This is a genomic window from Pseudomonas aestiva, assembly GCF_039908605.1.
Taxonomy (GTDB): domain Bacteria; phylum Pseudomonadota; class Gammaproteobacteria; order Pseudomonadales; family Pseudomonadaceae; genus Chryseomonas; species Chryseomonas aestiva.
This window is the reverse complement of sequence record NZ_CP150916.1, coordinates 1,978,231-2,033,583: the sequence shown is the minus strand read 5'-3', so window position 1 is coordinate 2,033,583 and position 55,353 is coordinate 1,978,231. Positions and strand designations below refer to the sequence as shown.

Below are 55,353 nucleotides of genomic sequence, written 5' to 3'. Positions count from 1 at the left end.
CGTCTTCCAGGCCGTCGAGAAACATGCTGTCGATCAGGGCGCCATGGCCGAGGCGGTAGCCGCTGCGGGCCTTTTCCAGCAGATAGGGCGCGCGACTCATGCTCTCCATGCCGCCCGCCACCACCACCTCGCCACTGCCGGCGCGCAGCAGGTCATGGCCGAGGATGGCCGCCTGCATCCCCGAACCGCACATCTTGTTCAGGGTGGTGCAGCGCGTGCTCTGGGCCAGACCGGCGCCAAGTGCCGCCTGGCGAGCGGGTGCCTGGCCGAGGCCGGCGGGCAGCACGCAGCCCAGCAGCACCTCGTCGACCCGTTCCGGCGCCCAGCCCGCCCGTTCCAGTACGGCGCGGACCACGGCGCTACCAAGCTGCGGCGCCGACAGCGCGGCCAGTTCGCCACCCAGGGCCGCCATGGGCGTACGGGCGGCGGCGACGATGACAATGGGGTCGTTCATGACGATTCTCCTAGCGCGGGGCCATGCGCAGCGCGCCGTCGAGGCGGATCACCTCGCCGTTGAGCATGGGATTCTCGATGATGTGGCGGACCAGGGCGGCGAATTCCTCGCCGCGACCGAGGCGCGGCGGAAAGGGCACATTGGCGGCCAGGGCGTCGCGTACCTCGGGGGTCATGCCGACCATCATGGGCGTCTCGAAGACGCCCGGCGCTATGGTCATGACCCGGATGCCCTGCCCGGCCAGTTCGCGCGCCGCCGGCAGGGTAAGCGCGGCGACGCCGCCCTTGGAAGCGGCATAGGCGGCCTGGCCGATCTGGCCATCGAAGGCGGCGATGGAGGCGGTGTTGACGATCACGCCGCGCTCGCCGTCGGCCTCGGCCGTGCCCTGGGCCATGGCCGCAGCGGCCAGGCGCAGGACATTGAAGCTGCCCACCAGGTTGACGTTGATGATGCGCGCGAAGGCGGCGAGATCGTGGGGACCATTGCGCCCGAGGATGCGCGCGCCGCCGACGATGCCGGCGCAGTTGATCGCCCCCTGCAGACTGCCCCAGCGGGCCAGCACGGCATCCAAGGCGGCGCTCAGGGCCTCGGCATCGGTCACGTCCACGGCCAGCGCCAGGGCCTGGTCGCCGAACCGTTCGGCCTGGGCCTGTACGGCTTCGGCCTGAAGATCCAGCATTGCCACCCGGGCGCCTGCCGCGATCAGTCCCTCAGCGGTGGCGGCGCCAAGGCCCGACCCAGCGCCGGTTACCAGAAAGTTTCGCTCGTCGATGCGCATGGTGGCACTCCCCAGGATGATGGACTCATCTTCGATCCTCGGCCGGGGTCGGACAAGGGCCGGAGCGCTCAGTCGCACCGAGCGATCCGGCCCCTCGTTCACCAGGGCAGGGCTTGCCCCTGGTAGTCGAGAAAGGCGCAGCCAGGCTGGCCGGTCCGCGCCTCGATCGTCGCCACCAGACCGGCGACGCTATCGGCCACCTCGACCGGCGCGCTGGACCCGCCCAGTTCGGTGCGCACCCAGCCCGGGTGCAGTGCCAGCACGGCGAACGCCGGTCGCCGCCCGGCGACCCAGCTCTGCAGCAGGCTGTTGAGCGCTGCCTTGCTGGCGCCATAAAGTGGCATTTCGGCGGCTCGTGCCAGGCTGACGCTGCCCATCTGCGAACTCAGGCAGGCCGCCACCCCGGCAGCGGCCATCCGCGGTGCCAGGGCCTCCAGCAACCGCAGGGGCGCCACGGCATTGGTGAGAAACAACTCGCCCAGCTCCGCGACGCTCGCCCGCTGCCCGTCCTCTTCTACCGGGCCCATGATGCCGGCATTGACGATCAGCCGCTCCAGCGAGCCATCGCCCAGCTCGTCCAGCAGTCGCGTGCCCAAGTCGGGATCGCGCAGATCGCCGGTCACCACCCGCAACCGCCCCTTGGCGGCCACGACCATCGCATCCAACGCCGCATTCGGCATTCGCACCACCGCCAACACCCGAGCCCCTTGCGTCAGATAGCGCTCCACCAGCCCCAACCCTATGCCCCGCGAGGCACCTATCACCCAGACATTCATAGCCTTCTCCTCAGTCCGTCAACGTGATGCGCAGATGCCGTTTCTTGCCCAGACTCACCCGCCGACCCGCGTCGCTCAGCGCCAGCCGGATAGCGGGATCCATCACCGGCTGCTCGTCCAGGCGCAGGCCCCCGCCTTCCGCCAGGCGGCGTACCGCACTGCGCGACGGTTGCACTCCCGCCTCGACCAGCAACTCGACCAGGGTGACGCCCGCGTCCAGTTGCCTGCGGCTTAGGGCGACCTCCGGCAACTGCCCGGCGCCGTCGCGATCAGCGAATACCTCGGCGGCGGCTGCCTCAGCCTCGCGTTGCGCCCGCTCGCCATGGGCCAGCCGGGTCGCCTCATTGGCCAGCACGCTCTTCGCCAGATTGATTTCCGCACCGCCGAGCGCGCCGAGCCGCCGCACCTCGTCCAGCGGCAACTCGGTGAACAGGGCGAGGAAGCGCTCGACGTCGGCATCGTCGCAATTGCGCCAGAATTGCCAGAAGTCGAAGGCCGACAGCCGCTCCTCGTTGAGCCAGACCGCGCCCTGGGCCGACTTGCCCATCTTGCGTCCGTCACGGGTGGCCAGCAGTGGCATGGTCAGGCCATGGAGCTGGGGACCGCCCTGTCGGCGCGACAGCTCCACGCCATTGAGGATGTTGGCCCACTGATCGGCGCCGCCCAGTTGCAGGGTGCAGCCATAGCGCCGCGACAACTCGACGAAGTCGTAGGCCTGCAACAGGGTGTAGCCGAATTCCTCGAAGGACAGCGAGTGCTCGCGGTCGAGGCGATTCCTGATGGCATCGAAGGTCAGCAGCCGGTTGATGGAAAAGTGCCGGCCCACGGCGCCGAGAAAATTCAGGTAGCCGAGGCCGTCGAGCCATTCGGCGTTGTCCACCACCTGGGCGCGGCCATGGCCATCGCCCACTTCCAGGTAGCGGTGAAAAGCCTTGGCGATACCGGCCATGTTCAGGGCGATCTGGCCGTCGGTTAGCACCGGGCGGCTACTGTCACGAAAGCTGGGATCACCGATGCGGGTGGTGGCGCCACCGATCAGCAGGAGGATGGGATGGCCGGCGCGCTGCAGCCAGCGCATCAGCATCAGGCCCTGCAGGTGGCCAACGTGGAGGCTGTCGGCGGTGGCGTCGAAGCCGAGATAGCCGGTCACCGGTCCACTGGCAAAGGCGCGAGCGAGGCCGTCACGATCGGTGGTCTGGTGCACGAAGCCGCGGGCTTCGAGGGCGGCGAGCAGGTCTTGCTGGGTGCTGTCCATGGGGTCTCCTGTGGCTGGACGGTGCCAGGGAGACCGGGAGAAGTTGCCTTGACCGAGCCGCCCTAGGCGGTTCGGTCATGCAGCGCAGTACCTACCACCCGATATTGATCAGGTAGTAGTAATAGGCGCTGATGGGGCAAAGGAAGGTTCGCATGGGGCGTCACGCTACCGGCTTGCCCAGCGGTTGGCAACTGCGAACCGCTCGCACTGCCGCTTCGACCAGATGTCGCACCTCCCCTGGCAGGCGCTGAACGAACGGCGACAGTGGCGTTCCGACACCTGTCCTTTGCCAGCAGTATCGAGACGCAGAGATGAACGTACCCGCTCCACCCCTAGCGATCCCCCGCGCCAACGTGGCGTTTCCAGGTGTACCTGGACAAGGAACATCCCTTGCGTGAGAGGATCCCACCGATGAAAAGCATCACCCCGGCCAATCTGTTGCTGCTACTGCTTTGCCTCACGGTGCTGGCCTACGCGACCGACCTGATCGGCTAGCCTCGGCCTGGAACAACCTCAATGAGGCGTAGCTGATGGTTGCCGTCCGGCGTCTCTTGGCCTAGCGTTCAGGCCGTGTCCGTCAGAGAACTACAGCGTCATGCCCAGCCAACTCTCCAGCACCGTCGAAAGCATCGAGCTGCTGGCGTCCCTGGATTCCGTCGCGGCGCTCCTGCGCGTCGTCTGTGATGTCAGCGGCCTTGGGGTCGCCACCGTCGCCGAGGTCACCGAGCAGCGCTGGATCGCCTGCGCGGTGGAAGATCGCATCGCCTTCGGCCTGCAACCCGGCGCCGAATTGGACCTCGAATCCACCCTCTGCAACCACGTACGCTCCTCCCACGACGCCGTGATCATCAGCGACGTGACCCAGAACCCCACCTACTGTGATCACCCGGCGCCCGGCCTCTATGGCTGGAAGAGCTACCTGTCGGTCCCGGTGTTTCGACCCAACGGCACCTTCTTCGGCACGCTGTGCGCCTTTGATCCCCAACCCGCACCGCTGCTGGAGCAGCGCCCGGTGATCGCTACGCTGGACGGCTTTGCCCGCCTGCTGGGCGAACTCCTCGCCCGCGAAGAACAGCGTCGCGAAGAAAGTCCCGGCCCGCGTGGCGACCTCGATCTCACACCGTTGCGCGAACAGTTGCTGGTGCTGCTGGAGGAGGATCTGCAGCATCCGCTGCAGGCGCTGGCCAAGGACGCGCCCGTGGATGCCTCCCAGGCGCAGCGCTGGCAGACCGAGGCCCGGCGCCTGGCCGAACGCAGCGCTGCGGCCGCCGACTTCGTGCGCGTCCGCCTGGGCCATGGCCTGCCCCTGAAACCGGCCCTGGTGGCAGGCGCCAATGAACGGCTCCTGGACCTGCTCGCCAGGCTGCAGACGCGTTTCCCCGACCAGACCCTGGGCAGCGAGTTGCCGGAGCTACCCGCCGCCCTGCGCCTCGACCTGCCGCGCCTGTTGCAGGCGGTGGAGGCGCTGCTGGAGTGGGTCGCATCCCGCAACCCTGCTGGTGGCACCCTGCTGCTGCGCGGCGTGCTCGACGAACGCTGCTACCGCCTCGCCGTGGAAAGCCGCACCGCCGTGGTGGAGCCTGCCACCCTGAACCAGGTGTTCCAGCCGCTGCTGACCCAGGCCGATTCCGAGCAGCCCGCCCGCCTGGACCTGGGCCTCTATCTCGCCCAGGAAATCGCCCGCGGCCATGGCGGCAGTCTGGTCGCGCGCCTGGAAGCCGGCCACCTGAGATTTCTCCTTACCCTGCCCACTGCTCTGGATTGATACCCTTGCCCTTCCCTTCTCCCCTGCTGGTGATCCGTCACGGCGAAACCGACTGGAACGCCAGTGGTCGCCTCCAGGGTCGCCAGGACATAACCCTCAACGCGCGCGGCCGTGCCCAGGCCGAAGCCGTGGGCCTGGCCCTGCGCGACCGCCTCGACATCTCTCGCTTCGCCTGCCTGAGCAGTCCGCTGCAACGCGCCAGCGCGACGCTCGATCTGATCCTGGCGCAGCTGCCGGGCACGCCAAGAAGCCAGGCCCGCGATGCGCGCCTGGCGGAAAAGGCCTTTGGTGACTGGGAGGGACTGGACATGCCGACCATCGCCCAGCGCTATCCGGAGCAGCACGCCCGACGCGTCGCCGAGCCCTATACCTTCCGGGTACCCGGTGGCGAAAGCTATGCCGATGCCGCCGAGCGGGTGCGCCCGCTGCTAGAAGAACTCCAGGGTCCCACGCTACTGGTGGCCCATGGCGCCCTGATCCGCAGCCTGCTGGTGGCGACCGGTCTGGCCAGCCCGGAGGTGGCGACCCGGATGGTCATCCACCAGGGTCGCTGGCTGGAACTCGATGCGACCTGTTATGCGTGGTACAGCGCTCCTGGCTGGGACGAACAGTCTTAACTCAGCCGCCGGGCAAACTGGCTGACCGCGCCCACCACCTGGCGGGCGCCCTCCTGGATCTCGGTGATGCGTACCCCGGCGTTGCTCGCCAGGTGCAGCCCCTGCTCCGCCTGCTGGCGGCTGGCGGCCATGTTGCTGACCGCAGTCTGAGCCAGTTGCTGATTCTGCTGCACCACCCCGACGATCTCTTCGGTGGCCTTGCTGGTGCGCCCGGCCAGTTGCCGGACCTCGTCCGCCACCACGGCGAAACCCCGGCCCTGCTCGCCCGCCCGGGCGGCTTCGATGGCGGCGTTGAGCGCCAGCAGATTGGTCTGCTCGGCGATACCGCTGATGGTCTTGACGATGGCGCTGATCACCAGCGACTGCTTGCCGAGGTCTTCGATGCCATTGGCGGCGACCTGGATCTCGTCGGCGATGCGGGTCATCACCGCCACCGTGTCCTGCACCACTGCCGCACCCTGACGGGCGCTTTCGTCGGTGGTCTGGGAAATGTCGAAGGCGACCCGCGCGGCTTCGGCCACCGCCAGCTCCTGCTCCACCTGTTCGGTGATGACGGTGGCGAACTTGATGACCTTGTACAGCTCGCCGCGGGTGTTGAGCACTGGGTTGTAGGAGGCTTCCAGCCAGACCGTGCGGCCATGGCTGTCGATGCGCTTGAAGCGACTGGCCACGTAGTCACCCCGGTTGAGCCGCTCCCAGAAGGCGCGATAGTCGGCCGATTCGGCCTCTTCACGGCTGCAGAACATCCGATGGTGCTTGCCGACGATCTGCGCCAGCGAATAGCCCATGCCCTGCAGGAAGCGCTCGTTGGCGGTGAGCACCTCACCGGACAGATCGAATTCGATCACCGCGGTGGAGCGCAGCAGTGCATTGATGATGCCCGAGTGCTCGGTGGAGACTTCCACCTGCTCGGTCCGGTCGTAGGCATAGCAGCGGATCTGCTTGACCTGGCCCTGGCTGTCACGCACCGGCGTCCAGATCGCATAGAGCCAGGCAACGCCGCCCGTGCCGCGCAGCAGCCGATAGATGCCACTGGCCTGGTGACCTTCGCTGAAGCTGCGCTTGAGATCGCCGTAGCAGACCAGCTTCTTCACGTAGTCCGGAATGATCTCGTCCAGATTCCGCCCGGTCAGGCTGCCGGGCGCGTAGCCCAGGCAGAGTGCGAAGTTCTCGTTGAAATCCTCGATCCGGCCCTGGGCGTCCAGCAGCAGATGCAGCGAATCCTGATGGAAGGCCGCGCTGACCTGGCGGTGTTCGGACAGTTCGGCTTCGAGATCGGCGATGCGGCGTTTGAGTGCGGAGTTGAACATGGGATCACCCAGGAAAGTTGTGTCTTCCTCTGGTTCGACGCGCCGCGGGATTTCTTGACAACTCGCTGATGAACGCCTGCACCCGGCTCCGGCAGCGGCGGCGCGGGTGGCGCGCCCCACCTGGCGACTTCCGGCAAACACCACTCGCTCTAGCTTGCCGGTACCGCTTTGATGAGGGACGCCTGCGGTGGCCGACAAAGCCACGGGTAATCCGTTACCCGACCGTTCGACGAAGCGACGAGCGGTATCGTCAAACTGTCGCAGCCACGCGCTCCGGAAGGGTCTGCCGGGCCTGACCTTCCAGACGTTTCACCAGCGCCCCGAGATCGATCAGGGTCGCCTGGCGACTGTTGCCCGCGGATCCTACGCCCACCCAGCTCTGCGCCCGCTGCGCCGGTACTGCCCCGCCCTCCCCTGGCAACTGCCAGCTGCGCGCCAGGGCATCGGCGCGCAACTCGGTAAAGGCCTCGATGGCCTCGACCCGCTGCACCACGAAACCCAGGCGCTGGCGTTGCCCTTCCACCACGATCACCTGATCGCCGGGACCAGACTCCACCGCTGTCGCACCGGCCAGGGTCCGCAGGCAGACCAGGGTGATCTGCTGGCCGCGGACCTCCATCAATCCCAGCAACCGCGGATCCCGCTGGCCGAGGCGTAGGTAGTGCGCCGGCAGCGGCAAGACCTCCGCCACCTGCTCCAGCGGGACGGCGAACAGCAATTCGGCGAGAAAGGTCAGGCACGGCTGGCGGCGGACCTGACGCCGCTCTTCGCGCAGCAGGTCTCGATCGGTGCGATAGATCCGCGCATAGGCCACCGCCGCCTCCTGGCACCCCAGGGCCAGGTGATCGATCACGATGGCCGCCTGGCCCTCCGCGGCGCTGAACACCCCGCGCAACAGCCCGGGCTGCTCCAGCCCGAAGCCAAGCAGCGGCGCGCACTGCGCCGGATCCCGCCGCCACATGCCGAGCAGCCGCTGGAAGCCGAAGGCCACCCGATACTGACCCCGGTCGCCCGCCGCCAGCACCAGCAGCTGCTCATGGTGAGCCTGGGCGGGCGTGGCCAGCCCCAGTAGCTCGGACAGCTCCAGCACCGGCAAGGCCTGGCCTCTCAGCTGCACCTGGTAGCGACAGCTGTCGCTGGCGAATTCGCTGGGCGTCAGCTGCGGTCGATCCACCAGCTCCTGCACCACCGCCGCATCCAGGCACAGGCGCCGCCCATCGCACTCGAACAGCAGATAGAGCCGCTCCGCTTCCGTGCCAATGGCGGCCTGCCGCTGTAGCGCCGGCGGCCTGTCGGCACTGACCTCGAAGCCCGGCAAGGCGGCCAGCGCCGGCATGTCCAGCAGATGCACCAACCGGCCGGTCTCTGGCTGCAAATGCACCTGTCCCAGCAGGCGCCCGGGCGCCCCCTGCAATTGCACGATGGCGTCATCCGCCAGCTTGAGGATGTCCACCACCCCATCGATGGCCAGGCCGAAGCGTCCACCCCCATGACGGATCACGGCGATCCGGCGCTCGTGCTCGACCGCCGGCAGCCCCAGCAGGCAATGGCCGTCCACCAGCGGCAGCGGCTGGCCGCCCAGCTCGAAGAGGCCCAGCAACCAGGGCACCGGACTTGGATGAGGCGCCAGGCGCTCCGGCCAGGGCACCACGCGTTCCAGGGCCTGGGCGGACAGCGCGACTTCCAGTTCGCCGATCCGCACCACACCCTGGGTCACGGCCGTCCTCCCCCAACCACCGGCGAAAGGGTGGTGGCCGCGTCCAGTTCCTGGATCAGCTGATTAACCCGCGCCGCATCGTCGAGCTGGGCCGCGGTGGAGCCGTTGATGGCCTCGATGGACTGCTGGGTCTTGCCCACCCCTTCGGCGATCAGGCCGAAGGCCTCGCCCACGCTGCGCGAGATCTCACTGCCCTGGGCGATGCTCTTGACCGATTCAAGGATCAGCTTGTTGATTTCCTTGGTCGCCTGGGACGACTTCTCGGCCAGCTTGCGGACCTCATCGGCCACGACCGAGAAGCCCAGGCCGTGCTCGCCGGCGCGAGCCGCCTCGATGGCGGCGTTGAAGGCGAGCATGTTGGTCTGATTGGCGATGTCGCTGATCACCTGGACGATGTCCTGGATGCCTCCGGCCGTGGTACCGATGGCCTCCATGGCGTCCAGCGAGCGGGTCAGGGTCAGGGAACCACGCTCGGCTTCTTCCAGGGTGCGTCGGGCCATGCGGTTGGCGTCGTCGGTGGTCTCGGCGATCTGGTTGATGGAGCGGGTCAGGGCGTGCAGCGAAAGATTCATCTGCTCGATCTTCTGCCGCACGTGCTGTTCCATCTCCACCTGGCGCGTGATGTCGGTGGCGAACTTCACCACCTTGTGCACCTGCCCATCGGCGTCGAAGATGGGGTTGTAGGTGGCCTGGATCCAGATCCGCTGGCCGAACTTGCTCAGCCGCATGAAGCGCCCGCCAAACACCTCGCCCTGGGCCAGCCGCGCCCAGAACTCGCGGTACTCGCCGGAGGCGACGTGCTCCGCCTCGCAGAAGATGCGGTGATGCTGGCCGCGGATCTCCTCCAGCCGATAGCCCAGGGTCGCCAGGAAGTTGCGGTTGGCTTCGAGGATCTTGCCGGTCAGATCGAATTCGATCACCGCCTGGCCGCGGTCGACGGCCGCCACCTTGCCCGCATAATCGCTGTTGCGAATCTGGCTTTCGGTGATGTCCACGGCGAACTTCACCACCTTGCACGGCTTGCCGTCGGCGTCGAAGATCGGGTTGTAGGTGGCCTGGATCCAGATCTCCTCGCCCCGGCTGTTGCGTCTCTTGTACACCCCGGCGTCGAATTCGCCCCGCGCCAATTTATCCCAGAACAGCCGGTACTCCGCCGAGCGGGCATAGTCGTCGGGACAGAAGATGCGGTGATGCTTGCCCACCACTTCATCGGTCTGGTAACCCAGGGCCAGCAGGAAGTTGCGGTTGGCGGCGAGCATTGTGCCGTCGAGGGAGAATTCGGCGATGGCCTGGGATCGGTCGATGGCCGCCACCTTGCCTTCGTAGTCGCTGTTGCGCAGCTGAGTCTCGGTGACGTCGCTGGCGAACTTGACCACCTTGTACGGCTTGCCCTCAGCATCGAGGATGGGGTTGTAGGTGGCCTGGATCCACACCTGGCGGCCGTCGCTGGCGCGTCTCTTGTACAGCCCGGCATCGAAGTCGCCGCGGCCGAGCTTTTCCCAGAACAGCCGATAGCCCGGCGAGCGGGCATGCTCGGGTTCGCAGAAGATCCGGTGATGCTTGCCACGCACCTCGTCCAGGCTGTAACCCAGAGCCGACAGGAAGTTCTCGTTGGCCGTCAGGATGTTGCCGTGCAGATCGAATTCGATCACCGCCTGGGCACGGTCGATGGCGGCCATCTTGCCTGCGAATTCGGCGGCCTGCAGTTGCGCATCGGTCACATCGGTGGCGAACTTCACCACCTTGTAGGGTCGACCGTCGCTGTCGAGGATGGGGTTGTAGGTGGCCTGGATCCAGATCGGTCGCCCATCGCGGCGGATGCGCTTGTAGACCCCGGTATCGAAGACACCCTGCCCCAGGCGATTCCACAGCAGGGCGTACTCCGCCGAACGCGCGTATTCGGCCGGGCACATCAGGCTGTGATGACGCCCGCGCAACTCGTCCAGCGCATAGCCGGTCATGCCGAGGAAGTTGTCATTGGCCCAGAGCACGTTGCCCTGCAGATCGAATTCGATCACCGCCTGGGAGCGATGGATGGCTTCGATCTTGCCTTCGTACTCGACCGCCTGCAGCCGCGTCTCGGTGATGTCGGTGGCGAACTTGATGATGCGCTGCGGGCGCCCCTGCGCATCCAGCAACGGATTGTAGGTGGCGCGAATCCACCTCAGAGTGCCGTCCTTGTGCTTGCGGCGATAGACACCGCTGTGGAACTCGCCGCGCGCCAACGCCGCCCAGAAGTCCTGATAGTCCTCGCTCTCCGCCACCCCGGGCGGGCAGAACAGGCGGTGCTGTCGCCCGCTGATCTCGTCGAGGCGATAGCCGAAGGTCTGCAGGAAGTTGTCGTTGGCGTGAAGGATCGTGCCCTGCAGATCGAATTCGATCACCGCCAGGGAGCGGTCCAGCGCCTGGCGCAGGGCGTGATAGGCAGAGGCATCGTCGACAGCAGCGGATTCGGCAGAGGCGGAAAACATGGGCAGCTCCAGGAGAGAACTCGGCGAACAGGTTATCGGCAATCGCGATAACAAATTGAACACCGTCTATCCTAGAGATGTTTTCTCCTGGCGGATTGCCAATAGTCGTCCGATGAACGACCTTAAGTTTCCCCCCGACGTTCAGACCACCAGCTTGGCGCCTATGACCAGCAGCATGACCGCCAGACAGGGTCGCAGCACGCCATCCGGTACGCGTCCGGAGAGATGGCTGCCTAGGAAGATCCCCGGCAAGGACCCCAGCAGCAGAAAGCCCAAAACATGCCAGTCCAGATTGCCCAACCCGGCGTGACCGAGTCCCGCCACCAGCGTCAGGGGTACCGCATGGGCGATCTCGGTACCGACCAGGCGCCGGGTCGCCATCAGCGGATAGAGCAGGAACAGCGCCACCGTGCCCAGAGCCCCAGCGCCGATGGAAGTCAGGGTCACCATGAAGCCCAGCACTGCGCCGGTAAGCACCGTCAGGGCATTGAGCCGCCTGGCACTCAGGTGAAATCTGTCGCTGGCATGGCGGCTGGCAAAGGCGAAGATCTGCTTTTTGAAGAGAATGGCCAGGGCCGTCAAAAGCAGCACGATGCCCAGGGCATGCTTGATGAGGGCATTGGTCGCGTGCTGATCACCGGGCAGCAGCGCCAGGGCGAGTAGCGTCAGGGCGGCGGTGGGTACGCTGCCGGCGGCCAGCCAGCCGGTCACCGTCCAGTCGATGTTGCGGTTGCGCTGGTGGACGAAGACGCCGCCCGCCTTGGTGATGGCGGCATAGAGCAGATCGGTGCCTACCGCTGCCGCGGGGTTGATCCCGAACCAGAGCAGGATGGGGGTCATCAGCGAGCCACCACCCACGCCCGTCATGCCAACGATGAAGCCAACCACCAGCCCCGCGATCACGAAGCCCAACGCCCCTACTTCCATTACAGCCCCAATTGCCGTTGTCGGCTCATTTTGCGGCCGCACAGGATAACTACTCAGGTTAGACCGACCTATATTGAAAGGGTCTTTGCTTATAACCGATAACACTAAATTCCCGGGTCAGCGGCTCTGGTGGGCATTCAGATAGGCCGCGACCTCTTCGTCGCCATAGCCGGCGCGCCGAGCATGCGCCTCGATGGCGGCACGGCAGGCGGGATCGTTAACGGTCGCCGGCATGACGGTGCCGCAGGGCGCCAGGCTCGCCTGCGCCAGGAAGCTCTCGAGATCCTGCTTGTGTTCGTCCGCGACCGAATGGGTACCCGTGGTGGGTGCGTGGGCCGCTACCGGGGGCGTGGTGGTCGCCACCACGGCTGGCTCACTGCTGGTCGAATCGCTACGGTGGGTGGTTGCCACTGCAGCCACTACCAGCAGGCCGAAACCTGCGGTCAACACCAGCAACTTGCGAGTTGAAGTCCCGCTCATGATTTCTTCTTCCCTATGAAAAAGCTGACATCTCGGACCTGAAAACGACATGAGCTGCCGAAAGTCCGACTTTTAACCAATCAAGTCAGACAATATTTTTCCAGTCTGTGTTCAGCCAAAGGCGGCGCATGCCACACTCGGCGGTATCAGGAGACAGGAGCGGCTCATGCAGCACAAGGATTTCATCGGCCCCCGGCTGCGCCAGCTCAGCGCGGACCTTTCGCTCGCCGATCGTCTGGCGGAGAGTGCCCAGGTCGATCTCAATGCCGACCTGAAGCGCCGGGTCCGGGAAGACCTCGAACGGGCGCTGCGCGAGGTCGGTCAGCTCAGCGAAGAGCAGACCCTCTGGCTGAACTGGGCGACTAGCTAACCCGGCACGCCCGCCGTCGTCGCGCTGTAACGCACGGCTGCTATCTGTAGCGGCAGCCATCCTCTGGAGCCGAGCATGAAAGCGGAATACGAAATCAGTGACGACATCGCCCACTTCGTCGGGGGCGCCTTGATCAGCCTGGTGCTGCTCAGTGGCGGAGCCATCGGCGGCGCCCTGTTCCTGCTGGCCGAGACCTTCAACTGACCGTTTGTCGCCAGTCGCGCCGCTCCCGCAGCAGCTGCGAGGCCGTCCTTGACCGGGTCAGTGTTCGACCGCGCAGCCGTCACTCGCCCCGAATCCGCCCGCATCTTGCATTACCCGCCCGCCGCATTAGTCTTGAAAGTGCCAATAACAATTAGTGCAGACGGCAAGAGGTCGGATCATGCGCACCCAACTGACCCGCTCGATCACCCTGTTCGACAGCCCGGATCATCAGCCTGCGACGGCAGAGGTCTCCTCCGCGCCGGGCAATCGCAAGCGCAACCTGCAGAGGTGGACCAAGACCCTGGTGTTCGGCACCTCGTTCGCCGTCGCGCTCTGTGCGCCGCTGCTGCGGCATCTGCACTGAGACCGGGTACCAGCACTGGACACCCGCTGGCCGCCACCTGAATCCCAGGCACAAAAAAACCGGCGCTGGGCCGGTCTTCTGCTGTGCATCTTGATTGGTGCGGACGGAGAGACTCGAACTCTCACACCTTGCGGCGCCAGAACCTAAATCTGGTGTGTCTACCAATTCCACCACGTCCGCGAGACGCTTGAAAGACGAACGCCAGACACGAGGTCTGGCGTTCGCTGAATATGGGGTGGACGATGGGAATCGAACCCACGACACCAGGAGCCACAATCCTGTGCTCTACCAACTGAGCTACGCCCACCATATCTTACGTGCTTGCCGTCGCCGAACCGCCAATGGCGCGCCCGGCAGGACTCGAACCTGCGACCATCCGCTTAGAAGGCGGATGCTCTATCCAGCTGAGCTACGGGCGCCTGTTACGGCAGCTGCCCTAGCAGAGACTTCCTTGGTGAGAAGCCTCTTGCCTGGCCCCTGTCAGTGACTTGGGCTGTGCTCGGCAAGCGGGGCGAATGTTATAAAGCTCCCGCCGACCCGTCAACTAATTTTTAAAAAATTTTTAAGCAGAAGAATGAGTTAGCCGCCGCAGAGGCTTCTCTGTTGCCAGCGGGCCCGTCCATGCGAAAATAGCCGACCTCTTTCCGTCACCACCAGAAATCGCCCATGACCGCCCAACTGATCGACGGCAAGTCCATTGCCGCCCGCCTGCGCCAGGATATTGCCCAGCGAGTCTCTCAACGTCGTAGCGCCGGACTGCGCGCCCCTGGCCTCGCCGTCATCCTGGTCGGCACCGATCCCGCCTCGAGCGTCTATGTGGCGCACAAGCGCAAGGATTGCGAAGAGGTCGGTTTCGACTCCTATGCCCATGACCTGCCGGCCAGCACTACCCAGGCAGAACTGGAAGCCCTGATCGACCGGCTCAACGACGACACCAGCGTCGACGGCATCCTGCTGCAGTTGCCGCTGCCCGCGCACCTGGATGCCACCCAGCTGCTGGAACGCATCCGCACCGACAAGGACGTCGACGGCTTCCATCCCTACAACCTGGGTCGCCTGGCACAGCGCAATCCCCAGCTGCGCCCCTGCACGCCCAAGGGCATCATGACCCTGCTGCACAGCACCGGCGTCGACCTCTATGGGCTGGATGCGGTGGTGGTCGGCGCCTCCAACATCGTCGGTCGGCCCATGGCGCTGGAACTGTTGCTGGCCGGGTGCACCGCCACCGTGACCCACAGATTCACCCGCTCCCTCGAACACCACGTCAGCCAGGCCGATCTGGTGGTCGTCGCCGTGGGCAAGCCGGGACTGGTCAAGGGTGAATGGATCAAGCCCGGCGCCATCGTCATCGACGTGGGCATCAACCGCCAGGCCGATGGCCGTCTGGTGGGCGACGTGGAATTCGACAGTGCCTGCGAGCGCGCCAGCTGGATCACTCCGGTTCCCGGTGGCGTCGGCCCGATGACGCGCGCTTGCCTGCTGGAAAACACGCTGTACGCGGCCGAGCAGCTGCACAGCTAGCAAAACGGGCCCCGCAGGGCCCGTTTTTCATTCAGCCAACCCTCAGGGCAGCCAGGACTTCACGCGATCCGGATGGGCAGCGATCCAGGCCTTGGCGGCCTCTTCCGGCTTCTTGCCCTCTTCCACCGCCAGCATCACCTCGTTCACCTCACCCGGCTGCCAGGCGAACTTCTTCAGGAAATCCCAGACCGGCTTGGCCTTGGCTTCCAGCGCGGGGTTGGCCACGGTGTCCACATGCTCGGAGCCGCCGAACACACCCTTGGGATCTTCGAGGAACTTCAGCTTCCACTTGGCGAACATCCAGTGCGGCACCCAGCCCGTCACCACGACCGGCTTCTGGTCCTTCTCGGCCCGGGTCAGCTCGGCGATCATGCCGCTACCGGAACTGGCCACCAGCTTGTAGTCCAGGCCATAGTCCTTGATCGCCTGGTCGGCCTTGAGCATGACCCCGGCACCGGCGTCGATGCCGACGATCCGGCCACCGAAGTCGGCCTTCTGCGCCTGCAGATCGGCGATGCTGTTGGCCTTGACGTACTCCGGCACGATCAGACCGATCTTGGCGTCGGGGGTGTTGACGTTCAGATCGACCACCTGGTCCTTCATCTTCTCGTAGTAGGCGCCATGGGTGACCGGCAACCAGGCGGACAGCATGGCGTCGAGCTTGCCGCGCGCCACGCCCTGCCACATGATGCCGGCGGCCACCGGCATGAGCTTGACCTCGTAGCCCAGATTCTGGCGGATCACTTCAGCTGCGGTATGGGTGGTGGCCACGCTATCGGCCCAGCCATCGACGTAGCCGATGGTGATTTCGGGCTTGGCCGCCTGGGCCAGGCTCATGGCCGAGGTCAGCGCGACACCGAGTCCTATTCCCAACAGTTTCTTCACCATGCTCATGCAGCAGTCCTCTCGCTATGGAAGTCGGGCGGTTGCCCCACCCCCATCATTCGGGCAATGCAAGATGGCCACTACCGTCTGGGCGACGCATAACGACCGGTTAGCGACAGGAGCTGCACTTTTCACGACATGCGATGTCGCTTGACGCAGCCCGGCGACCGCTCTGTAATCGACGCCGCGCAGAAACCTGCACCTGCCGATGCAACCTATTGGCGGGCCGTTGTCTTACCTACGCTCTCAAGCCCTCTGAAAGGACTCTGTCCATGCGTCTTTCGTTGCGCGTCGCCGCCCTGCTGGGCGCGCTGTTTTCCGGTCTCTGGGCTACCGCGCACGCGGCCGCCGAAGTGGATGCCGCCACCTATGGCTATCCACTGGTCAATCCTTTCGAAGCCACCATCGTTACCACGCCGGAAAAATTCCGTCCCGAGCTGCCGCCTGAAAGCACCATCGACCAGGATGACTACAGCCTCAACCTGCGTCCGGAACGGGAATACCAGCTGCCCGGCAACTTCTGGCCGGTGAAGAAATTCCACTACCGTCTTGCCCGCCAGGACCATCCGGCACCGCTGATCTTCCTGATCGCCGGTACCGGGGCCAACTACTCCTCGAGTACCCAGGAATACCTCAAGCGGCTGTATTACGCGGCCGGTTACCACGTGGTGCAGCTGTCCTCGCCCACCAGCTGGGACTTCATGGTGTCGGTGTCGCGCACCGCTACCCCGGGCTACACCCCGCACGATGCCGAGGATCTCTATCGCGCCATGCAGGCGGTACGCGCCCAGCATCCCAAGCTGCCGGTCACCGACTACTACCTGACCGGCTACAGCCTGGGCGGCCTGGACGCCGCCTTCGTCTCCTACCTGGACGAGAGCCAGCGCAGCTTCAACTTCAAGAAGGTGCTGATGGTCAATCCGCCGGTCAATCTGCTGACCTCGGTACGTAACCTGGATCGCCTGGTGCAGACCGAGGTGAGGGGCGTGACCAACAACCGCACCTTCTACGAGCTGATCCTGTCGAAGCTGACCCGCTACTTCCAGGAGAAGGGCTACGTCGACTTCAACGACGCCGTGGTGCGCGACTTCCAGCGCTCACCGGAGCGATTGAGCAACGAAGAACTGGCCATGCTGATCGGCTCGTCCTTCCGCTTCTCGGCGGCTGACATCGCCTTCACGTCCGACCTGATCAACCGCCGCGGCCTGATCACCCCGCCGACCTACCCCATCAGCGAGGGCACCAGCCTGACGCGCTTCTTCGCCCGTTCGCTGCAGTGCGATTTCGACTGCTACATGACCGAGCAGGTGATGCCGTTCTGGCAGAAGAACTTCAAGGGGCAGAACCTCGACGACCTGGCGCGCAAGTCCAGCCTCGTCGCGCTGGAAGACTATCTGAAGAGCAGCCCGAAGATCGGCGTCATGCACAATGCCGACGACATCATCCTCGGCCCGGGCGACCTCGGTTTCCTGCGCAAGACCTTTGGCGATCGCTTGACCGTCTATCCCCACGGCGGCCATTGCGGCAATCTCAACTACCGCGTCAACGCGAACGCCATGCTGGAGTTCTTCGCCCGTGGTTAAGTCCCTGCTCGCTCTCCTCCTGATGGCCAGTGCCTCGGTCTTCGCCGCCGAATCGAGTCCACCGCCCTCCTCCACCCTGACCATCGGCTCGGACACCATGCCGGCCGCGCCGGTGGGCGCCGATGGCTTCAGCAATCCGCTGTCAACCCTCAAGTACAACCCGGGTCTGGACCAGCGCGAATTCGAACGGGCGTCCCTGGTCGCCCTGGACGTCTACGATCCCTTTGAATCCTGGAATCGCCACGTCTACCACTTCAACTATCGGCTGGACGAGTGGGTCCTGCTGCCGGTGGTCAACGGCTACCGCTGGATCACCCCACGCTTCGTACGTTCGGGCGTGAGCAACTTCTTCAGCAACCTGGGCGACGTCAACAACCTGCTCAACAGCGTGCTGCAGTTCAAGGGCCGCCGCGCCCTGGACACCACCGGCCGCCTGCTGCTCAACACCACCATCGGGGTGTTCGGCCTGTGGGACCCGGCGACTCGCGTCGGGCTGATCAAGCAGCCGGAAGACTTCGGCCAGACGCTGGGCTTCTATGGGGTTGGCAATGGCCCCTACCTGATGCTGCCGGTCCTCGGCCCGTCCAACCTGCGCGATACCGGCGGTCTGGCGGTGGATTTCGCCGCTGAAGCCCAGGTGAACTTCCTCAACGTCAGCGACGAAAGCGGTCGTCATCCGGAAATCATGGTGCTGCGCGGCATCAACCTCAGGTACGTGACCGACATGAGATACGGCCAGCTTAACTCGCCCTTCGAGTACGAGAAGATCCGCTATTTCTACACCAAGGCGCGGGAACTGCAGATCGCCGAATAAGGCCTAGGCGCTGGCGAGAAAGGTCTGGAGCTCGGGCAGGCGGGCCAGGGCATCGGTCCGCCCCAGCGCCATGAGTTCCTGGCAGTAGGCCGCCTCGAACAGCAGATAGCTGAGCAGCGCACTGCCCGAAGGCCGATTCACCCCGACTCCCCGCAGCAACTGCCGCAACGCCGGTGGCAGGCGTTTGCGGTGCCGGGTGGCGATGTCCGCCAGCGGCTGGCTGGGCGAGATCACCAGCATGTCCACGGGACGGCAGAAGCGTCCGCTGACCGGGTCCCCTGCTGGCAGGGCGCGACTCAGCAGATTGAGGCGCCGGAGGGTTTCGGTATCGCTGTCCAGGGCATCGACGAAGGTGCTGTTGAGCAGATGACCGCCGATCTGCGCCACCGTCGGCGGCCGACCCTGCAGTCCGTGCTCGTGACCCCCAGGCGCGCCGAGTCCGATCACCAGGATACGCTCCGCCCCCAGATGCAGCGCCGGACTGATGGGCGCCGTCTGCCGTACCGAACCGTCGCCCAGGAACTCCCGCCCGACCTTCACCGGCGGAAAGAACAGTGGAATGGCCGTGCTGGCCAGCAAATGGTCGACCGCCAGCCGTGCCGGCACCCCGACGCGCCGATGACGAAACCAGGGATCGAGCGCGCCATGACTCTGGTAGAAGGTCATCGCCTGGCCCGAGGCATAACCGAAGGCCGTGACCGCCACGGCTCGCAAAGCGCGCTGGCGCAAGGCCGCGGTGATCCCGGAGAAATCCAGCTCGCGGCTGAGCAGCGCCCGCAGGGGCGCGTTGTCGAGCAGGGCCAGCGGTTCCTGGCGCCAGGCGCCGAACAGCGTCTGCAGGCGAAACGCGCGGCCTGGCGGCTCGCCCCGGCCCAGTCGCTGCGATAGATCATCGCCGTTTCCAGGCTCGACCAGACCGCCGCCAGGCGATCCACCGCACGTCCGAAATCCAGGGCGCCGCAGCCCAGCACGGCGGCGTTGAGCGCGCCCGCCGAGCTACCGACGAGGATCGGGAAGGGATTCTCGGAACGGACCGCCAGGGTATCGGCCACCACCTGCAGCACCCCGACCTGATAGGCGGCCCGCGCGCCACCGCCGGCCAGAATCAGCCCGGTGCGCCGCTCGCCGCCCAGACTCATCTAGCGCTTCTTCTTCGGATAGAGCTTGGGCTCGCCGGGCGGACGGGTCTTGAACCGCCGATGGGCCCAGAGGTACTGCTCGGGCAACTCGCTGACGCAGCGCTCGACCCAGTGATTGATGCGCAGGCAGTCGGCTTCCTCGCTCTCGCCAGGGAAGTCGGCCAGCGGCGGATGAACGACCAGGCGATAGCCCGAACCGTCCGCCAGGCGCTCCTGGGTGAAGGGCAGCACCCGTGCGCGCCCCAGGCGGGCGAACTTGGTGGTGGCCGTTACCGTGGCTGCCTGGATGCCGAACAGCGGCACGAACAGACTCTGCTTGGCGCCGTAGTCCTGGTCGGGCGCATACCAGATGGCCCGTCCGGCGCGCAGTACCTTGAGCATGGCGCGGACGTCCTCGCGCTCGATGGCGGTGGCGTCCTGGTTGTGGCGCTCGCGACCGCGGCGCTGGATGAAGTCGAACACCGGATTCTTGTGCTGGCGGTACATGCCATCGATGGTGTGCCGCTGCCCGAGCAGCGCCGCGCCGATTTCCAGGGTGGTGAAATGCAGCGCCATGAGGATCACCCCCTGACCTTCGCGCTGAGCGGCCTGCAGATGCTCGAGGCCTTCGATATGGGCCAGGCGGGCCAGGCGCTGCCGCGGCCACCACCAGCTCATGGCCATCTCCAGCAGGGCCATGGCGCTGCTGGCGAAGTTGCGCCTCAGCAGGCGATCGCGTGCCCGCTCGTCGAGCCGGGGAAAGCAGAGTTCCAGATTGCGGCGGGCGATGGCGCGGCGCTGACCGGCGACGTGATAGAAGAGCCAGCCGAGTCCCTGGCCGAATCGCAGCAGCACGGCATAGGGCAGTTGCACCAGCAGGCAGAGCAGCCCCAGCCCCAGCCAGAGCGGCCAATAACGTGGATTGAGAAAGGCGAGGCGGAAAGACGGCCGCTCCATCGGAACTCCTGCATGAAAAAGTCGCGCCATTCTACAGGGCTCGCGCAGATTTCCCGTAGCCTTCACAGTCATGGTCCCCCAGACCCGGTGAGGGTTGCGACACGCGGGGCATCCCGCTATAAGTCCCGCCATCCAAGCACAAGTACCCACCATGACCGCAGCCGATCCTTCCGAAAGCGACTCCGTCTTCCAGCTCAAGGGCAACATGCTCGCCGTGACCGTGCTGGAGCTTCTCCGCAACGACCTGGGGCGCCTGGACCGGCAACTGGCCCAGAAGGTCGCCCAGGCCCCCAACTTCTTCCAGGAAACGCCGCTGGTACTGGGCCTCGACAAGCTCGCCGAGGATGCCGGCCCGCTCGACCTGGGCGCCCTCCTCGACCTCTGCCGCCGGCACGGCCTGCGCACCCTGGCCCTACGCGCCAGTCGCAGCGGGGATCTGGCCGCCGCCAACGACTACGACCTGCCGATCCTGCCAGTCAGTTCCGGCGGGCGTGAACGCCAGGTCGAACCGCGCGATCGCGAGCCGGTCAAGCCGGCGGAACCGCCCAAACCGGCCGCACCGACGATCAATCCGACCAAGATCATCACCGCCCCGGTGCGCGGCGGTGTGCAGCTCTATGCCCCGGCCGGTGACCTGGTGGTGCTGGCGCCGGTCAGCCCGGGCGCCGAATTGCTCGCCGACGGCAACATCCATGTCTATGGCCCCATGCGCGGCCGAGCGCTGGCCGGGGTAAAAGGTGATACTAAAGCGCGGATTTTCTGCCAGCAGCTGACCGCGGAACTGCTCTCCATCGCTGGCCAGTACAAGGTCGCCGAGGACCTGCGACGCCATCCACAATGGGGCAATCCGGTACAGGTCAGTCTGGTGGGAGATGTGTTGAACATCACCCGTCTTTGACGGATACTTCCGCGAATTTTTCGCACTTGGCGCCTAAGCCGCCAACGACAACACGAAGCGCGACACTGCCTGCAATCTCGTCACCGAGGGCATCGAGTCGCTTCAGTTATTCCTTTCGATCAAGGTGAATCAGTTTGGCCAAAGTACTCGTAGTCACCTCCGGCAAGGGCGGCGTCGGCAAGACCACCAGCAGCGCCGCCATCGGTACCGGTCTCGCCCTGCGCGGCCACAAGACCGTCATCGTCGACTTCGACGTCGGCCTGCGTAACCTCGACCTGATCATGGGCTGCGAGCGCCGCGTGGTGTACGACTTCGTCAACGTGATCAACAACGAAGCCACCCTAAGTCAGGCCCTGATCAAGGATAAGCGTCTCGAGAACCTGTTCGTGCTGGCCGCCAGCCAGACCCGCGACAAGGACGCCCTGACCCAGGACGGCGTGGAGCGCGTGATCAACGAACTCAAGCAGACCTTCGACTTCATCGTCTGCGACTCCCCGGCCGGCATCGAGAAGGGTGCCCACCTGGCGATGTACTTCGCCGACGAGGCCATCGTGGTGACCAACCCCGAAGTCTCCTCGGTCCGCGACTCCGACCGCATGCTCGGCCTGCTGGCCAGCAAGTCGCGCCGCGCGGAAAAGGGCGAGGAAGCCATCAAGGAACACCTGCTGCTGACCCGTTACAACCCCGAGCGCGTCACCAAGGGCGAAATGCTCGGCGTCGAGGACGTGGAAGAGATCCTGTCCATCCGCCTGCTCGGCGTGATCCCCGAATCCCAGGCGGTGCTCAAGGCGTCGAACCAGGGTATCCCGGTAATTCTCGACGAACAGAGCGACGCCGGTCAGGCCTACAGTGATACCGTGGAACGACTGCTCGGCAAGGAAGTGGCCTATCGCTTCCTCGACGTGAAGAAGAAAGGCTTCCTGCAACGTCTGTTCGGGGGTGGTAGCGAATGAACATCTTCGACTTCTTTCGCGATCGGAAGAAGCAGAACAGCGCTTCGATAGCCAAGGAGCGGCTGCAGATCATCGTGGCCCACGAACGCGGTCGCCACGAGCAGCCGGACTATCTGCCGCAATTGCAGAAAGATCTGCTGGAAGTGATCCGCAAGTACGTGCCCATTGAGCAGGACCAGATCCAGGTCGAACTGGAAAATCAGGGCAGTTGCTCGATCCTCGAACTCAACATCACCCTGCCCGACCGCTAAGGCGAGCGCAGCAGGACAGCGGCGGCCCCAGGGCCGCCGCTGGCGTTTAAGCCATGGCGAATCCTCGGTACCTGCCCAGCGCGGTGCCGCGATTCGCCGCCAGGCCCCAGGAAGCCCATGCCCCTCTCCAACATTCGCATCATCCACGAGGACGCCGCCCTGCTGGTGGTCGACAAGCCTACCCTGCTGCTGTCGGTCCCCGGTCGCGCCGAAGACAACCGCGACTGCCTGGTGACCCGCCTGCAGGAAAACGGCTATCCCGAGGCGCGCATCGTCCATCGCCTGGACTGGGAGACCTCCGGCGTCATCGTGCTGGCGCGGGATGCCGACAGCCATCGCGAGCTGTCCCGGCAATTCCATGATCGCGAAACGGAAAAGGCCTACATCGCCCTCTGCTGGGGCGAACCGGAGGCCAACAGCGGCCGCATCGAATTGCCGCTGCGCTACGACCCGCCGACCAAGCCGCGCCATGTGGTGGACCACGAACTGGGACGCCATGCCCTGACCTTCTGGCAAGTGCTGGAGCGTCACGGCTACTACAGCCGGGTGGAACTCACGCCCATCACCGGCCGCTCCCACCAGCTGCGCGTCCATATGCTGAGCATCGGGCATCCGCTGCTGGGCGATCAGCTCTACGCCGAGGGCGAGGCGCTGGCGGCCCAGCCGCGCCTCTGCCTGCACGCCAGCCTGCTGACGCTGACCCACCCCCTTTCGGGCGAGCGGATGAGCTTTACCAGTCCCGCGCCTTTCTAAGCCTGGGCGCTGGCATACTGAGGCACTCAGCCAGAGGAGTGCCGCTTGTCTCACTGGACGTCCTACTACACCGCCACCGCCGCGGGCGGTCCGCGCGAGACCCTGCTGCAGGCACTCTCATCCCGCTCAGATCCGCCAGGATTGGCGCTGGATCTGGGCTGTGGCACCGGGCGCGACACCCTCGTCCTGCTGGAACGCGGCTGGCAGGTGCTGGCGGTGGATGCCGAGGCCGAGGCGCTGAGCACCCTGCGCGAGCGCACGCCGACCCTGCTGCAGAAACGCCTGGAAACCCGCCAGGCACGCTTTGAAACGCTCGAAATCCCTCCCTGCGACCTCGTCAATTCCAGCTTCGCCCTGCCCTTTTGCGAGCCAGCGCGCTTCCCGCTGCTCTGGACCGGGATCGCCGCGGCGGTGCGCCCGGGTGGGCTGTTCTGCGGCCAGTTGTTCGGCGAGCGGGACAGCTGGGCCAGCAAGGGGGTGACGGTCGTCGACGCCGCGGTCCTGCAACAGCTGCTGCGGGACTGGCAAGTCCTCCTGCAGCGGGAAGAGGAGGAGGACGGCCATACCGCGGTCGGGCGGCCCAAGCACTGGCACATCCATCACCTGGTGCTGCAGCGCCGCTGAGCCCTGAGCTGCCGTCCGCCCTGGGCGCTACGCTCGACTCCCCTGGGTCCAGAACCTAGACTGGACGCCTTGTCGTCCGGAGTCGTCCATGCGTACCGATCAGATCCAAGGCCTCATCGATTTCCTCTCCACCTCGCCCACGCCCTTCCACGCCACCGCAACCCTCGCGCGCCGTCTCGAAGCCGCCGGCTACCAACGCCTGGACGAGCGAGAAAGCTGGTCCGTGCAGCCGGGTGGCCGCTACTACGTCACCCGCAACGATTCGTCGCTGATCGCCGTGCGCCTGGGTGCCCAACCGCTGGAACGCGGCCTGCGCCTGGTCGGCGCCCATACCGACAGTCCCTGCCTCAAGGTCAAGCCGCAGCCGGAGCTGCAGCGGCAGGGCTTCTGGCAACTGGGCGTCGAGGTCTACGGCGGCATGCTGATGGCGCCCTGGTTCGACCGCGACCTGTCCCTGGCGGGCCGGGTGACCTATCGTGCCGAGGGCCGGGTGCAGAGTCGGCTGATCGACTTTCGCAAGCCGCTGGCGATCATTCCCAATTTGGCCATCCACCTCAATCGCGAAGCCAACCAGGGCTGGGCCATCAATGCCCAGAACGAGCTGCCACCGATCCTGGCCCAGGTGCCTGCCAGCGAGCGGCGCGACTTCCGCGCCCTGCTGGCCGCGCGCCTGCAGCAGGAACACGGCATAGACCAAGCCGAGGTGCTGGATTTCGAACTGAGCTTCTATGATGTCCAGCCCGCCGCCCTGATCGGGCTGGATGACGACTTCATCGCCGCCGCCCGCCTGGACAACCTGCTGTCCTGCTATGCCGGTCTGACCGCCCTGCTGGCCGACGAGGGCGACGAGAACGCCGTGCTGGTCTGCACCGATCACGAGGAAGTGGGCTCCACCTCCTGCTGCGGCGCCGACGGTCCCTTCCTCGAACAGGTGCTGCAACGCCTGCTGCCCGCCGGGGATGCCTTTACCCGCACCCTGCAGCGCTCGCTGCTGATCTCGGCCGACAACGCCCATGGCGTGCACCCCAACTATGCCGACAAGCACGATGGCAACCACGGCCCGAAACTGAACGGCGGCCCGGTGATCAAGGTGAACGCCAACCAGCGCTATGCCACCAGCAGCGAAACCGCGGCCTTCTTCCGCGACCTCTGCCAACGCGAAGCGGTGCCGGTACAGAGCTTCGTGGTGCGCAGCGACATGGGGTGCGGTTCCACCATCGGCCCCATCACCGCCGGGCAGCTGGGGGTGCACACCGTAGACATCGGCCTGCCCACCTTCGCCATGCACTCCATCCGCGAACTGGCCGGCAGCCATGACCTGGGCCATCTGATCAAGGTGCTGACGGCCTTCTATGCGAGCAGCGAACTGCCGCTCTGAAGCCAGCCTAGTCCGGTACTTCGACCCTGACCTGGATGGCGTCATGCCGCCAGAATTCCAGGTCGCAATCGATCAGTCGCCCCTGCTGGTCGTGGTTGATGCGGGTGATGTGCAGCGCCGGACTGCCCTGCGCCACCCGCAGCGCCTGGGCCGCCTCCGGCAGCAGCGCCGTCGGCAGGATCTCGAAGCGCACCTCGCCGTAGCGAATGTCGTAGCGGTCGCGATACAACTCGGTGAGGGAGCGCTGCAGATCGTGCTCCAGCAAGCCCGGGAAATAGGCGGCATTGAGGTAGTGCTCGACATAGAGCACCAGCCGGCCGTCCACCCGACGCACCCGGCGGATCTGATAGACGCTGGACAGCGCCGGCAACTCCAGCAGGCGACAGATCTCCGCGGACGCCAGCATCTGCCGGGCCGCCACGACCTCGGTCGCCGGTACCCGCCCCTGGGCTTCCACCATGGCGTGAAAATGGGTCCGTGCCAGGGGGTTGTAGGCCAGCCGCGGCGGGGCGACGAACCAACCCCGACGTTCCTCGCGATAGATCAGCCCTAGGGCTTCCAGCTGCAGCAGGGCTTCACGCAGGGTGATACGGGTGGTGGCGAACAGCTCGCTCAGCTGGCGCTCGGAGGGCAGGCGCTCCATGGCCGGCAGCAGGCCATGGGCGATCTGCTCCTGCAATGCCTGGCGGATGGCACCGGCACCCGGCGCACTTCTTTGGACTAGACCAGTTTCGGATTGGTGCACCCGGAGTGCCTCGACTAGGGTTTGTTGGGAGACTAAGACGGCCAGATGACCGCTTGGTGACGACTGCAGCGCCCGTGCCAGCGGTGAAACAGGGCGCATTGCCATCAAATCGTCATACCCCGGTCCTAGATTGGCCTGTGTCTTGCTGACCTAGACCAAGCCCTAACACCTGGAGCACCCGTATGACCCGTCTGCTTGCTTCCTTGTTGGCCACTGCCGTTGCGCTACAGGCCGGTACCGCCTTCGCCGATACCGTCGACCTCAAATCCCTCGAAGCCGCCGCCCGCAAGGAAGGCGAGGTGAACAGCGTCGGCATGCCCGATACCTGGGCAAACTGGAAAGGTACCTGGCAGGACCTTGAGCAGAAATATGGGCTCAAGCATCAGGATACCGACATGAGCTCCGCCCAGGAGATCGCCAAGTTCGCCGCCGAAGGCGAGAACGCCTCCGCCGACATCGGTGACGTCGGTGCTTCCTTCGGCCCCATCGCCGTGCAGAAGGGCGTTACCCAGCCCTACAAGCCGAGCACCTGGGACCAGGTACCGAGCTGGGCCAAGGACAGCGACGGTCACTGGGCGCTGGCCTACACCGGCACCATCGCCTTCATCGTCAACAAGCAGACCGTCAAGGACGTCCCCCACTCCTGGGCCGACCTGCTCAAGGGCAACTACAAGGTCACCATCGGCGACGTCAGCGCCGCCTCCCAGGCGGTGAGTGGCGTACTGGCAGCGGCCTATGCCAACGGCGGCGACGAAAAGAACATCAAGCCGGCGCTGGACTTCTTCGCCAAGCTGGCCAAGCAAGGTCGCCTGGCCTTCACCAACCCGGTGGTGGCCAACCTCGAGAAGGGTGAAGTGGAAGTCGGGGTGGTGTGGGACTTCAACGCCCTGAGCTATCGCGACCAGATCGATCGCTCGCGCTTCGAGGTGCTGATCCCCTCCGATGGCTCGGTGACCTCCGGCTACACCACCATCATCAACAAGTACGCCAAGCACCCCAACGCGGCCAAGCTGGCCCGCGAGTACATCTTCTCCGACGCCGGCCAGATCAACCTGGCCCAGGGCTATGCCCGGCCGATCCGCGCCGAGCACCTGACCCTGCCGGCCGACGTCCAGGCCAAGCTGCTGCCCCAGGCGCAATACGCCAAGGCCCGACCCATCGCCGACGCCAAGGCCTGGGAAGAAACCTCCAAGCGCCTGCCGCGGCTCTGGCAGGAACACGTTCTGATCAACATGCAGCAGTGACGTCATGAAGGTCATCCTGGTCGTGCTGGACGGACTCGCCCTGAGGGTCGCCGAACACGGACTCGGCTTTCTCCAGGCGCTCTGCCTGGCTGGCCGGGGTCGCCTCTACCGGTTGGAGTGCGAGTTGCCCTCGCTCTCCCGCCCGCTCTACGAATGCCTGCTCACCGGGGTGCCCCCGGTGAGCAGCGGCATCGTCCACAATGGCGTGGATCGGCTGTCCAACCAGATCAGCCTCTTCCATCTGGCCCAGGCCGCCGGCCTCACCACGGCGGCGGCGGCCTACCACTGGGTCAGCGAACTCTACAACCGCAGCCCCTTCGATCGAGCGCAGGACAGGCATGTCAGCGATACCGCCCTGCCGATCCAGCATGGCCACTTCTATTACGCCGACCACTACCCAGATTCCCATCTGTTCGACGACGCCGAGCACCTGCGCCTTACCCAGGCGCCGGACATCCTCCTGGTCCATCCGATGAACATCGACGATGCCGGCCACCGGCACGGCCTCTCCAGCCCCGAATACCGCAATGCCGCGCGCCGCGCCGACGGCCTGCTGTCCCACTACCTGCCCGCCTGGCTGGACGCCGGCTACCAGGTGCTGGTGACCGCCGACCACGGCATGAACGACGACCGCAGTCACGGCGGGACGCTCCCGGAAGAACGCGAGGTGCCCCTGTTCGTCTTCGGCGCGGGCTTCTCCCTGGGCGAGGCCACACCGCGCCAGGTGGAGATCTGCGGCACCGTCTGCACGCTGCTGGGTCTTGCCCACGACAAGCCCCTGTGCCGGGAGTTGCTGGCATGAAGCGGCCCTGGCTCGCCCTGCTGCTGATCCTGCCTTTCCTGCTGGTGTTCGGCGCCTTCCAGCTGGCGCCCCTGGCCTGGATCGCCTTCAACAGCTTCAATTCCAGCGAAAGTGGCTGGGGCCTGGGCAACTACGCCGAAATCCTCGGCTCGCCCTTCTACCTGCAGGCCATCCGCTTCTCCCTGGAAATTTCGCTCTGGTCCAGCGTCTGCGGTCTGCTCATCGCCCTGCTCGGCGCCTATTCGCTGACCCGGGTCGACTCGCGGCTGCGCGGCTTCGTGGTGGCCTTCACCAACATGACCAGCAACTTCGCCGGGGTGCCGCTGGCCTTCGCCTTCATCATCCTGCTGGGCATCAACGGTTGCCTGACCCTGGCGCTCAAGCAATTCGGACTGATCGAAGGCTTCAACCTCTACACCAAGGGCGGACTGATCCTCATCTACACCTACTTCCAGATTCCCCTGGGGGTGTTGCTGCTGTTCCCGGCCTTCGAAGCCCTCAAGCAGGACTGGCGCGACGCGGCGGCGCTGCTCGGCGCCGGCACCTGGCAATACTGGCGGCACATCGGCCTGCCGGTGCTCAGCCCGGCGCTGGTCGGCACCTTCATCATCCTGCTGGCCAACGCCCTGGGCGCCTACGCCACGGTCTATGCGCTCACAACCGGCAACTTCAACGTGGTACCGGTGCGCATCGCCGCCCTGGTTTCCGGCGACATCTATCTAGAGCCCAACCTGGCCGCGGCGCTGGCCATGCTGCTGGTGGCCTTCATGACCCTGATCACCCTCGTCCACCAGTGGCTGCTACGGCGGAGTCGGCATGTCCAGAACTGAGCGCCTCTATCATCGGACAGTGGTCTGGGTCCTGTTCCTGATCCTGTTCACGCCCCTGGCCGCGACCCTCCTCTATTCCCTGGCCACCCAGTGGTCGGCGACCCTGCTGCCGGCGGGCTTCACCTTCAAGTGGTACCTGCAGCTGTGGAGCGAGCCGCGCTTTCTCGCCGCCTTCGGTCGTTCCCTGGCGATCTGCTTTGGCGCCCTGGCGCTGTCCTGCGTGCTGATCCTGCCGGCCATGTTCGCCGTCGCCTATCACTTTCCACGGCTGGATGCGCTGATGAACGTGCTGATCCTGCTGCCCTTCGCCGTACCGCCGGTGGTCTCGGCGGTCGGTCTGTTGCAGCTCTACGCGAGTGGTCCGCTGCCGCTGACCGGCACGCCCTGGATCCTGGTGTTCTGCTACTTCACCATCGCCCTGCCCTTCATGTACCGCGCCATCAGCAACAACCTCCAGGCGCTCAATCTGCGCGACCTGATGGACGCCGCCCACCTGCTCGGCGCCAGCTCCTGGCGCGCCGCGCTGCTGGTGGTGCTGCCCAATCTGCGGACCGGGCTGATGGTGGCGCTGTTCCTGTCCTTTTCCTTTCTCATCGGCGAATTCGTCTTCGCCAACCTGCTGGTGGGAACGCGCTACGAGACGCTGCAGATCTACCTCTACAACCTGCGCAACGGCAGTGGCCACCTGACCAGCGCCCTGGTGATCTCCTACTTCCTCGCGGTCCTGCTGCTGACCTGGATCGCCAATCGCCTCAATCGGGAGCGGACATGAGCTATCTCGCGGTCAAGGGACTGCACAAGCGCTACGGCGCCAATACCCTGTTCACCGACATCGAATTCCATGCGGAACAGGGCGAACTGGTGACCCTGCTCGGCCCCTCGGGCTGCGGCAAGTCCACCCTGCTGCGCTGCCTGGCCGGGCTCACCGAGGTCGACCGTGGCGCCATCGTGCTGGGAGGTCAGAACATCACCCAGTTGCCACCGCAGCGCCGCGGCATCGCCATGGTGTTCCAGAGCTATGCGCTGTTTCCCAACATGACGGTGGAGCAGAACGTCGCCTTCGGCCTGCGCATGCAGCGCCTGGCACGGGATGAGGTGCAGCAGCGCGTGCAGGAGGTCCTGACCCTGGTGGAACTGCAAGGCTTCGCCACACGCTATCCACACCAGCTCTCCGGTGGCCAGTGCCAGCGGGTGGCCCTGGCGCGCTCGCTGATCGTGCGGCCAAGGCTGCTGCTCCTGGACGAACCCCTCTCGGCGCTGGATGCCCGTATCCGCCGCCACCTGCGTGAGCAGATTCGCGCCATCCAGCAGGAGCTGGGCCTGACCACGGTGTTCGTCACCCATGACCAGGAAGAGGCTCTCACCCTCTCCGATCGCATCGTGCTGATGCGCGAGGGCCGCATCGTCCAGAGTGGCGATGCCGAGACCCTCTACACCGCGCCGGTGGATGCCTTTGCCGCCGGCTTCATCGGCAACTACAACCTGCTCAGCGCCGATCAGGCCAGCCGGCTGTTCGGCCAGACCTTCCAGGGGCAGGTGGCGATTCGTCCCGAGGCCATAAGGCTCGGCGTCGCCGATGGTTTCAGCGGGCGCATCGTCAGCCACAGCCTGCTGGGCAACGTGATCCGCTACCGGATCGCGACCGAAGCCTGCGAACTCAATGTCGACGTTCTCAACCATGGCCCGTCGGCCTTGCAGGCGAACGGCACAGCCGTCACCCTGGCCGTCGATTCCGACAGCCTGAGAGAAGTGGCATGACCCTGGCGATTTTCGATCTCGACGAAACCCTTATCGATGGTGACTGCTCCAGTCTCTGGAGCCAGCAGATGGGCGTGCTCGGATGGGTCGACCGCGAGTCCTTCGTGCGGCGCGACAGCGAGCTGATGGCGGCCTACGCCCAGGGCGAACTGGCCATGGAAGACTACATGGCCTTCCACCTCGAACCCCTGGTGGGCCGCACGCCCGAAGAAGTGAATTTCGAGGTCGGCCCCTGGGTCGAGGACGTCATCGAACCGCTGATCTTCAGCGACGCCATGAAGTGCATCGCCGCCCACCGCGCCGCCGGCGACCGGGTGATCATCGTCTCGGCTTCCGGGGTGCATCTGGTGGAGCCCATCGCCGAGCGGCTGGGCGTGGAAGAGGTGCTGGCCATCGACCTGCAGCTCAGCCACGGCGTCTACAGCGGCCAGGTCGAGGGGGTCGTGACCTTTCGCGAAGGCAAGCTGACCCGGCTGCTGAAACTGCTCGGCGGCGACCGCAGCCTGCTGGCCAACGCCAGCTTCTACTCCGACTCGCGCAACGACCTGCCGCTGCTCGAAGCGGTGGGCAAGCCGCACGCGGTCAACCCGGATCCGGTATTGCGCGAGCGCGCGGCACAGGCCGGTTGGCCGATCCTGAGCTGGCGGTAGAGTCAGTCAGACACCTATGTTATCGCGGCCATGGGCCGCTCCTACAGAAGCATCACCCCTCGTAGGAGCGGCCCATGGCCGCGATAAAGACAGTTGCGCCTACAGCTGACTCGATCTGTAGGAGCGGCCGTAGCGGCGGACCGCCATGGCCGCGATAACCTTGGCCGTGGGTGCTACTCCAGCCCTTCGTCCAGCACCAGCACCACCTTGCCGTTCACCTCGTTGCTTTCCAGGGCGGCAAAGGCGGCTTCGGCGTTCTGGGCGGCGAAGCGGCGTTCCAGGTTGACGTTCAGCCTGCCTTCGGCAAACAGCGGCCACACCTTGGCTTCCAGGGATCTCATGGTCTTGGCCTTGAATTCCACGGATCGATTGCGCAGGGTCGAACCGATGATGCGGATGCGCTTGCCCAGTACCTTGCCCAGATCCATCTCGGCCTGGCGACCGCCCATGAGGCCGATCAGCACCCAGCGGCCATCCTGGCCCAGCAGGTCCAGGTTGAGCGACGCATAGTTCGCCCCCACCGGATCGAGGATGACGTGGAAGGGGGCGAAATCGCGCAGGCCTTCCAGATCGGTCTTGCGCAGCACCCCGCCCTCGGCGCCGAGGCGCTCGCAGTGCGCCAGGCGATCCTGGGAACCGACGCTGACCCAGCAGGGATTGCCGAAGGCCTTGCACAGCTGGATGGCAGCCGAGCCGACGCCGCTGGCACCGGCATGCAGCAGCACCTTTTCACCCGGCTGCAGGGCGGCCAGGTCGAACAGGTTACTCCAGGCGGTCGCCCAGACCTCGGGCAGCGCAGCGGCCTCGATCAGCGACAGGCCCTCCGGCACGGAAGCGGCCTGGCGTCCGTCCACCACCACCTCGCTGGCCATGCCGCCGCCGGCCAGCAGCGCACAGACGCGATCACCCACCTGCCAGCGCGAATCCGCGGTGGTCTCGCTGACCACCCCGGCGCATTCGAGGCCCAGGGTGGCCGGCGCGCCGGGCGGCGGCGGATAGTTGCCGGCCAGTTGCAGCAGGTCCGCACGGTTGAGACCGGCGGCCGCCACCTTGATGCGAATTTCCCCTGGCGCCAGAGCGCGAGCGCTCAGTGACTGCCATTCCAGTTGCCCTTCGATACCTTGCAATGCGTTCACGGTGCCTCCATAGTGGCTCAGGCTTTGACGAAAAGCGCCTGCGCCGGCGGGTTCTGCGGGAGTCGAGCGGACCGGAAGACGCGGGGCTGTCACAGCCTAACCCTTCCGATCGCCGCTACCCCTCAGACCGCCGTCAGACGACTTTCGTCAGCGCCCGTCATACTTCCCCTGGCCGCGGAACCGCCCGGGCCGGGAAGGGCCTATAGCCTATTCCTTTCCGTGCATTAGTCGAATACACATGAAGCAGCTCTTGTCCCGTACCGCCCTCGTTGTCCTGCTTGGCGTCAGCGCAACGCCCCTCTTCGCCAAGCCCAACGCGCCGGTAGGCGCCGAGAAACTGCAACCCGACCGCGACCAGGTCATCGCCAGCCTCAACATCGTCGAACTGCTCAAGCGGCACCACTACAGCAAGCCGCCGCTCAACGATGCCCAGTCGATCAAGATCTACGACAGCTATCTGAAGATGCTTGATCCCGCCCGGCTGTATTTCAATGCCGCCGACATCCGCGAATTCGACGCCTCGCGCACCCGTTTCGACGACTACCTAAAGCAGGGCAATCTCGAACCGGGCTTCGCCATCTACCGCCGTTATGCCCAGCGCATGACCGAGCGGCTGAACTATGGGCTGGGCCTGCTCAACGCCGGCATCGGCAAGCTCGACTTCAGTTTCGACGAGTCCTTCAACACCAATCGCGAGAAGGCGGCCTGGCCGGCGGACACCGCCGCGCTGGACGATCTCTGGCATCGCAAGCTCAAGGACGAGGTGCTGCGCCTGCGGCTGTCCGGCAAGACCGACCAGCAGATCCAGCAGCAGCTGACCAAGAGGTACAAGAATCAGCTGGCGCGCCTCAACCAGACCCGTGGCGAAGACGTCTTCCAGACCTACATCAATGCCTTCGCCGAGTCCTACGACCCGCACACCCAGTATCTCTCCCCGGAAAGCGCGGAGAACTTCGACATCAACATGAGCCTGTCGCTGGAAGGCATCGGCGCAGTGCTGCAGAACGATAACGACTACGTGCAGATCCTGCGCCTGGTCCCGGCCGGCCCGGCCGACAAGTCCAAGCAGATCGCTCCGGCCGACAAGATCGTCGGCGTCGCCCAGGGTGACGGCGAGATGGTCGATGTCATCGGCTGGCGCCTGGACGAGGTGGTCAAGCTGATCCGCGGGCCCAAGAACTCCAAGGTGCGCCTGGAGATCATCCCGGCGAGCAATGCGCCGAACGACCAGAAGACCAAGATCGTCACCATCACCCGCGAAGCGGTCAAGCTCGAAGAGCAGGCGGCGCAGAAGCACGTGATCGACGTGCCCCACGAGGGCAAGCACTACAAGCTCGGCGTGATCGACGTGCCGGCGTTCTACCTGGACTTCAAGGCCTATCGCGCAGGCGATCCGAACTACAAGAGCACCACGCGTGACGTGAAGAAGCTCATCGGCGAGCTGCAGAAGGAAAAGGTCGACGGCATCGTCCTCGACCTGCGCAACAACGGTGGTGGCTCGCTGCAGGAAGCCACCGAGCTGACCGGGCTGTTCATCGATCAGGGTCCTACCGTGCTGGTGCGCAATGGCGACGGCAAGGTCGAGGTGCTGGCCGACGACGAAGGCGGCGCCTTCTACAAGGGCCCCTTGACCGTGCTGGTCAATCGCCTGTCCGCCTCGGCCTCGGAGATCTTCGCCGGTGCCATGCAGGACTATCACCGGGCGCTGATCGTCGGTGGCCAGACCTTCGGCAAGGGCACCGTGCAGACCATCCAGCCGCTCAACCATGGCGAGCTTAAGCTGACCATCGCCAAGTTCTATCGCGTCTCCGGCCAGAGCACCCAGCATCAGGGCGTGCTGCCGGACATCGATTACCCGGCGGTGGTGGACACCAAGCAGATCGGCGAGAGCGCCCTGCCCGATTCCATGCCCTGGGACACCATCGCCCCGGCGGTGACCGGCCTGAGCAATCCCTTCGCCAACTACCTGCCGGAACTGGTCAAGCGCCATGACGTGCGGGTGCAGAAGGATCCCGACTTCATCTTCGCTCGCGAGCGTCTGAAGCTGGCCCAGGAGTTGGCGGCGGACACCACCGTCAGCCTCAACGAGCAGAAGCGCCGGGCCGAGCAGACCGCCCTGGACAATCGCCAGCTGGCCATGGAAAACCAGCGGCGCCAGGGCAAGGGTGAAGCTCCGCTCAAGGAGCTGAAGAAGATCGACGAGGACAACCCGGCGATCGACGACGACAAGACCAAGCCGCAGGACGACGCCTACCTGATGGAGTCGGGTCATGTACTGCTGGACTATCTCGACCTGAGTCAGACGCCACCCAAGCGCTGACATCAAAGCGTCATATCTCTGTCGTGAAATGCCCGGGGGTCGCCAAGTGCGACCCCCGGGCATTTTCGTTTCTGGGTTCCTGCAGGCTAACCATGACGCTTAACGACCAGGCTGGGGTGTTGGATCGCATTCTCGCCAACCGCGAGTTGCATTCGCTCTTTCAGCCCATCGTTTCGCTGAGCGAGCGACGCATCCTGGGCTACGAGGCGCTCATCCGCGGCGCCTCCAATACGCCGCTGCAATCTCCGCTGCCCCTCTATGCCACCGCGCGCCAGGCCGGCCGCCTGTCCGAGCTGGAAATCGCCGCACGCCAGCAGTCCTGCCAGACCTTTCGCGAACTGGCCCTGGATGGCCTGCTGTTTCTCAATGTCTGCCCGGAAACCCTGCTGGAGCCGGCGCATCAGTCGGGGCAGACCCTCAAGCTGCTGCAGCGCCTGGGGCTCTCGCCGGCCCAGGTGGTGATCGAGCTGACCGAACAGGCGCCCATCGATGACTTCGCGCTGCTGGCCACCGCCCTGCACCACTACCGCGCCATGGGCTTCTCCATCGCCCTCGACGATCTGGGCGCGGGCTATTCCAGCCTCCGGCGCTGGTCGGAGTTGCGCCCGGATTTCGTCAAGATCGATCGGCATTTCATCGAATCCATCCACCGCGATGCGGTGAAACGCGAATTCGTCGGCTCCATCCTGAAGATGGCCGAAGCCTCCCGGGCCCAGGTGATCGCCGAGGGCATCGAGACCCACGAAGAGCTGTCGACCCTGGCAAGCATGGGCGTTGATCTGGTGCAGGGCTATCTGCTGGGCCGCCCGACGGCGGCCCCGCCGCGCGAGATCCAGACCCTGCTGCCGGTGATCACCACCCGCAGCTCCGACTTCGCCGAGGAAGCGACCACCGTCGCCAGCCTCAGGGTCGAGCAGGTCGCGGTCGGCCAGGACATGCTGATCCCCGAGGTACTGGAGCGTTTCCGCCTGCAACCCAGCCTCAATACCCTGGCGGTGGTGGACGAGGACGATCGCCCGGTGGGCATCGTCCATCACCACGAGCTGAGTTCGGCGCTGCTCAAGCCCTTCGCCCACGAGGTGTTCGCGCGCAAGCCCATCGCCCGGCTGATGAGCCAGGATTTCCTGGCCACCGAAACCAACCAGTCGCTGCAGCAGGTCAGCCGCCTGCTCACCGCGCGGGCACGCCAGCGCATCGAAGAGGATTTCATCATCACCGAGGGTGGCCGCTATGTCGGGGTCGGTCGGGTGATGGATGTCCTGCGGCTGATCACCGAGCAGCGCATCCAGCAGGCCAAGCACGCCAACCCCCTCACCCAGCTGCCCGGCAACGTGCCCATCCAGCAGTGCCTCACGCGCTTGCTGGATCAGCGGCGCGAAGCCGTGGTGTGCTACGTCGACATCGATGGCTTCAAGCCCTTCAACGATCTCTATGGCTACGCCAAGGGCGACGAGGTGTTGCTCTCGCTGGCGCAGACCCTCTCCGAACGCCTGGATCCGCAGCAGGACTTCGTCGGCCATATCGGTGGCGACGACTTTCTGGTGGTGCTGGGTTCCACGGACTGGCGACAGCGACTCAACGGCCTGATGGCGGGCTTCCAGGAGCGCTGCCGGCATTTCTATCGCAGCGAACACCTGGAAGCCGGCTGTTTTCTCGCCTACGACAGGGACGGTCGCCGCCGCGAGTATCCGCTGCTGTCGCTGTCACTGGGGGTCGTGGAGCTGGACAAGGAGGCCGGCAAGCGGGTGGATGCCAGCGGCCTGGCCGGCCTTGCCTCGGAAGCCAAGCGCAACGCCAAGCGGGTGCCCGGCTACAGCCTGCACCTGATGCGGGCCTGAACCCTATTCGAGGCGATGGTCGGGATAGCGGTGGTCGAATACCCGGGTCACCTCGGCCGCGTGCCAGCTGACCGCGTCGCTCACCGGCGGCGAGCCGTCCAGGGCACCCAGGCGCAGGGCGCAGTCGAAGAAACCTTCACGGGGAATACGCGTACCGCTCTGGCTCACCACCAGGGCGCTGCGCAGGGGCCGGCCCTCGCGACGATCAAGGGCCGCCAGATACTCCAGCGCGGTGGTCAGGGTCACCATCGCCGGCTGGGGCAGCCCCAGCCGCTCGATCACCGAGCGATAGGTCAGCAGGCTGCGGCTGCGCCGCGCACTTTCCAGTTCATCCAGCAAGGCCAGCCAGTGCTGACGACTGATGCGTACGCTCAAGCCGTTCAGTCCCGCAGCTGATCGAGGGCGACACCCGCTGCTGGCCGTTCGTGCCGGTCGGGCAATGCGGCCAGGGCCGCCTGCTGACTTGCGGTACGGTTGGCGCGCCAGGCCCGGAAGCCGTCCAGCTCGTCGCTGCAGGCCTTGCCGACCCAGGCCAGGACCGCGAGGTCATCGAGCAGACCGAACATGGGCACCCAGTCGGGGATGAGGTCGATGGGCAGCAGGAAATAGACCAGGCCGCCGGCCACGGTGAGCAGCGTCTTGCGGCTGACCCCGCGATACTCGCCGCGCCACCAGGCCAGCAGCAGCTGATGGAACAGTCCCAGGGTCTCACGGGCCTCGCCCAGCTTGAGTCCACGCTTGCTGGTCTTGCGCGCGACGCCGAGCAGCAGCGCCGGCAGGCGGCCGCGGATCAGCAGGCGCTGGGCGATACCCAGATAGCGATCAAAATTCTTCGGCGGCTTCATGGACACCTCGAGCAATGAAGAACGGTGGGCAGCGACCCCTTTGGCGCAGGGCTTTTCACCCCAGCTTTGATCGCACCGCTGCGTCAGGGTTTCCCGCCGCCCAACGTAAAACGCCCTGCAAGGCAGGGCGTCTGATACAGCGGGAGCGGCTTACTTCTTGGCCGGGGCCTTTTCGGCAGCGGCCGGCGCATCGGCAGCCGGCGCGACCGGGGCGTCTTCGGCGTCGGCAGCGGCGGCGTCCTTGATGCCGAGCAGTTCCAGGTCGAACACCAGCACCGAGTTGGCCGGGATCGCCGGGCTCGGGCTCTGGGCGCCGTAGGCCAGCTCGGAGGGGATGTACAGCTTGATCTTCTCGCCGACATGCATCAGTTGCAGCGCCTCGACCCAACCCGGAATCACGCCGTTGACCGGCAGGTCGATCGGGGTGCCACGCTTGATGGAGCTGTCGAACACGGTACCGTCGACCAGCTTGCCCTCGTAGTGCACGGTGACCACGTCGGTGGGCTTGGGCTGCGGGCCGTCGGCCTTCTTGACCACTTCGTACTGCAGGCCGGAGGCGGTGGTGATCACGCCAGGCTTCTTGCCGTTCTCTTCGAGAAACTTCTTGCCGGCCTTGGCGTTGTCTTCGCTGACCTTGGTCATCTTCTCTTCGGCGCGCTTCTGCAGGGCGGCGAAGGCTTCGGTCAGCTGCTGATCGGTCAGCTTCTGGTCCTTCTTGCCAACGGCGTCCTCGATACCCAGGGCGACGGCCTTGGGATCCAGGTCATCGATACCTTCCTGGGCCAGGCTCTTGCCCATGTTCAGGCCGATGCCATAGGACGCCTTCTGGGCCGGGCTTTCCAGCTCGACCTTGGGCTTGGAGTCGCAGCCGCTCAGAACCAGACCCACCAGGGCCACCGCTGCTGCCAACCGATACTGTTTCATGTTGATTCCTTATCCGTGCGCATTATGCGCGTTCAAATAACTGATCGAGCTTACAAGGAGACCTGCTCGCTTGCCATCGTCAGGCCTCTAAATGGCTGCAAAGGATAAGATTTCAAGCTTAGGTCTGCCTGAACATCGCGTGAACGAGTGGCGGGCAACCCCTGCGACGTCTTGTCCGGGGTGCCCGAGCAGTGGCGACCGGCGCGAGTCCAGGCGCTAGACTAGCGCCTTCTTCAGTGCCTGCCAGAGACCTCCATGTTCGAGCCCAACGATCTGAATCGCCCGCCCCTCGACCTCGCCCGCGAATCGCGCAAGGCCGGCGGCTACGGCCTGCTGTACTCGGTGCTGCTGGCGATCGGCATCCTGCTCTATCACCACTGGGTGCCCAGCGCCTTCCCCGGCAGCCTGCTGGAGATGTCCCTGGCGCTGCCCATCATCCTGTTCGCCGGCAGCGCCGTGTACTACCTCAACATGGTGCGCAAGTGCGAACGCCTGCAGCGCGAGGAAGACGAAAAAGCCGGCAAGGGCAAGGTCAAGCGCCGCTGACCGCGCTGAACGTCGCCGCCCGCGCCCGGTCGATTGCAGACCACGACCGGCGCTGGAGGCGCGATGCTGACCATCACCGATCTGCACAAGAGTTATCCCACGCCCCAGGGGCCGTTGCCGGTCCTGCGCGGCGTGGACCTCAGCCTGGCACGGGGCGCGAGTCTGGCGCTCATGGGCGAATCCGGCAGTGGCAAGAGCACCCTGCTGCACTTGGTCGCCGGTCTCGACCGGCCCGACCGCGGCCAGATCCAGGCCGCCGGCCAGGCACTCGCCAGCCTCAACGAGCGTGGTCTGGCCGCCTGGCGCCGCGAGGGCATCGGTCTGATCTTCCAGCAATTCAATCTGATCGCCAGTCTGACCGTAGCCGACAATCTCGCCTTCCAGGCCCGGCTGGCCGGCCGCCATGATCCGCGCTGGCAAGCCGAGCTGGCCGAACGTCTGGGCCTGGCCACCCTGCTGGAACGCTTTCCGGAACAGCTCTCCGGCGGCCAGCAGCAGCGTGTGGCCCTGGGGCGGGCGCTCGCCTCCCGGCCACCTCTGCTGCTCGCCGATGAACCCACCGGCAATCTCGACGAAGCCAGTGGCGACCAGGCCCTCGCCCTGTTGCTGGAACTGGTGGCCGAGACCGGCAGCAGCCTGCTGATGGTGACCCACAGCGCGCGCATCGCCAGTCATCTCGATCGTATCCTGCAACTGGAACGCGGGCGTCTCGGCGGCACAGCCGTGGGCCAGCCATGAGGCTGCTCTACTGGAGTCTGCACAGCCTGGTCAGTCACTGGCGTCGGCATCCCCTGCAACTCGCCGGCCTGGTCGCCGGCCTGTGGCTGGCGACCGCGCTGCTGACCGGGGTGCTGGCGCTCAACGCCCAGGCCCGCCAGAGCTATGCCCAGGCCACCGCCCTCTTCGGCGCCGACCAGTCGAGTCTTGAAGCCCCCGACGGCAAGCGCTTGCCCCAGGTGCTGTTCGTCGAACTGCGCCGCCAGGGCTGGCCGGTGTCGCCCGTCCTGCAGGGGCGCCTGACCCTGGCCGAGCGCGAGGGCGCCCTGCCACTGCTGGGCATCGAACCGGTCAGTCTGCCCAGCGATCGCGGCGTGGCGGCCGGCGCACCGCCAGAGGCCCTGTTCGCCTTCCTCGGTCCGACCGGGACCACCTGGATCGCGCCGGAAACGCTGCGTGAATGGCGGCTGCGGGCCGGCGCGGTGCTGCATCGCGCCGATGGCCTGGCGCTGCCACCGTTGCAGCCGCGCCCCGGCCTGGCGCCCGGTACCCTGGTGCTGGACATCGGCCAGGCCCAGCGGCTGCTGGACGCGCCAGACCAAGTCTCCCGACTGATCCTGCCAAAGACCTTCCGGCGTGCCTTGCCCATCCTGGAGGGGGTCGACCTGCAACGGGTGGAGAACGACCAGGGTGCCGAACTGGACCGCCTGACCGACAGCTTCCACCTCAACCTGCTGGCGCTCGGCCTGCTGGCCTTTGCCGTCGGCCTGTTCATCGTCCATGCCGCTACCGGCCTGGCGCTGGAACAGCGCCGCGCCCTGCTGCGAACCCTGCGCGCCTGTGGCCTGTCGGCCGCGACCCTGGTGCTGGCGCTGACCCTGGAGCTGGCGCTGATCGCCCTGGTGGCGGGTGCCCTGGGGGTTGCCAGCGGCTATCTTCTGGCGGCCCTGTTGCTGCCCGATGTGGCGGCCAGCCTGCGCGGCCTCTACGGCGCTGAAATCGCCGGCAGCCTGACCCTGAATCCGGCCTGGTGGCTGGCCGGCCTCGGCCTCAGCCTGGGTGGAGCCCTGCTGGCCGGAGCCGATGGTCTGTGGCGCGCGGCGCGGCTACCGCTGCTGGCCCTGGCCCAGGGCGAAGCCTGGCGCGCCGCCCATGGCCGCTGGCTGCGTCGGCAGGCGCTGGGTGCCCTGCTGGTGGGCCTGGCGGCGCTGGTCCTCTGGCTGGGCGGCAACAGCCTGGCCAGCGGCCTGGCCCTGCTTGGCTGCCTCCTGCTGGCTGCCGCGCTGGCGTTGCCGCCGCTGCTGAGCGCCCTGCTGGATCTCTTGCTGAAGCGGGCACGGCGGCCACTTTCGCGCTGGTTCCTGGCCGACGCCCGGCAGCAGTTGCCCGGACTGTCCCAGGCGCTGATGGCGTTGTTGCTGGCCCTGGCGGCCAATGTCGGCGCCGGCAGCATGACCGAGGGTTTTCGTCGCACCTTCGATGGCTGGCTCGACCAGCGCCTGGCCGCCGAACTCTATCTGCGTCCGCAGGACGCTGCCCAGGCGGCGACCCTGCTCGACTGGCTGCCCCGCCAACCCAGCGTGCGCGCGGTACTGCCCGTGTACGAAAGGGAGACGGGGATTCAAGGCCAGCCGTCCACCCTGAGCGGTATCCTCGACGCCGATCTCTATCGGCGACACTGGCCGCTGCTCGATGCCGGCGACGAGGCCTGGACGCCGTTCTTCGCCGGTGATGGCCTGATGCTCAGCGAGCAACTGGCCCGCCGCCTGGGGGTGGTCAAGGGGCAACGGCTGGAGCTGCAGGGCAGCCAGGGTCGCTGGTCCGCCCCGGTGCTCGCCACCTATGCCGACTATGGCAATCCGCGCGGCCACCTGCTGCTGCCCCAGACTCGGTTGCGGGCATTGTGGCCGGATGCCGCTCTGGTGCGCATCGTCGTCCGCATGGCGCCGGCGCAGGTGGAAGCCCTGCGCAGCGAGCTGCAGCAGCGCTTCGGGCTGGACGCCAGTCACTCCATCGACCAGGGTCAGCTGCGGCGCTATGCCGACCAGGTCTTCGAGCGCACCTTCAGCGCCACCGCGGCGCTCAATGCCCTGACTCTGGCGGTGGCCGGTCTCGCGCTGTTCATCGCCCTGCTCGGCCAGGCGCAACGCCGTCTCGGCCAGCTCGCACCGCTCTGGGCGCTGGGCATCGAGCGTCCGCGGTTGATCCTGCTCAGCCTGGGCCAGTTGCTGGGGCTCGCCCTGCTGACCCTGGCGCTGGCCATCCCCTTGGGCATCCTGCTCGCCTGGTGCCTGGTGGCGGTGGTGAACGTCCAGGCCTTTGGCTGGCGATTGCCGCTGCAGGTCTTTCCGGGCCAGTTGCTGGCGCTCTCCGCCATTGCCCTGCTGGCGACCCTGCTGGCGGCTGCCTGGCCGCTGCTTCGGCTGCAGCGCAGTCAACCGCTGGATCTGCTGCGAGAACTCGGTAATGAACGCTAGGGTCCTGCTGGTCGCATTCCTGCTGCTCACCGGTTGCGACGAGCAGCCGACGTCCGCAGGCTTCGCCGGCCTCGGCCAGGGCAGCGAGAACTTCGCCCCGGTGGTGCCCGGCAAGGTCTTCAGCTTCCCGGCCGATCACGGCGCCCACCCGGATTTCCGCATCGAATGGTGGTACGTCACGGCCAACCTCAGCGATGCCGAGGGCCATCAATACGGCGTGCAATGGACGCTGTTCCGCAGCGCCCTGCGCCCCGGCGCCGACCAGCCCGGCTGGAGCAACGGCAACCTCTGGCTGGGCCATGCCGGTCTTACCAGCGAGACCCGCCAGTTTTCCGCCCAGACCCAGGGTCGCGGCGGCATCGGCCAGGCCGGGGTGACCGCCGCGCCCTTTTCCGCCTGGATCGACGACTGGCGGCTGAGCGGAGACCTGAACGGACGCGCCGAGGTTCGGGCCCAGGGTCCGGGCTTCGCCTACCGACTGAATCTCGCCGCCAGCGGCCCGCTGGTGCTCCAGGGCGAAGGCGGGGTGAGTCGCAAATCCGCCAGCGGCCAGGCGTCCTACTACTACAGCCAGCCGTTCTTCCAGGCCCAGGGCGAACTGCAGATCGAAGGCCGGCGGGTGCCGGTCAGGGGCCTGGCCTGGCTGGATCGCGAATGGAGCAGCCAGCACCTGGCCGCGGACCAGCTCGGCTGGGACTGGTTTTCCCTGCACCTGGACGACGGTCGGCAACTGATGCTCTATCGGCTGCGCCAGGCCGACGGTCAGCACTATCTGTTCGGCAACCTGATCGCTGCCGACGGCCACAACCAGCCCCTGCATCCCGGCGATATCCGCCTGGCACCGGAGTCCACCCACAGGGTCGCCGGACGCGAGGTGCCGGTACGCTGGTCCATCACCCTGCCGGGGCAGCAGCTCGATCTGCAGATCGCGGCGGTCAACCCCGATGCCTGGATGGCCCTGGGCACGCCCTACTGGGAAGGTCCGGTCAGGGTGGAGGGCAGCGCCAAGGGGGTGGGCTACCTGGAAATGACCGGGTACTAGTGCAGCACGTTGGCAAGGAACTGTCGGGTGCGCGGCTCCTGTGGCGCGCCGAACAGCTGTGTTGGTGCGCCGCTCTCCAGAATGCGTCCACCGTCGAAGAACAGCACCCGGTCCGCCACCTCACGGGCGAAACCCATCTCGTGGGTCACCACGATCATGGTCATGCCCTCGCGCGCCAGGTCCTTCATGATTGCCAATACCTCGTTGACGGTCTCCGGATCCAGTGCTGAGGTCGGTTCGTCAAACAGCAGGAGTTGCGGCTGCAGGGCCAATGCCCGAACAATAGCTACTCGCTGTTGTTGGGCGCCTGACAGCTCCGCCGGATAGGCATCGGCCTTGTGCACCAGACCTACCCGTTCCAGCAACGCCCGCGCCTGGCGATCGGCCTCGGCGGCGCTGAGGCGTCCCAGCTTGACGGGCGCCAGGGTCAGGTTGCGTAGTACCGAAAGGTGCGGGAACAGGGTGTAGTCCTGGAATACCATTCCTACCTTCTGGCGAAGGGTCGCCAGGGCGCGACGGTCGCCGGCATGCACCGGTATACCGTCCAGCTCCACGGTACCGGCCGAGGGCTCCTCCAGGCTATTGAGGCAACGGATGAGCGTGGACTTGCCAGAGCCGCTGGGACCTATTACCACCACCACCTCACCGGCCGTGACGTCGAGGTCCACCCCGCGGACGATCTGCTGTTCGCCAAAGCTCTTGGTCAACCCCCGTACTTTCAGCAGCGTGCTCACTGGGTCAGCGCCCGCAGGTTGGCATCCAGGCGCGCCTGACTCTGCACCTGCCGCGCACGCCGGGCCGCGTGCCGCTCCCGCTCCAGGGTAAGACGTGCCCGCGCAGCCGCCAGGGTCCGCATGAGCGCAGGCTCGGCGGGGCCTCCCGGCGATTGCCGCGAGGCGACGTTGGCAGTGGGGTCCAGGCTTTTGCTGACCTGGGCAGCATCCAGCCCAAGGGGCCGGCCGATCACCGCTTGGGCAGCCTGGTCGAGCATGGCGCTGTCGATGGCGTGAGCGGGCAGGTCCGCATCTAACGCCTGGCGCACCACGGCGCCCACCACATGGTGCGCCTCGCGGAACGACAGTCCGCCCTCGCATACGATGAGATCGGCCAGCCCCGTGGCGGTGGAAAAATCCCGGGCGCTGCGCTCTAGTCCGCGCACGGCATCCGGTTCAGCCGTGCGCAGCACCAGGTCCAGGAGCCGCAAGCAACGCAGGGTTTCTTCCGCGGCCTCCCAGAATCCACGGGTGCCTTCGCGATTGGCGTCACCGCTGTGGCTGAAGTGGGTGCCCTTGACCGTCATGGTGGCAGCCATCAGCAGTCCGGCGATATGGCCACTGCGGCCCTTGAGGTATTCCAGCACGACCGGATTCTTCTTCTGCGGCATGATGCTGGAGGTACCGGCGACGCTATCGGGAAATTCCACCAGACCGAATTCATGGGTAGTCCAGACGAAATAATCCTGGGCTACCCGACTCCAGAACACCGCCAGCAGGCTCAGATGGGACAGGCCTTCGAGGATGAAATCTCGTGAGGCGACAGCGTCCAGGGCGTTGTCCAGGTAGCTGTCGAAGCCCAGCAGATCGGCGGTGCGCTCTCGGTCGATGGCGAAGGGGGTGCCGGCGAAGGCTGCTGCGCCCAGCGGACTCTGATTCATGCTGTCGAGGGTTGCGGCCAGGCGCAGGCTGTCCCGCTCTAGCGCCTGGGCCACGCCGGCCAGATAGAAGCCATAGGTGATCGGCTGCGCCGGCTGCAAATGGGTATGTCCCGGCATCACCGTGGTGGCATGGCGCTCCGCGCCCTCCAAGGCAGTCGTCCGGACCTGTTGCAGCGTCTCCAGCACCTCGCCGAGAACATCTCGCGCCCGCAGACGGTCGAGGGTGGCGAGGATGTCGTTGCGGCTGCGACCGATATGCAGGCGACCGCCGATATCTGCGCCCAGGCGCTCGATCAGCGCGGCCTCGTAGTTGAAGTAGGCATCCTCGCGCAGCGGATCCAGCGGCACTGCCCCCGGACCTGCCGTCTCCAATTCGAGGATACCGCGGGCCAGGGCTGCGGCCTGGGCGCGGTCGATGAGGCCCTGCTCGGCAAGCATCACCACATGGGCCTTGTTGACGTCGCCCAGATAGGGAAAGCCTTCGGCGAAACCGGCCAGGCGCGGCGCGTAGATGAAGTCGCAGACCTCGGGCGCGGTGGCCTCCCGGAGACGACGGCTGACCTTGGATTCTTGCATGGGATGCCTCTCTAGGATGGATTACGGGTCAGCGGACGACCCAGGCGCCGCTCGAGGTAGCGACTGAGCCAGCTGAGTAGTGAGCAGATGACGAAATAGACGAGCAGCACCGTGCCATAGACGGTGAAGGCGGGACTGGTGCCGGTCATCATGGTGGTACGCTCAATCAGGGTCTGACCGGTCTTGAGGAACTCGCCCACTCCAACCAGCGCGCCCAGGGAGGTAGCCTGGACCAGTAGGGTGAGCAGCCCGGTGTAGGCCGGTAGGATGGCCTTGAGCGACTGCGGCCCCAGGATGTGCAGGTAGATACGCCAACGCGGTAGACCCAGCGCCCAGGCACTCTTCCACTGGTGTCGAGGTACTGCCAGCAAGCCACCACGGACGATTTCGATACCGTTGGCGCTGCCCCAGAGGGTCAGCCCGGTGGTGACTGCGGCGAAGGGCGACAGATCCAGCCCGAGCAGGGGCGCGCCAAAGAAGATAAAGAAGACGTTGACGATCAACGGGATCGAGCGGAACAGCTCCACATAGCCATGGATCAGCCAGCCCAGCCAGCGCTGGGGCAATGTAGCCAGCACCCCGAACACCACTGAAACCAGGGTGGTGAAGAGCAGCACGACCAGCGCCAGCTGCAGGGTCATCAGCAGGCCCTTGACCACGAAATTCCAGTTTTCCAAAAAGAAACTCATGGGCGCCTCATTGCCGGAACGGCCGTTGCAGATGAGCCGATAACCGCTGGGTTGCCAGCGCGAGCACCGCTACCAGCCCCAGGTAGAGCACACAGATGGCGCTGAACATCTCCAGGGCCCGGAAATCCGTGGCGATGCGATCCACCGCGACAAAGGTTAGCTCGGCCAACCCGATCGCCTGCAGGTAGGAAGAGTTCTTCAACAGCGAGATGGCGGTATTAAGCACCGCCGGCAAGGCCGTGCGCACGGCGATGGGCAAGGCGATCAGGCAGAAGTACTGCCAGGGTTTTAGATTAAGCGCCAGACTTGCCTCGCGCATGCCCCGTTCCACCGTGGCCAGGCCGCCACGCAGATTCTCGACCTGATAGGCACCGGCCCAGAGCGACAGACAAAGCACTCCCGACCAGAACAGTGACAGGCCCAGACCTACCGCAGGCAGGCCGTAGAAGATGAAAAACAGCTGTACCAGGATCGGCGTATTGCGGATCACCTCGACATAAAGGGTGGCCAGCTGTGCCAGCAGCGGGACGCGAAACAGCCGCACCGCGCCGCCGACGACGCCTATCGCCAGAGACAGTCCAATCGCCAGTAGCGAAACCTTGAGCGTCATCACCAGGCCGTCGAGCAACGCCGGCCACTGGGCCATGAGATAGTCGAGGTCGAAATCCATGACCGCGCTCCTAGAGGCTCTCCGCGGGACGCGGCTGTTCGAATACGCTCAAGTAGTAGCTGCGAATGTTTTCCGGGACCAGTCGCTCTACCCAGGGGCGAAACAGGTGTTCCTCATGCATCCGCGCCACTGCGGCGCTGAGATAGTCACGCCACTGCGCCTCATTCTTGCGCACGCCAATGGCCGCATCGGAAATCTGGAAAGGCTCACCCACCAGCCGGACGCTATCGTCATGAGCGGTCACCACCACCAGGGTCGCGGCATCATGGGTATAGGCATCGACGCGACCCTGGCGAAAGGTCTGCAAGGCGTCGGCAGCGCTATTCATGCGCAGCGTTTTGACCTCTGGCTCATGGTCCTCGAACCACTTGGCCTGCACTGAGCCTTTGAGCGTAGCCAGGGTCTTGCCCCGGAGGGCGGCGATGGAATCGATGCCACTATCCTTGCGCACTAGTACATCGCTGGCACCCCAGCGGTAGGGAGTGGTGAAATCGATCACCCGCTGCCGCTCCGGGGTCACCCCGAGGGTGGCGATCAACATATCCACCTTGCGGCCGAGCAGCTGCGGCACGCGATTCTCGGCGGTCACACAGGTAAAGCTAACCTTGTCCCGCGAACCCAGGGCCCACTCGGCAATCTGCCGGGACATCTCCACCTCCACGCCGGCGAAATCGCCGTTGGTGTCCTGATAGCCATAAGGTGGCTGATCGCAGCGTACTCCGGCGCGCAGCACGCCGGCCTCGGTGAGCGCGGCGGGCACGGCAGGCAAGGGAGCAGCCTGAACGAAGCTGACAAGACCGAGCGCCAGAACGGCTGCGGAAAACGCGCGATACGACATGTTGCCTCCTAGAAGAAAGGTGACTGCCGCCGGCGGCAGCCGGAGACAGAACTATGAGGGCAGATCGGAAGATGCAGCGTGGGTCGTCGGTGCCTGGCGGTCATAGCGCCTTGGTTCTTTTGTAAGACTTATGGCGCCATGCTGGCAAATGCCAATACGCTAGGCAGCCATACGGATCTGATATGGGTAGTCGAATGAACATGAAACAGGTGGAGGCTTTTCGCGCGACCATGCTGTCTGGTTCCATGACCGCAGCGGCCGACGCCCTGCACACCTCGCAACCCAATATCAGCCGGCTGATTGCCCAGCTGGAACGCAGCTGCAGTTTCCGCTTGTTCGAGCGTATCGCGGGCCGCCTGCTGCCCACCGAAGAAGGCGCGGCGCTGTTCCGCGATGTCGAGCGCGCCTTCGTGGGTCTGGACAGCCTGCAAGCCTCGGCGCGCGCCATCGCCCAGGGCGGTACCGGGCGCCTGCGCCTCGCCGCGGTACCCTCGCTGTCACTTACCCTGCTACCTCGGGTCGTACAGCGCTTTCGCGAGCGTTATCCACACGCCGCCATCACCATCCACACCAGCGATTCGCCGACGGTTGCGCACTGGGTAGCCTCGCAGTTCTGTGATCTGGGACTTGCATCCTATGTAGGCGAACAATTGCCGGGGATCACGGCAGAGCTGCTCAGCGACGTGCCTGGCGTCTGTGTCTTCCCGCGTGGCCACGGCCTGAGTCAGTTGGAGCGGGTAACGCCTGCGGACCTGGTCGGCGAGGAATTTATCTCGCTGGTTCCGGGCGACAGCACTCGCACGCGCATCGACCGCCATTTTCAAGAGCCAGTGGAGCGACGTCGACTGAATCTGGAGACGCCCTATGCCGCCACCATCTGTGCCATGGTCGGCCTTGGCCTGGGCGTCAGCATCGTCAGCCCGCTGGTGGCTCAGGACTATCTCCATGCTGGTCTGGACTGGCGCCCTTTCCAGCCGGCGATCCGCTTCACCAGCTATCTGCTGCTGGCAGATCACCGCCCGGCTGGCACCCTGGCTCTGGCTTTCGCCGAGGAAATGCGCGCTACCCTTCAAGAGGCGGTACGGCAATGGCAGTGACCGGAACTCCCACCCTTGCTCCCGCCTCGAATCCCTACCCCCCCCTGCCGCCGCGCAGGGCTTGTTAGCGTGATAACCGAGGTGTGTCGATGAATGTCAAAGAGCTGAATCAGCAGGTCAAGGCCGGCGCGGTCAAGGAAGTCAACCTGGTGTCCATGGAAGGCGGCTCCTACGTCATCCATGCCCTGGTGGAAGGCACCTCGGTACCGGTCGCCGACGACAAGGGCGCGACCCTGCACGTAGCCTCGGTCGAAGAAGCCCGGCGTATCCTCGACGACGTCAAGGAGGTGCGCCTGTTCATCGCCCAGCCCGCGGTCTATGAAGAGATGGTCGGCCAGCCGGTGAGCCAGACCGACTCCCGCGAAGAGATCCCGCTGCGCTCGAAGATCGAGAATCGCTGAACCGTACTCCTCCGCCGTCGCCGGCTGCCGGCGGCGACGCCTCCCCGTCATGACCCGGATCTCCCCAACCGGCGTCATACCCTGACGATCTGACCACGGCTCATACTCACTCAGGACACATTGTTATATTATAACAATTTCAATTTCACCTGAGGATAACGCCGTGTCCGTTGCCAATCCTGCCCACGCGCCTGCTCACTCCAACGAAGAGATCGCTTGCCTCGCCGGCGCCAAGGCTGCCCTGCACACCTGGGCGGCGACCGTCGCCACCCGCGACGTGGAAGCCATTCTTGCGCTCTATGCGCCCGACGCCATCCTGGTGCCGACGCTTTCCAACGAGGTGCGGGACTGCGAGGACAGCCGGCGGGAATATTTTCGCAATTTCCTCGCCAATGAGGGGCTAGTGTGCGACGTGGAGATCTTCAAGAAGAGGGTCAGCAGCAAACTCAGCACCGTGGTGGTCGGTGGCCTCTATGTCTTCCACTATCGCGATGGCGAGCAGGTCATCAGCGTGCCGGCGCGCTTTCTCTTCACCTTCGAGCAGATCGACGGCCGCTGGCTGATCACCGGCCACCATTCCTCCCGAGAAGCCTGACTTAGAGCGGTTGCATTTTGTAAAACTGCAATCCTTGCCGAATGTGCGCGAGTTCGAAATCCTGTCCTGGTGACCCGGGCCCCTCTGACGGTATGTGCCGCCATGTCGAGTCATAGTCTTGAAACTTGACTAAGGAGGGGCTCATGAACGCCCTGCATGCATTCTTCTTCGCCGACTTCCTCGGCACCGCCACCTGGATGTGGCTGACCTTCTTCGCCGTCGTCATCGCCCTGCTGGCCTTCGACCTGGGTGTCCTCCACAAGGAGAACAAGCCCATCGAGGTCAAGGAGAGCCTGTTGCTGTCCGCGGGCTACATCACCGCGGGTCTGCTGTTCGCCCTCTTCGTCTGGCAGCTCAAGGGCGCCGATGCCAGCCTCGACTACGTCACCGGTTTCCTGATCGAGAAGTCGCTGTCCATGGACAACGTCTTCCTCATGGCGGTGATCTTCGGCTTCTTCGCCATCCCGCGGGAATACCAGCACCGGGTGCTGTTCTGGGGCATTCTCGGGGTGATCGTGCTGCGCGCCATCATGATCGGCCTGGGCGCCGCCCTGATCCATCAGTTCGACTGGATCCTCTATGTCTTTGGCGCCTTCCTGGTGATCACCGGGGTCAAGATGCTGTTCGCCAAGGTGGACGAAGAGCCCAAGCTCGACGACAACTTCTTCATCAAATTCCTGCGCAAGAAGCTGCGGGTGACCGACGAGCTGCACGGCCAGCATTTCTTCGTGCGCCAGCCCGATGCCAGCGGCAAGACGGTGCTCTGGGTGACGCCGATGTTCCTGGCGCTGATCGTGATCGAGTGCGCCGACCTGGTGTTCGCGGTGGACAGCGTGCCGGCGATCTTCGCCATCACCCAGGATCCCTTCATCGTCTATACCTCCAACGTCTTCGCCATCCTTGGCCTGCGCGCCCTGTACTTCGCCCTGGCGGCGATGATCCATCGCTTCGCCTATCTCAAGTACGCCCTGGCGCTGGTGCTGGTGTTCATCGGCTGCAAGATCTTCCTGGTGGGCATCATCGGCAAGATCCCCCCGGCGATCTCCCTGAGCGTGACCCTGGGCCTGCTGGCCGGTGGCGTGCTGGTGTCGCTGTACAAGACCCGCAGCGAGGCCAAGCCCACCGCTGCCGGTCATGAGCCGCGCGACTCCCTGAACAAGCCTTCGTGAAGGAGCGAACGACCATGACTACCAGAGCCATCCTCGGACTCGCTGGCATCCTCCTGCTACTTGGTCTCGGTGGTTGCGACAGTGCCGAGAAGGCCGCGGACAGCTTCGCCACCAAGGTGGAGGAAGCCGCTCGCGAACAGGCGCGGGAAACCCTCGGTGGGACGCTCGACGAGCTGAACAAGAAGGTCGACGAGGCCCAGAATCAGGGCCGCGCCTGGCTGGATCAGCACCGGCCGAAGTCGGAAAAGGAAGAGGCAGCACCGCCCAGGGCCAACCGGCCGGTGGAGGGGGTGGAGACCTGAGAGAGGGATCGCCCTGGCGGCAATCCTGGAATCACGGCGGACCTCATCGTCTCTCAATCGCGGCCATGGCGGTCCGCCGATGCGGCCGCTCCTACGGCCAACCTGAAGGGTTGGAGCACTGCCCTAATCGCACAACATGGTCGACGCCCCTAAGCGAGGTCTGTAGGAGCGGCCCATGGCCGCGATTACCATCAACGGCACCACATGGGATCGTAGCGTGGAAAACGGCGTAGCCTTTTCCACCGGGGCTTCGTGGCGAAGGCACCCTCACCCCAATCCTCTCCCGAAGGGAGAGGGAGCTATCCGAGCGGACATTCATCTCCATCGGCACCGGCACGCTCGCGATCCGCCGTCATCGCCCAGTCCATAGGAGCGAGCCAAGGCCACGATGGAGACAGGACGTTACCTCTGCCCTACGCTAATACACCGCCAGGATCTCCTGGCGGTGTACCTTGCCTTCCACGGTCACCGCCACCTCATCGCCCTCCTCCCGCCCCAGCAATGCCTGACCCAGGGGTGCGCGGGGCGAGATCACCAGGACATCGTGGCCATCCAGCCTGACCTTGAGTCCCGCCGCATCCGGGCCGAGGAACAGCCAGCGGCTGGCCGTCGCGGTGGTCAACTCGACCAGGGCACCGACGCGAATGCCGTCGTTCATGGCCACGGGTGTCAGCGCCCGGTAGGCCGCCAGGGCCAACTCGATCTCGTGCAGGCGACGGCGTTGGCCATCCGCCAGATAGGCCGCTTCCAGACCGCGGGTGTCGTACTTGTTCTCGGCCTTGCTTTCGCTGTGGGTAGCCGCCTCGTGGCTGGCCGCCAGTTGCTGGCTGATGACCTCGCGGTCGGCTTCCAGGGCCTGAAGAATGAGGGGAAGCAGTCGCGCTTTGTCCATGAACCGGTCGCCGGAGCAAAGGGTGCGAGCCTAAGGCCAAAACCCGCTCACTGCCAGTCCTCGGAGAACGTCCGTCCGGCCATTAGAACCCGCACGCGGGCCACCGGTCAGTACAAGGCAGAATGTAACAGGGCATAACAGATGCACACTCGTACCGGACTTACCTTGCTGGCTCGCGGCGGCTATGCCGCTCGTGGCCTCGTCTATCTCATCATCGGCGTCCTGGCGCTGCTGGCCGCACGCGGCTCTGGCCAGCCGGCGGACAGCCACGACAGCCTGGAGGCGCTGCTCGCCCAGCCCTTCGGGCACTTTCTGGTCAGCCTGGTGGTGGTCGGTCTGATCGCCTTCGCGGCCTGGCGTATTCTCCAGGCCATCCGCGATGTCGATGACCATGGCAGCAAGCCCAAGGGCCTGGTGATCCGCGCCGGCCTGCTGGTGGGCGGCATCACCTACGGCGCCCTGGCCTTCTTCGCCCTGGGCCTGCTGATCAGCGGTCTGCGCCAGAGCGGTGGTTCGGGTGGGGAAACCAACGATCTGCTGCAGACGATCCTTGGCTGGCGCTATTCCAATCTGCTGGTCTACGTCGCCGCACTGATCCCCCTGGGGGTGGGCCTCGCCCATTTTGTGAAGGGCTGGAAGGCCAGCTTCGAGCGGTATCTCGAAGCCAGCCCCGAACAGCTGCGCCTGATTCGGCCCATCGGTCGCTTCGGCCTGATCGCTCGGGGCGTGGCTTTCGTCGAGATTGCCGTCCTGCTGGTGGTCAGCGGTTCGCGCTACCAGGCCCTGCATCCGCCAGGCATGAAAGATGCCCTGAACGGCCTGCAGAATCTGCCCTTCGGCGGACTGGTCCTCTCGGTGGTAGGCCTGGGCCTGATCGCCTTCGCCTTCTACAGCTTCGCCGAGGGCTACTGGCGACGCATCGACATGGACCTGCCGGATGTGGGCGGCTCGCTGCGCCAGGTATTGCCGCACTAGACCAGCGCCAGTCGCTCGCACATGGCGCGCCAGTGGCTGCCCGTCCGGAACACCTAGTCGTCGCCCGGACAGTGAGCGAACGACGGGCGGCGAGCGCCAGCCCATACCGGGAGACGCTCCACCGCGCGCCCAGCCGTACCATCAGGTTGCCGACCAGACAACGCGGCCCAGAGACTTACGGACGATCGCTCGAACATCTTCCAAGCGGCGCTGCCGATGGATGGCCGCTAGGCCTCCACCTGGCTCCACTGCTTGTTCAGCCGCTTGTCCGACACCGGCATCCGCGTCCCCAGCTGCTGGGCCCAGAGCGACACCCGATACTCTTCCAGCATCCAGCGATAGAGCTCCAGGTTGGCGTCGCGCTTGCCTTCCTGGCCATGCTTGGCAGCGCGGGTGCGGTACTGCTCCCAGAGTCCGGCCAGCTCGCCGCTCCAGACGCGATCGCGCTGCACCTGGCTGCCGAGCTTGTCGAAGCGCTGCTCGATGGCCTTCAAGTAGCGGGGATACTCCTTGAGCCATTCCAGCGGCGTATCGCGGACGAACCCGGGATAGACCAGGCTACCCAGCTGCGCCTTGATGTCGTTGAGGGCCACCGCCTGGGCCAGGTCGATGCGACCCTTGAATTTCTTCTGCAGGCCATGCCAGAGCTTGAGGATCTCCAGGGTCAGGCGCGCGATGCGTTCGGCCTGCTCGGTCCAGCCCGCCTTGCGCCGCTCGGCCAGTGAAGCCAGGCCGGCGCCATCGCGGGGCAGCTCGGCGTCGTCGGCGAGGATGGTGGCGTCCAGACTGGCCAGCAGGATGTCTTCCACCAAGGCCTCCGGCCGGCCCAGTTCGCGGTGCAGCAAGCCCAGTTCGGTGAGCCCGGGCAACTTGCCGCGCAGGAACTTGGCCTGTTCCGCCAGTTGCTGCAGCAGCAGTCGCTGCAGGGCGCGGCGATGCTGGTAGCGGGCTTCGGCCTGGGTGGCGAAGCGGCCTTCGCGCACCGTGCCCTGCTCGTCCACCAGCGCCGGATAGACCGTCATGGAAAGGCCGGCCACCTGCTGCTGGGTCTTGGCCGCCACCTCGGCGAAGGCCTTGGCCTCCACCGGGCGCTGCTCCTGGCGCTTCTGCGTCGGCAGCGCCAGGGCCGCCTGACTTTCCTGGGCGAAGCGCGCCGTCACCTCGGCCAGATCGCGGCCCTCGCCCAGCGGCTTGCCCTGGGCATCGACCACCTCGAGATTCATGCGCAGGTGCGGATCGAGGCCGGCTTCGGCCTCCGGCCAGGCTTCGTCGGGGATGCGGGCACCGGTCATGCGCTGCAATTCGCGTCCCAGGGCCTCGTGCAGCGAGCCCTCGCCGAAGGGGATCTTGTCCAACGCCGCGCGCACGAAATCCGGCACCGGCACGAAGTTCTTGCGCAGGGCCTTGGGCAGGTTGCGCACCAGGGCCACGCAGCGGTCATAGAGCAACCCCGGCACCAGCCAGTCGAGGCGCTGGGGCGGCAACTGCGGCAACAGCGGCGCCGGCACCCGCAGGGTGACGCCGTCACGCGGATGGGTCGGATCGAATTCGTAGGACAGCGGCAGGGTCAGCTCGCCCAGGCGCAGGGTGTCCGGATACTGGGCGGCGGTGACCTCGCTGGCTTCGCGGGCGAGGACGTCTTCCTCGCGCATGATCAGCAGATCGGGCTGCTTGGCGCTTTCGCGGCGATACCAGCTGTCGAAGGTGGCGGTCTGGTAGACGTCCGCCGGCAGACGCGCGGCATAGTAGTCGAACAGGGTTTCCTCGTCGGCGAGGATGTCGCGGCGGCGGGCCTTGGCTTCCAGTTCGTCCACCCGCTCCAGCAGCGCCCGGTTGGCGGCCAGGCACTTGGCGCGGCTGTTGATCTCGCCGCGCACCAGGCCTTCGCGGATGAACAACTCGCGGGCAGCGGGTGGATCTACGGGGCCGAAGTGCACCGGGCGACGACCGACCACGATCAGGCCATAGAGGGTGACCTGCTCATAGGCCACCACCTGGCCGCGCTTCTTCTCCCAGTGAGGTTCGAGGTGGGTCTTCTTGACTAGATGGCCCGCCACCGGCTCGATCCAGTCCGGTTCGATCTTGGCCACCATGCGGGCGAACAGCTTGGTGGTCTCCACCAGCTCCGCGGCCATGATCCAGGTGGGTTTCTTGCGGCCGATGACGCTGCTGGGATGGATCCAGAAGCGCCGCTGACGCGCACCCAGGTAGTCGCCGTCCTCGCTCTTCTGGCCGATCTGGCTGAGCAGGCCGGCCAGAATGGCCTTGTGCAGCGCCGCGTAACCGCGGGCGCGTACCGCCGCCTCGCCGGCTTCGGCCTGTTGCTGGGCCTTGGCATTGACGTGCTTGTCGGTGGTCGGCGCGGGTTTGTGGGTGCCCTCCGCGGTGACCGGCGCGG

55 protein-coding genes, 3 tRNA genes and 1 pseudogene (2 of these 59 cut by a window edge) are annotated in these 55,353 nt (G+C 65.7%); 32 read left to right on the top strand and 27 right to left on the bottom strand.

What is annotated here, in order from left to right; translation table 11 throughout:
- From AABM56_RS09420 to tyrS, 4 genes are all read right to left on the bottom strand, one after another.
- Positions 1–454: the start of an acetyl-CoA C-acyltransferase gene (locus AABM56_RS09420; protein ID WP_347884034.1), read on the bottom strand. The gene continues 731 nt to the left of window position 1, outside the view; the window shows 454 of its 1,185 coding nt (coding positions 1–454); its start codon is at positions 452–454; its stop codon lies off the left edge, out of view.
- 10 nt (positions 455–464) lie between these two features.
- On the bottom strand, positions 465–1,232 hold the full coding sequence (locus tag AABM56_RS09415; RefSeq protein WP_347884033.1) for an SDR family NAD(P)-dependent oxidoreductase: 768 nt from the start codon (positions 1,230–1,232) through the stop codon (positions 465–467).
- Positions 1,233–1,330: 98 nt separating this feature from the next.
- The gene (locus AABM56_RS09410; protein ID WP_133859327.1) at positions 1,331–2,008 is read right to left on the bottom strand and encodes an SDR family oxidoreductase; all 678 of its coding nucleotides are present in this window, start codon (positions 2,006–2,008) and stop codon (positions 1,331–1,333) included.
- A 10-nt stretch (positions 2,009–2,018) separates the two neighbouring features.
- Positions 2,019–3,263, bottom strand: coding sequence for a tyrosine--tRNA ligase (gene tyrS / locus AABM56_RS09405; protein ID WP_133859328.1), 1,245 nt, complete (start codon positions 3,261–3,263; stop codon positions 2,019–2,021).
- 595 nt (positions 3,264–3,858) lie between these two features.
- On the opposite strand from tyrS, the gene AABM56_RS09400 reads away from it, so the two are divergent.
- Both AABM56_RS09400 and AABM56_RS09395 read left to right on the top strand, forming a co-directional pair.
- Complete coding sequence (locus AABM56_RS09400; RefSeq protein ID WP_133859329.1) at positions 3,859–5,028, top strand: GAF domain-containing protein; 1,170 nt, start codon at positions 3,859–3,861, stop codon at positions 5,026–5,028.
- Positions 5,029–5,033: 5 nt separating this feature from the next.
- Entirely contained in the window at positions 5,034–5,645 is a 612-nt protein-coding gene (locus AABM56_RS09395) for a histidine phosphatase family protein (RefSeq protein ID WP_178083866.1), read from the top strand.
- Here the strand turns inward: AABM56_RS09395 and AABM56_RS09390 are convergent.
- The 5 genes from AABM56_RS09390 to AABM56_RS09370 all read right to left on the bottom strand — a co-directional run bounded on the left by AABM56_RS09390 (position 5,642) and on the right by AABM56_RS09370 (position 12,550).
- Entirely contained in the window at positions 5,642–6,955 is a 1,314-nt protein-coding gene (locus AABM56_RS09390; protein WP_133859330.1) for a PAS domain-containing methyl-accepting chemotaxis protein, read from the bottom strand. The genes AABM56_RS09395 and AABM56_RS09390 overlap by 4 nt on opposite strands.
- A 250-nt stretch (positions 6,956–7,205) precedes the next feature.
- Complete coding sequence (locus AABM56_RS09385; protein ID WP_263258685.1) at positions 7,206–8,672, bottom strand: chemotaxis protein CheW; 1,467 nt, start codon at positions 8,670–8,672, stop codon at positions 7,206–7,208.
- A complete protein-coding gene (locus tag AABM56_RS09380; protein WP_133859331.1) occupies positions 8,669–11,143 on the bottom strand; it encodes a PAS domain-containing methyl-accepting chemotaxis protein in 2,475 nt (824 codons plus the stop codon). Before AABM56_RS09380 ends, AABM56_RS09385 begins: the two co-directional genes overlap by 4 nt.
- A gap of 141 nt (positions 11,144–11,284) precedes the next feature.
- Positions 11,285–12,070, bottom strand: coding sequence for a sulfite exporter TauE/SafE family protein (locus AABM56_RS09375; RefSeq protein ID WP_133859332.1), 786 nt, complete (start codon positions 12,068–12,070; stop codon positions 11,285–11,287).
- 117 nt (positions 12,071–12,187) lie between these two features.
- Positions 12,188–12,550 carry a hypothetical protein gene (locus AABM56_RS09370; RefSeq protein WP_133859333.1) on the bottom strand — a complete coding sequence of 121 codons (363 nt, stop codon included), beginning with the start codon at positions 12,548–12,550 and terminating at the stop codon, positions 12,188–12,190.
- 166 nt (positions 12,551–12,716) lie between these two features.
- Here AABM56_RS09370 and AABM56_RS09365 point away from each other — a divergent pair, with 166 nt between their 5' ends.
- From AABM56_RS09365 to AABM56_RS09355, 3 genes are all read left to right on the top strand, one after another.
- A complete protein-coding gene (locus AABM56_RS09365) occupies positions 12,717–12,920 on the top strand; it encodes a hypothetical protein (RefSeq protein WP_133859334.1) in 204 nt (67 codons plus the stop codon).
- A 75-nt stretch (positions 12,921–12,995) separates the two neighbouring features.
- Positions 12,996–13,124 (top strand): hypothetical protein, encoded by a 129-nt coding sequence (locus tag AABM56_RS09360; protein ID WP_260175664.1) that lies wholly within the window; start codon positions 12,996–12,998, stop codon positions 13,122–13,124.
- A gap of 178 nt (positions 13,125–13,302) precedes the next feature.
- Positions 13,303–13,488 carry a hypothetical protein gene (locus AABM56_RS09355; protein ID WP_133859335.1) on the top strand — a complete coding sequence of 62 codons (186 nt, stop codon included), beginning with the start codon at positions 13,303–13,305 and terminating at the stop codon, positions 13,486–13,488.
- 95 nt (positions 13,489–13,583) lie between these two features.
- Here AABM56_RS09355 and AABM56_RS09350 read toward each other — a convergent pair.
- The 3 genes from AABM56_RS09350 to AABM56_RS09340 all read right to left on the bottom strand — a co-directional run bounded on the left by AABM56_RS09350 (position 13,584) and on the right by AABM56_RS09340 (position 13,907).
- Positions 13,584–13,668 (bottom strand) — tRNA-Leu (locus AABM56_RS09350).
- Positions 13,669–13,719: 51 nt separating this feature from the next.
- Positions 13,720–13,795 (bottom strand) — tRNA-His (locus AABM56_RS09345).
- A 35-nt stretch (positions 13,796–13,830) separates the two neighbouring features.
- Positions 13,831–13,907, bottom strand: a tRNA-Arg gene (locus tag AABM56_RS09340).
- 247 nt (positions 13,908–14,154) lie between these two features.
- On the opposite strand from AABM56_RS09340, the gene folD reads away from it, so the two are divergent.
- Positions 14,155–15,009, top strand: coding sequence for a bifunctional methylenetetrahydrofolate dehydrogenase/methenyltetrahydrofolate cyclohydrolase FolD (gene folD / locus AABM56_RS09335; RefSeq protein WP_133859336.1), 855 nt, complete (start codon positions 14,155–14,157; stop codon positions 15,007–15,009).
- A 42-nt stretch (positions 15,010–15,051) separates the two neighbouring features.
- On the opposite strand, the gene AABM56_RS09330 is transcribed toward folD, so the two are convergent.
- Positions 15,052–15,903, bottom strand: a complete 852-nt coding sequence (locus AABM56_RS09330; protein WP_007162182.1) for a glycine betaine ABC transporter substrate-binding protein — start codon at positions 15,901–15,903, stop codon at positions 15,052–15,054.
- 263 nt (positions 15,904–16,166) lie between these two features.
- Between AABM56_RS09330 and AABM56_RS09325 the strand changes: the two genes are divergently transcribed.
- On the top strand, positions 16,167–17,477 hold the full coding sequence (locus tag AABM56_RS09325; RefSeq protein ID WP_133859337.1) for an alpha/beta fold hydrolase: 1,311 nt from the start codon (positions 16,167–16,169) through the stop codon (positions 17,475–17,477).
- Between the two features lie 97 nt (positions 17,478–17,574).
- Positions 17,575–18,291, top strand: a complete 717-nt coding sequence (locus AABM56_RS09320; RefSeq protein WP_252977306.1) for a VacJ family lipoprotein — start codon at positions 17,575–17,577, stop codon at positions 18,289–18,291.
- 3 nt (positions 18,292–18,294) lie between these two features.
- Here the strand turns inward: AABM56_RS09320 and AABM56_RS09315 are convergent.
- Positions 18,295–19,430, bottom strand: a pseudogene (locus AABM56_RS09315) (patatin-like phospholipase family protein).
- The gene (locus AABM56_RS09310) at positions 19,431–20,366 is read right to left on the bottom strand and encodes a lipid A biosynthesis lauroyl acyltransferase (RefSeq protein WP_133859340.1); all 936 of its coding nucleotides are present in this window, start codon (positions 20,364–20,366) and stop codon (positions 19,431–19,433) included. It abuts the pseudogene before it with no gap.
- Positions 20,367–20,517: 151 nt separating this feature from the next.
- Between AABM56_RS09310 and minC the strand changes: the two genes are divergently transcribed.
- The 6 genes from minC to AABM56_RS09280 all read left to right on the top strand — a co-directional run bounded on the left by minC (position 20,518) and on the right by AABM56_RS09280 (position 25,223).
- The gene (minC, locus tag AABM56_RS09305) at positions 20,518–21,264 is read left to right on the top strand and encodes a septum site-determining protein MinC (protein WP_133859341.1); all 747 of its coding nucleotides are present in this window, start codon (positions 20,518–20,520) and stop codon (positions 21,262–21,264) included.
- Positions 21,265–21,398: 134 nt separating this feature from the next.
- Entirely contained in the window at positions 21,399–22,217 is an 819-nt protein-coding gene (gene minD / locus AABM56_RS09300) for a septum site-determining protein MinD (RefSeq protein WP_133859342.1), read from the top strand.
- The gene (gene minE, locus AABM56_RS09295; protein ID WP_017642793.1) at positions 22,214–22,468 is read left to right on the top strand and encodes a cell division topological specificity factor MinE; all 255 of its coding nucleotides are present in this window, start codon (positions 22,214–22,216) and stop codon (positions 22,466–22,468) included. The genes minD and minE overlap by 4 nt, the downstream gene beginning before the upstream one ends.
- Positions 22,469–22,585: 117 nt before the next feature.
- Complete coding sequence (locus tag AABM56_RS09290) at positions 22,586–23,221, top strand: RluA family pseudouridine synthase (RefSeq protein ID WP_133859343.1); 636 nt, start codon at positions 22,586–22,588, stop codon at positions 23,219–23,221.
- 45 nt (positions 23,222–23,266) lie between these two features.
- Entirely contained in the window at positions 23,267–23,845 is a 579-nt protein-coding gene (locus tag AABM56_RS09285) for a class I SAM-dependent methyltransferase (protein WP_347884032.1), read from the top strand.
- An 88-nt stretch (positions 23,846–23,933) separates the two neighbouring features.
- Complete coding sequence (locus AABM56_RS09280) at positions 23,934–25,223, top strand: M18 family aminopeptidase (RefSeq protein ID WP_347884031.1); 1,290 nt, start codon at positions 23,934–23,936, stop codon at positions 25,221–25,223.
- Positions 25,224–25,230: 7 nt separating this feature from the next.
- Here the strand turns inward: AABM56_RS09280 and AABM56_RS09275 are convergent, their stop codons facing one another.
- Positions 25,231–25,968: a UTRA domain-containing protein gene (locus tag AABM56_RS09275; protein WP_058790817.1), complete on the bottom strand. Its 738-nt coding sequence runs from the start codon at positions 25,966–25,968 to the stop codon at positions 25,231–25,233.
- Between the two features lie 182 nt (positions 25,969–26,150).
- On the opposite strand from AABM56_RS09275, the gene AABM56_RS09270 reads away from it, so the two are divergent.
- The 6 genes from AABM56_RS09270 to AABM56_RS09245 are packed head-to-tail and all read left to right on the top strand — an operon-like array spanning position 26,151 to position 31,252.
- Entirely contained in the window at positions 26,151–27,212 is a 1,062-nt protein-coding gene (locus tag AABM56_RS09270; RefSeq protein WP_133859346.1) for an ABC transporter substrate-binding protein, read from the top strand.
- A 4-nt stretch (positions 27,213–27,216) separates the two neighbouring features.
- A complete protein-coding gene (locus AABM56_RS09265; protein ID WP_133859347.1) occupies positions 27,217–28,014 on the top strand; it encodes an alkaline phosphatase family protein in 798 nt (265 codons plus the stop codon).
- On the top strand, positions 28,011–28,844 hold the full coding sequence (locus AABM56_RS09260) for an ABC transporter permease subunit (protein WP_133859348.1): 834 nt from the start codon (positions 28,011–28,013) through the stop codon (positions 28,842–28,844). The genes AABM56_RS09265 and AABM56_RS09260 overlap by 4 nt, the downstream gene beginning before the upstream one ends.
- Positions 28,831–29,616 carry an ABC transporter permease gene (locus AABM56_RS09255; RefSeq protein ID WP_133859349.1) on the top strand — a complete coding sequence of 262 codons (786 nt, stop codon included), beginning with the start codon at positions 28,831–28,833 and terminating at the stop codon, positions 29,614–29,616. The genes AABM56_RS09260 and AABM56_RS09255 overlap by 14 nt, the downstream gene beginning before the upstream one ends.
- A complete protein-coding gene (locus tag AABM56_RS09250; RefSeq protein ID WP_133859350.1) occupies positions 29,613–30,602 on the top strand; it encodes an ABC transporter ATP-binding protein in 990 nt (329 codons plus the stop codon). The genes AABM56_RS09255 and AABM56_RS09250 overlap by 4 nt, the downstream gene beginning before the upstream one ends.
- On the top strand, positions 30,599–31,252 hold the full coding sequence (locus tag AABM56_RS09245) for an HAD family hydrolase (protein WP_347884030.1): 654 nt from the start codon (positions 30,599–30,601) through the stop codon (positions 31,250–31,252). The genes AABM56_RS09250 and AABM56_RS09245 overlap by 4 nt, the downstream gene beginning before the upstream one ends.
- Positions 31,253–31,425: 173 nt before the next feature.
- On the opposite strand, the gene AABM56_RS09240 is transcribed toward AABM56_RS09245, so the two are convergent.
- A complete protein-coding gene (locus AABM56_RS09240; protein ID WP_178083867.1) occupies positions 31,426–32,388 on the bottom strand; it encodes an NAD(P)H-quinone oxidoreductase in 963 nt (320 codons plus the stop codon).
- A gap of 238 nt (positions 32,389–32,626) precedes the next feature.
- On the opposite strand from AABM56_RS09240, the gene AABM56_RS09235 reads away from it, so the two are divergent.
- On the top strand, positions 32,627–34,708 hold the full coding sequence (locus AABM56_RS09235; protein WP_347884029.1) for a carboxy terminal-processing peptidase: 2,082 nt from the start codon (positions 32,627–32,629) through the stop codon (positions 34,706–34,708).
- A gap of 92 nt (positions 34,709–34,800) precedes the next feature.
- Complete coding sequence (locus AABM56_RS09230) at positions 34,801–36,546, top strand: bifunctional diguanylate cyclase/phosphodiesterase (protein WP_133859353.1); 1,746 nt, start codon at positions 34,801–34,803, stop codon at positions 36,544–36,546.
- Positions 36,547–36,549: 3 nt separating this feature from the next.
- On the opposite strand, the gene AABM56_RS09225 is transcribed toward AABM56_RS09230, so the two are convergent.
- The 3 genes from AABM56_RS09225 to AABM56_RS09215 all read right to left on the bottom strand — a co-directional run bounded on the left by AABM56_RS09225 (position 36,550) and on the right by AABM56_RS09215 (position 38,315).
- Positions 36,550–36,921 carry a hypothetical protein gene (locus tag AABM56_RS09225; protein ID WP_133859354.1) on the bottom strand — a complete coding sequence of 124 codons (372 nt, stop codon included), beginning with the start codon at positions 36,919–36,921 and terminating at the stop codon, positions 36,550–36,552.
- A gap of 5 nt (positions 36,922–36,926) precedes the next feature.
- Complete coding sequence (locus AABM56_RS09220; protein ID WP_133859355.1) at positions 36,927–37,391, bottom strand: YkvA family protein; 465 nt, start codon at positions 37,389–37,391, stop codon at positions 36,927–36,929.
- A gap of 150 nt (positions 37,392–37,541) precedes the next feature.
- A complete protein-coding gene (locus AABM56_RS09215) occupies positions 37,542–38,315 on the bottom strand; it encodes an FKBP-type peptidyl-prolyl cis-trans isomerase (RefSeq protein ID WP_133859356.1) in 774 nt (257 codons plus the stop codon).
- A 255-nt stretch (positions 38,316–38,570) separates the two neighbouring features.
- Between AABM56_RS09215 and AABM56_RS09210 the strand changes: the two genes are divergently transcribed.
- From AABM56_RS09210 to AABM56_RS09195, 4 genes are all read left to right on the top strand, one after another.
- On the top strand, positions 38,571–38,861 hold the full coding sequence (locus AABM56_RS09210; RefSeq protein WP_133859357.1) for a hypothetical protein: 291 nt from the start codon (positions 38,571–38,573) through the stop codon (positions 38,859–38,861).
- 63 nt (positions 38,862–38,924) lie between these two features.
- Positions 38,925–39,599 (top strand): ABC transporter ATP-binding protein, encoded by a 675-nt coding sequence (locus tag AABM56_RS09205; RefSeq protein WP_133859358.1) that lies wholly within the window; start codon positions 38,925–38,927, stop codon positions 39,597–39,599.
- Positions 39,596–42,055 (top strand): FtsX-like permease family protein, encoded by a 2,460-nt coding sequence (locus AABM56_RS09200; RefSeq protein WP_263258687.1) that lies wholly within the window; start codon positions 39,596–39,598, stop codon positions 42,053–42,055. The genes AABM56_RS09205 and AABM56_RS09200 overlap by 4 nt, the downstream gene beginning before the upstream one ends.
- Complete coding sequence (locus tag AABM56_RS09195; RefSeq protein WP_133859360.1) at positions 42,045–43,097, top strand: lipocalin-like domain-containing protein; 1,053 nt, start codon at positions 42,045–42,047, stop codon at positions 43,095–43,097. The genes AABM56_RS09200 and AABM56_RS09195 overlap by 11 nt, the downstream gene beginning before the upstream one ends.
- Here AABM56_RS09195 and AABM56_RS09190 read toward each other — a convergent pair.
- The 5 genes from AABM56_RS09190 to AABM56_RS09170 are packed head-to-tail and all read right to left on the bottom strand — an operon-like array spanning position 43,094 to position 47,455.
- Positions 43,094–43,831, bottom strand: coding sequence for an amino acid ABC transporter ATP-binding protein (locus tag AABM56_RS09190; protein ID WP_347884028.1), 738 nt, complete (start codon positions 43,829–43,831; stop codon positions 43,094–43,096). The genes AABM56_RS09195 and AABM56_RS09190 overlap by 4 nt on opposite strands.
- Positions 43,828–45,327, bottom strand: a complete 1,500-nt coding sequence (argH, locus tag AABM56_RS09185; protein ID WP_347884027.1) for an argininosuccinate lyase — start codon at positions 45,325–45,327, stop codon at positions 43,828–43,830. Before argH ends, AABM56_RS09190 begins: the two co-directional genes overlap by 4 nt.
- An 11-nt stretch (positions 45,328–45,338) precedes the next feature.
- Complete coding sequence (locus AABM56_RS09180; RefSeq protein WP_158891177.1) at positions 45,339–46,016, bottom strand: amino acid ABC transporter permease; 678 nt, start codon at positions 46,014–46,016, stop codon at positions 45,339–45,341.
- A gap of 7 nt (positions 46,017–46,023) precedes the next feature.
- On the bottom strand, positions 46,024–46,686 hold the full coding sequence (locus tag AABM56_RS09175) for an amino acid ABC transporter permease (protein WP_158891179.1): 663 nt from the start codon (positions 46,684–46,686) through the stop codon (positions 46,024–46,026).
- A gap of 10 nt (positions 46,687–46,696) precedes the next feature.
- The gene (locus AABM56_RS09170; protein WP_347884026.1) at positions 46,697–47,455 is read right to left on the bottom strand and encodes a transporter substrate-binding domain-containing protein; all 759 of its coding nucleotides are present in this window, start codon (positions 47,453–47,455) and stop codon (positions 46,697–46,699) included.
- Positions 47,456–47,718: 263 nt separating this feature from the next.
- Here AABM56_RS09170 and AABM56_RS09165 point away from each other — a divergent pair, with 263 nt between their 5' ends.
- The 5 genes from AABM56_RS09165 to AABM56_RS09145 all read left to right on the top strand — a co-directional run bounded on the left by AABM56_RS09165 (position 47,719) and on the right by AABM56_RS09145 (position 51,088).
- Positions 47,719–48,621 carry a LysR substrate-binding domain-containing protein gene (locus AABM56_RS09165; protein WP_347884025.1) on the top strand — a complete coding sequence of 301 codons (903 nt, stop codon included), beginning with the start codon at positions 47,719–47,721 and terminating at the stop codon, positions 48,619–48,621.
- A gap of 89 nt (positions 48,622–48,710) precedes the next feature.
- The gene (locus AABM56_RS09160) at positions 48,711–49,022 is read left to right on the top strand and encodes a DUF6482 family protein (RefSeq protein WP_133859361.1); all 312 of its coding nucleotides are present in this window, start codon (positions 48,711–48,713) and stop codon (positions 49,020–49,022) included.
- A 163-nt stretch (positions 49,023–49,185) separates the two neighbouring features.
- The gene (locus tag AABM56_RS09155) at positions 49,186–49,617 is read left to right on the top strand and encodes a DUF4440 domain-containing protein (protein WP_347884024.1); all 432 of its coding nucleotides are present in this window, start codon (positions 49,186–49,188) and stop codon (positions 49,615–49,617) included.
- A gap of 143 nt (positions 49,618–49,760) precedes the next feature.
- On the top strand, positions 49,761–50,786 hold the full coding sequence (locus tag AABM56_RS09150; RefSeq protein WP_347884023.1) for a TerC family protein: 1,026 nt from the start codon (positions 49,761–49,763) through the stop codon (positions 50,784–50,786).
- 14 nt (positions 50,787–50,800) lie between these two features.
- Positions 50,801–51,088, top strand: a complete 288-nt coding sequence (locus AABM56_RS09145; protein ID WP_285388492.1) for a hypothetical protein — start codon at positions 50,801–50,803, stop codon at positions 51,086–51,088.
- Positions 51,089–51,506: 418 nt separating this feature from the next.
- Here AABM56_RS09145 and AABM56_RS09140 read toward each other — a convergent pair whose 3' ends face one another.
- Complete coding sequence (locus tag AABM56_RS09140) at positions 51,507–51,980, bottom strand: GreA/GreB family elongation factor (RefSeq protein WP_208694798.1); 474 nt, start codon at positions 51,978–51,980, stop codon at positions 51,507–51,509.
- A 141-nt stretch (positions 51,981–52,121) separates the two neighbouring features.
- Here AABM56_RS09140 and AABM56_RS09135 point away from each other — a divergent pair, with 141 nt between their 5' ends.
- Positions 52,122–52,955 (top strand): DUF1206 domain-containing protein, encoded by an 834-nt coding sequence (locus AABM56_RS09135; RefSeq protein WP_347884022.1) that lies wholly within the window; start codon positions 52,122–52,124, stop codon positions 52,953–52,955.
- Positions 52,956–53,182: 227 nt separating this feature from the next.
- Here AABM56_RS09135 and hrpA read toward each other — a convergent pair whose 3' ends face one another.
- On the bottom strand, positions 53,183–55,353 hold the 3' portion of the coding sequence (gene hrpA / locus AABM56_RS09130) for an ATP-dependent RNA helicase HrpA (protein ID WP_347884021.1). Its footprint extends 1,855 nt past the window's final position; 2,171 of the gene's 4,026 nt are visible here — the last part of the coding sequence; its start codon lies off the right edge, out of view; the stop codon is at positions 53,183–53,185.

Excerpts from the sequence above, each read along its gene's own strand:
- AABM56_RS09370 (WP_133859333.1), bottom strand. The coding sequence starts at position 12,550 with ATGAGCGGGACTTCAACTCGCAAGTTGCTGGTGTTGACCGCAGGTTTC.
- AABM56_RS09230 (WP_133859353.1), top strand. The coding sequence starts at position 34,801 with ATGACGCTTAACGACCAGGCTGGGGTGTTGGATCGCATTCTCGCCAAC.
- AABM56_RS09195 (WP_133859360.1), top strand. The coding sequence starts at position 42,045 with ATGAACGCTAGGGTCCTGCTGGTCGCATTCCTGCTGCTCACCGGTTGC.
- AABM56_RS09310 (WP_133859340.1), bottom strand. The coding sequence starts at position 20,366 with ATGGAGCGGCCGTCTTTCCGCCTCGCCTTTCTCAATCCACGTTATTGG.
- AABM56_RS09325 (WP_133859337.1), top strand. The coding sequence starts at position 16,167 with ATGCGTCTTTCGTTGCGCGTCGCCGCCCTGCTGGGCGCGCTGTTTTCC.
- AABM56_RS09220 (WP_133859355.1), bottom strand. The coding sequence starts at position 37,391 with ATGAAGCCGCCGAAGAATTTTGATCGCTATCTGGGTATCGCCCAGCGC.
- AABM56_RS09270 (WP_133859346.1), top strand. The coding sequence starts at position 26,151 with ATGACCCGTCTGCTTGCTTCCTTGTTGGCCACTGCCGTTGCGCTACAG.
- AABM56_RS09255 (WP_133859349.1), top strand. The coding sequence starts at position 28,831 with ATGTCCAGAACTGAGCGCCTCTATCATCGGACAGTGGTCTGGGTCCTG.
- AABM56_RS09320 (WP_252977306.1), top strand. The coding sequence starts at position 17,575 with ATGCCGGCCGCGCCGGTGGGCGCCGATGGCTTCAGCAATCCGCTGTCA.
- AABM56_RS09280 (WP_347884031.1), top strand. The coding sequence starts at position 23,934 with ATGCGTACCGATCAGATCCAAGGCCTCATCGATTTCCTCTCCACCTCG.
- argH (WP_347884027.1), bottom strand. The coding sequence starts at position 45,327 with ATGCAAGAATCCAAGGTCAGCCGTCGTCTCCGGGAGGCCACCGCGCCC.
- AABM56_RS09175 (WP_158891179.1), bottom strand. The coding sequence starts at position 46,686 with ATGGATTTCGACCTCGACTATCTCATGGCCCAGTGGCCGGCGTTGCTC.
- AABM56_RS09200 (WP_263258687.1), top strand. The coding sequence starts at position 39,596 with ATGAGGCTGCTCTACTGGAGTCTGCACAGCCTGGTCAGTCACTGGCGT.
- AABM56_RS09205 (WP_133859358.1), top strand. The coding sequence starts at position 38,925 with ATGCTGACCATCACCGATCTGCACAAGAGTTATCCCACGCCCCAGGGG.
- AABM56_RS09235 (WP_347884029.1), top strand. The coding sequence starts at position 32,627 with ATGAAGCAGCTCTTGTCCCGTACCGCCCTCGTTGTCCTGCTTGGCGTC.
- AABM56_RS09375 (WP_133859332.1), bottom strand. The coding sequence starts at position 12,070 with ATGGAAGTAGGGGCGTTGGGCTTCGTGATCGCGGGGCTGGTGGTTGGC.
- AABM56_RS09355 (WP_133859335.1), top strand. The coding sequence starts at position 13,303 with ATGCGCACCCAACTGACCCGCTCGATCACCCTGTTCGACAGCCCGGAT.
- AABM56_RS09160 (WP_133859361.1), top strand. The coding sequence starts at position 48,711 with ATGAATGTCAAAGAGCTGAATCAGCAGGTCAAGGCCGGCGCGGTCAAG.
- minC (WP_133859341.1), top strand. The coding sequence starts at position 20,518 with ATGACCGCAGCCGATCCTTCCGAAAGCGACTCCGTCTTCCAGCTCAAG.
- AABM56_RS09260 (WP_133859348.1), top strand. The coding sequence starts at position 28,011 with ATGAAGCGGCCCTGGCTCGCCCTGCTGCTGATCCTGCCTTTCCTGCTG.
- folD (WP_133859336.1), top strand. The coding sequence starts at position 14,155 with ATGACCGCCCAACTGATCGACGGCAAGTCCATTGCCGCCCGCCTGCGC.
- tyrS (WP_133859328.1), bottom strand. The coding sequence starts at position 3,263 with ATGGACAGCACCCAGCAAGACCTGCTCGCCGCCCTCGAAGCCCGCGGC.
- AABM56_RS09250 (WP_133859350.1), top strand. The coding sequence starts at position 29,613 with ATGAGCTATCTCGCGGTCAAGGGACTGCACAAGCGCTACGGCGCCAAT.
- AABM56_RS09365 (WP_133859334.1), top strand. The coding sequence starts at position 12,717 with ATGCAGCACAAGGATTTCATCGGCCCCCGGCTGCGCCAGCTCAGCGCG.
- AABM56_RS09165 (WP_347884025.1), top strand. The coding sequence starts at position 47,719 with ATGAACATGAAACAGGTGGAGGCTTTTCGCGCGACCATGCTGTCTGGT.
- minE (WP_017642793.1), top strand. The coding sequence starts at position 22,214 with ATGAACATCTTCGACTTCTTTCGCGATCGGAAGAAGCAGAACAGCGCT.
- AABM56_RS09330 (WP_007162182.1), bottom strand. The coding sequence starts at position 15,903 with ATGAGCATGGTGAAGAAACTGTTGGGAATAGGACTCGGTGTCGCGCTG.
- AABM56_RS09290 (WP_133859343.1), top strand. The coding sequence starts at position 22,586 with ATGCCCCTCTCCAACATTCGCATCATCCACGAGGACGCCGCCCTGCTG.
- AABM56_RS09215 (WP_133859356.1), bottom strand. The coding sequence starts at position 38,315 with ATGAAACAGTATCGGTTGGCAGCAGCGGTGGCCCTGGTGGGTCTGGTT.
- AABM56_RS09145 (WP_285388492.1), top strand. The coding sequence starts at position 50,801 with ATGACTACCAGAGCCATCCTCGGACTCGCTGGCATCCTCCTGCTACTT.
- AABM56_RS09415 (WP_347884033.1), bottom strand. The coding sequence starts at position 1,232 with ATGCGCATCGACGAGCGAAACTTTCTGGTAACCGGCGCTGGGTCGGGC.
- AABM56_RS09410 (WP_133859327.1), bottom strand. The coding sequence starts at position 2,008 with ATGAATGTCTGGGTGATAGGTGCCTCGCGGGGCATAGGGTTGGGGCTG.
- AABM56_RS09180 (WP_158891177.1), bottom strand. The coding sequence starts at position 46,016 with ATGAGTTTCTTTTTGGAAAACTGGAATTTCGTGGTCAAGGGCCTGCTG.
- AABM56_RS09140 (WP_208694798.1), bottom strand. The coding sequence starts at position 51,980 with ATGGACAAAGCGCGACTGCTTCCCCTCATTCTTCAGGCCCTGGAAGCC.
- AABM56_RS09390 (WP_133859330.1), bottom strand. The coding sequence starts at position 6,955 with ATGTTCAACTCCGCACTCAAACGCCGCATCGCCGATCTCGAAGCCGAA.
- AABM56_RS09360 (WP_260175664.1), top strand. The coding sequence starts at position 12,996 with ATGAAAGCGGAATACGAAATCAGTGACGACATCGCCCACTTCGTCGGG.
- AABM56_RS09265 (WP_133859347.1), top strand. The coding sequence starts at position 27,217 with ATGAAGGTCATCCTGGTCGTGCTGGACGGACTCGCCCTGAGGGTCGCC.
- AABM56_RS09245 (WP_347884030.1), top strand. The coding sequence starts at position 30,599 with ATGACCCTGGCGATTTTCGATCTCGACGAAACCCTTATCGATGGTGAC.
- AABM56_RS09400 (WP_133859329.1), top strand. The coding sequence starts at position 3,859 with ATGCCCAGCCAACTCTCCAGCACCGTCGAAAGCATCGAGCTGCTGGCG.
- AABM56_RS09150 (WP_347884023.1), top strand. The coding sequence starts at position 49,761 with ATGAACGCCCTGCATGCATTCTTCTTCGCCGACTTCCTCGGCACCGCC.
- AABM56_RS09210 (WP_133859357.1), top strand. The coding sequence starts at position 38,571 with ATGTTCGAGCCCAACGATCTGAATCGCCCGCCCCTCGACCTCGCCCGC.
- AABM56_RS09380 (WP_133859331.1), bottom strand. The coding sequence starts at position 11,143 with ATGTTTTCCGCCTCTGCCGAATCCGCTGCTGTCGACGATGCCTCTGCC.
- AABM56_RS09135 (WP_347884022.1), top strand. The coding sequence starts at position 52,122 with ATGCACACTCGTACCGGACTTACCTTGCTGGCTCGCGGCGGCTATGCC.